Source organism: Burkholderia sp. SRS-W-2-2016, from assembly GCF_001931485.1.
Lineage (GTDB): Bacteria > Pseudomonadota > Gammaproteobacteria > Burkholderiales > Burkholderiaceae > Paraburkholderia.
The window spans coordinates 1-57483 of record NZ_MSDV01000007.1 but is presented as its reverse complement, the minus strand read 5'-3'; the positions used below and the strand labels follow the sequence as shown (position 1 = coordinate 57483).

Genomic DNA, 57483 nt, shown 5'->3' with positions numbered 1-57483 from the left:
GCTTCGCAAGTACAATATCGGCTGCTGTCGAAAAAAACGTCGTGCCGCGCTGCGCGCTGTCTCGCACGCAGGACGCGGCACAGGACAGGGCGCACGGGCCGCTTCGGCGTCCCGCCATCATAGCCGCCCGACTCCGGCTTCGGCTCAATTCCGTCCCAATTCGCTCCCAGTCGTTCGCATGTTTACGCTTTCCGATTTCGATTTCGATCTGCCGCCCGAGCTGATCGCGCAAGTCGCGCTGCCTGAGCGCAGCGCGAGCCGTCTGCTCGAAGTGGACCACGCCGGGGCCCCCGATGGCGCCGCGCGCCTGATCGATCGCCGCTTCACCGAGTTGCCCGCGTGTCTCGCGCCCGGCGACCTGCTCGTCTTCAACGACACCAAGGTGCTGAAGGCCCGCTTCTTCGGCCAGAAGGCCAGCGGCGGGCGCATCGAAGTGCTGGTCGAGCGCCTGACCGGCGAGCGCAGCGCGCTCGCGCAGATCCGCGCGAGCAAGAGCCCGCAGCCGGGCACCACTGCGCGTCTGGCCGATGCGTTCGACGTCACCGTCGGCGAGCGCGTCGATCAGTTCTACACGCTGCACTTCCCGGACGATTGCCTGACGCTGATCGAGCAGTACGGCCGCCTGCCGCTGCCGCCGTACATCGAGCACGATCCCGACGCGACCGACGAAACCCGCTACCAGACCGTGTTCGCGCAGAACCCGGGCGCGGTCGCCGCGCCGACCGCCGGCCTGCACTTCGACGACGCGCTGCTCGCGAAGCTCGACGCGCAGGGTGTCGAACGCGCGACGCTGACGCTGCACGTCGGCGCGGGCACGTTCCAGCCGGTGCGGGTCGAGAACATCGCCGAGCACAAGATGCACAGCGAGTGGTATCACCTGCCGCAGTCGCTGGCGGACCGGATCGCCGCGACCAAGGCGCGCGGCAACCGCGTGATCGCGGTCGGCACCACGTCGATGCGCGCGCTCGAAGCCGCCGCGCGCGACGCCGAAGCGGCCGGCCGGCCGCTCGCCGCGACCAGCGCGGAAACCGACATCTTCATCACGCCGGGTTACCGCTTCCGGGTGGTCGACCGGCTGGTGACGAATTTCCATTTGCCGAAGTCGACGCTGCTGATGCTGGTGTCCGCGTTCGCCGGCGTCGAGACGATTCGCGCGACCTATCGTCACGCTATCGAGCAGCGTTACCGCTTTTTCAGCTATGGCGACGCGATGCTGTTGACGCGGCGCGACGTTTGAATTCGGCCCGTGAGTGCGGCAATCGAGCCCGATGCCTGAATGCGACGGCGGCATGCAACGCCTCTAACGTGCCGCCTCGGCGTCCCGCTCGAATGCGCCGTTCGGATACGCGCCGTGGCGGTACGCAAAGCAGCACCGCAGCACTACACGGTTAGTAGTTTTTTTAGGCAGTCCCCCAGCCGCCGCGCTCCCCCGCAGCGGCATTTCCTTATCTGCGCCGGTGTCGATCCGGTGTTAGCGCTTTAGCGCTTACTCCGGTCCCATGCAAAGCATGTTTTCCGGTAGCACAGGAGTTACTCAATGACCCTGGGTCATCCCACGCAGCAACCCGCTCACGAGCGCCCCGCAAACGGCCTCAAATTCGAACTGCTCGGCACCGACGGCCTGGCCCGCCGCGGCCGTGTCACGCTGAATCACGGCGTGGTCGAAACGCCGATCTTCATGCCGGTCGGCACCTACGGCACGGTGAAGGCGGTCCAGCCGCGCGAGCTCGACGAGATGCACGCGCAGATCATCCTCGGCAACACCTTCCACCTGTGGCTGCGCCCGGGCCTCGAAACCATCGAAGCGCACGGCGGCCTGCACGGCTTCATGGGCTGGAAGAAACCGATCCTCACCGACTCGGGCGGCTTCCAGGTGTTCTCGCTCGGCGACCTGCGCAAGATCACCGAGGACGGCGTCACGTTCGCGTCGCCGATCAACGGCGACCGGCTGTTCCTGTCGCCGGAAGTGTCGATGCAGATCCAGAAGGTGCTGAACTCGGACATCGTGATGCAGTTCGACGAATGCACGCCGTACGCGACCAACAACATCCCGACCTCGCACCAGGAAGCGGCCGAATCGATGCGCATGTCGATGCGCTGGGCGCAGCGCTCGATCGACGAATTCCAGCGCCTGGGCAATCCGAACGCCCTCTTCGGCATCGTCCAGGGCGGCATGTTCGAGGACCTGCGCGACGAATCGCTGGCCGGCCTCGCGGAGAAAAACTTCCACGGTCTGGCGATCGGCGGCCTGTCGGTCGGCGAGCCGAAGGAAGACATGATGCGGATCCTGAACCACATCGGCCCGAAGCTGCCGGCCGACAAGCCGCACTACCTGATGGGCGTCGGCACGCCGGAAGATCTGGTGGCGGGCGTCGCGGCCGGCGTCGACATGTTCGACTGCGTGATGCCGACCCGCAACGCGCGCAACGGCTGGCTGTTCACCCGTTTCGGCGACGTCAAGATCCGCAACGCGACCCACAAGAACTCGCTGCGCCCGCTCGACGAACAATGCGGCTGCTACACCTGCCGCAACTTCACGCGCGGCTATCTGCATCACCTGCACCGCGTCGGCGAAATCCTCGGCGCGCAGTTGAACACGATCCACAACCTGCACTACTACCTCGAACTGATGCAGGAAATGCGCGATGCGATCGACGCGAAGATGTTCGACGCGTTCCGCAAGCGTTTTCACGAGGACCGCGCACGCGGCGCCGTACCCGCGTCCTGAGCGCGCGGCGCGCCGATTGAACTGAACAATCCGCGCGTCGCGACCCAGTCACCGCGCATAAACCTTACACTTCACTTTCGCCGGAACCGCATCGAGTGCCCAAATATTGCTCGATGCAGGCCTTTAAACGGTTGATCGCAAAGCCGATTCGCCGTGCCGGCGCGGGTTCGGCCGGTGGTAGAATAATCGGCTGAATTTTTTGTTAGTTTTGACTGATAACGGAGAGACCAACGTGTCGTTCATTTCCAATGCCTATGCTCAAGGCGCTGCAGCAGGTGGCATCGAATCAAACCTGATGAGCTTCCTGCCGCTGATCCTGATGTTCGGCGTGCTGTACTTCATCATGATTCGCCCCCAGATGAAGCGCCAGAAGGAACACCGCAGCATGCTCGCCGCGATGGCCAAGGGCGATGAAGTCGTGACCAACGGCGGCATCGTCGGTAAGGTGACCAAGGTGGGCGAAGCCTACGTCGGCATCGAAATCTCGGAAGGCACCGAAATCACCGTGCAAAAGGCAGCGGTTACGACGGTTCTGCCGAAGGGCACGATCAAGTCGCTGTAAGGCCTGCTCTCCCGCGTCCGGCGCGGCCTCGCGGCCATTTCAGGCAGTCCCGCTGAACTGACCGCGCTCATCGCCGGGCGCATCGCATCCAAGCCAACCTCCCGTTGGACCACTCATGAATCGCTACCCCCTCTGGAAATACGCCGTGATGCTGGTGGCTCTGGTCATCGGCCTCGTGTACACGCTGCCCAATCTGTACGGCGAAGCGCCGGCGGTGCAGGTGTCGAGCGGCAAGGCGACGGTCAGGCTCGACGCCACCACGCTCGCGTCGGTCGAAGCCGCGCTCGCGGGCAATCAGATCAAGCCGACTGCAGTCACGTTCGATAACGCGCAGAACAACGCGACCATCCGCGTGCGTCTCGCGGACACCGACACGCAACTGCGCGCGAAGGATCTGCTGCAGAAGTCGCTGAACAGCGACCCGAACGATCCGCAGTACATCGTCGCGCTGAACCTGCAAAGCGCGTCGCCGAGCTGGCTGACCGCGCTGCGCGCGCTGCCGATGTACCTCGGTCTCGATCTGCGCGGCGGCGTGCACTTCCTGCTGCAGGTCGACATGGCCGGCGCACTGAACAAGAAACTCGATTCGGACGCGTCGGACGTACGCACGATGCTGCGCGACAACAACGTGCGCGACGGCGGCGTGAATCGCGTGAACCAGTCGGTGGTAGTGAATCTGGCCGATCAGGCCACCGCGGACGCGGCGCTCAAGCTGCTCAGCCGCGGCGTCAGCGAATTGCGGTGGACGTCGCAGCCGAATGCCGGCGCGGACGGCGGCGTGCAGCTGGTCGGCACGTTCACGCCGGAAGTGCAACGCTCGGTGCAGGACGCCGCGCTCAAGCAGAACATCACCACGCTGCATAACCGCGTGAACGAACTCGGCGTGGCCGAGCCGGTGATCCAGCAACAGGGCTCGGACCGCATCGTGGTCGAGCTGCCGGGCGTGCAGGACACCGCGAAGGCGAAGGACATCATCGGCCGTACCGCGACGCTCGAAGCGCGCCTCGCGGACCCGGTCAACACCCACCCGAACCCGAACGATCCGGTGCCGCCGGGTGACGAACTCTTCACCCAGGGCAACCAGGTGCCGGTGCTGCTGCGCAAACAGGTGATCTTCACCGGCGACCGCATCATCGACGCATCGGCGGGCTTCGACGAGCATCAGCGTCCGTCGGTCAACATCCGTCTGGACTCGGCCGGCGGCCGCGCGGTGCGCGCGGTGTCGCGCGACAACATCGGCAAGCCGATGGCGATGGTGCTGTTCGAACGCGGCAAGGGGGAAGTGCTGACGGTCGCGACGATCCAGTCGGAACTGGGCGACCGCTTCCAGATCACCGGCCAGCCGACCCCGCAAGCGGCCGCCGACCTCGCGCTGCTGCTGCGCGCCGGTTCGCTCGCCGCGCCGATGGAGATCATCGAGGAACGCACGATCGGCCCGAGCCTCGGTGCCGACAACATCAAGAAGGGCTTCCACTCGGTCGTGTGGGGCTTCGCGGCAATCGCCGTGTTCATGATCGCGTACTACATGCTGTTCGGCGTGATCTCGGTGATCGGCCTTTCCGTCAACCTGCTGTTGCTGGTCGCGGTGCTGTCGATGCTGCAGGCCACGCTCACGTTGCCGGGTATCGCCGCTATCGCGCTCGCGCTCGGTATGGCGATCGACGCGAACGTGCTGATCAACGAGCGCGTGCGTGAAGAACTGCGCCACGGCGCGCCGCCGCAACTGGCGATCCAGAACGGCTACGCGCATGCATGGGCGACGATTCTCGACTCGAACGTGACCACGCTGATCGCCGGTCTCGCGCTGCTCGCATTCGGCTCCGGCCCGGTGCGCGGCTTCGCGATCGTCCACTGTATCGGCATTCTGACGTCGATGTTCTCGGCGGTGTTCTTCTCGCGCGGCCTCGTCAACTTCTGGTACGGCGGCAAGAAGAAGCTGAAGTCGCTGTCGATCGGTCAGGTGTGGCGTCCGCAGACGGCTACCGCCGGCGCCAGCGCTTATCTGGAAAACGACGACGCCGCGACCGACACCGCGCAGGCCATCGCCAACGCGCAGGCCAGCTCGAAGTCCGGCGTCAAGCCGGCCGCGAAGGCAAACGCCGCCTCGCAGGCTCGCGGCAAGCCGACCGTGCGTCGCCGCAACACGCCGGGCACGCCGCCGGATGGCTCGACGCCGCAAAAACCGGGTTCATCCCGCTGAGTCCCGGAGAACAAGACCATGGAATTTTTCCGTTTCCGTAAAGACGTTCCGTTCATGCAGCGCGCGTTGATCTTCAACGCGATCTCGCTGCTGACGTTCCTCGCCGCCGTGTTCTTCCTCGTGCATCGCGGGCTGCATCTGTCGGTGGAATTCACCGGCGGTACCGTGATCGAGGTGCAGTATCCGAACGCGGCGCCGCTCGACCCGGTGCGCAACACGCTCGGCAAGCTCGGCTATGGCGACGCGCAGGTGCAGAACTTCGGCACCGCGCGCGACGTGCTGATCCGTCTGCCGCTGAAGGAGGGCCTGACGTCCGCGCAGCAGAGCGAACAGGTGATGGCCGCGCTGAAGACCGATACGCCCGACGTGCAGTTGCAGCGCGTCGAGTTCGTCGGTCCGCAGGTCGGCAAGGAACTCGCCACCGACGGTCTGCTCGCGCTCGCGTGCGTGGTGGTCGGTATCGTGATCTACCTGTCGTTCCGCTTCGAATGGAAGTACGCGGTGGCCGGCGTGATCGCGAACTTGCACGACGTGGTGATCATTCTCGGCTTCTTCGCGTTCTTCCAGTGGGAGTTCTCGCTGTCGGTGCTGGCCGCGGTGCTCGCGGTGCTCGGTTACTCGGTGAACGAGTCGGTCGTTATCTTCGACCGGATTCGCGAGACCTTCCGCCGCGAACGCAAGATGAGCGTGATCGAAGTCATCAACCACGCGATCACCAGCACGATGTCGCGAACCATCATCACGCACGGCAGCACGCAGATGATGGTGCTGTCGATGTTCCTGTTCGGCGGCCCGACGCTGCACTACTTCGCGCTCGCGCTGACGGTCGGTATTCTGTTCGGTATCTACTCGTCGGTGTTCGTCGCGGCGGCGCTTGCGATGTGGTTCGGCATCAAGCGTGAAGACCTGATCAAGGACAAGAAGGAACGCGTCGATCCGGACGATCCGAACGCGGGCGCGCAGGTTTGATGCGCACGTAGATTGCGGCAACAAAAAAGGCCGGTTCTCGCGAACCGGCCTTTTGCGTTTACAGCGCTGTTACCCGTCTCCTGCTCGCGGCCCTTTTCCGTCCTAGCGGAAACCGAGCTTGCGCCGCGCTCCAATCAACGCGCTGATACTCACCAGCGCGGCGAACATCACGTAATAGCTCGGCGCCGCCTTCGAACCGGTCGCGCCGATCAGCCACGCGATGATGAACGGCCCGAACCCGCCGAAGATCGTCACCGCGATGTTATAGGCGAGCGACATCCCGGTCGTGCGCGTCTGCACCGGGAAGATTTCCGACAGCAGCCCCGGCGTCGCGCCGAAGTAGCCGCTGACGAGAAAGCCGAACAGGATCTGCCAGACGATCAGCGTGCCGAAGCTCGGATGCGCGATCAGATACAGGAACGCCGGATAGACCAGCACCAGCAGCGCCACCGCCGCGGCCAGCATGATGCGCGTGCGGCCATGCAGGTCCGACAGGTGCCCGACCACCGGCGAGAACACCATCTGCATCACGCCGGTCACCGCGATCGCGGCAAACGCGACCGACGGCGCGAGGCCCAGCTGCTTCACCCCATAAGTCGGCATGAACAGCACCAGATACGACGACACGGTGCCGAGCACGACCACGCCCATCGCGATCACGAGCCGCAGCTTCTGCGTCGCGAAGGTATCGCGCAGCGGCGTCTGGGTGGTTTCGGCGGCGAGAAATTCGGGCGTTTCGTCGAGCTTGCTGCGGATATAGAACGCGACCGGGCCGATCAGCAGACCGAAGAAAAACGGCACGCGCCAGCCCCACGAGTTCATCTGCTCCGGTGTGAGCGTGCCGGTCAGCAGCGCGCCGAAGCCGGCGGCGAGCAACGTGGTCAACCCCTGACTGGCCATCTGCCAGCTCGCGTAGAAACCGCGCCGCCCCGGCACGTGTTCGGCGAGAAACGCGGTCGCGCTGCCGAACTCGCCGCCGGCCGAGAAACCCTGCATCAGCCGCGCGATCACGAGGATCACCGGCGCGGCAAGGCCGATGCTTTGATAAGTGGGCAGAATCGCGATGATCAGCGTGCCGCTCATCATCAGCAGGATCGACAGCGTCAGCGCCGCCTTGCGGCCCGCGCGATCCGAGTACGCGCCGATCACGATCGCGCCGAGCGGGCGCATGAAGAACGACACACCGAAGGTGCCGAGCGTGAGCAGCAGCGACACCGTGTCGTTGCCGGCCGGGAAAAACAGCCTCGAGATGGTCACCGCGAAAAAGCCGTACACCACCAGATCGAACCATTCGAGCGCGTTGCCGATCGAGGCGGCCACCACCGCGCGCCACGAGTTGTGCCGGCTTCCCACGACGCTTGCCGCTGTCGTTGCATTCATCCAGATCTCCTGTCCCGCGCGAAATATTTATCGACGCGCGCGTGCGACACGCGCGCCGGCCGCACCGGCTACGCGCTCCACCGGCACACTCCAGCGTCTATTTAACTGAAAAAATAAAAGCGGCGCGAGCGGCAAATAATCGGCGCGCGTCCGGCGGCGCACAAGGCGTTCGGTACAGGCGAAAAAAAACCGCTTCGTTGCGAGCGCAACCGAAGCGGTTCGTGGTGCGGTGCAGCGCGGCGGCTGTCCGCCCGGAATTACTGCTGCTTGACGCCTTCCGACTGGATGTTCAGACGCGTCAGCATGCTGAAACCGTACTTCGAGCCGAAGTCCATGCCGAAGTCGCTGCGGTTGAACTCGGTGCTCGCCTCGACGCCGCACACTTCGCGCTTGAGCACCGGATGCTGCATGCACTTGAACGAGTCGATCTTCAGATTGACCGGCTTGGTGACGCCGCGGATCGTCAGATTACCGATCACTTCGACCGGCTTGTCGCCGTCGAACTTGATCTGCGTGCCTTTGTACGTGACGCTCGGATACTGCGCGACGTCGAAGAATTCGCCCGCCTTCAGGTGGTCGTCGAGTTTCGCGTTGCCGGTCTGCACCGAGGCCGGGTCGACGGTCACGTCGAGCGTGCCGGTCTTCGCCGCGCGGTCGAGCGTGACGGTGCCGGTGGTCTTCGTGAACTTGCCGCGCCACGTCGACAGACCACCGAAGTGATCGGCCTCGAAGCTCGGATAGGTATGGGTCGGATCGAGCATATAGGTATCGGCGGCGAATGCGCCGAACGACAGCGACGAAGCCAGCGCGCCAACAGCGATCAACATGGACGTTTTCAATTCGTGCTCCTGTATTGCGTTGAAAATCGCGGTGCAACCTGGGTTGCAACAACCGCCGCGCCCCACGCGGCGCGGCCTGCTTCACGAACGCCGCACGCGTTACTTGTGCGCGGCGACGAGGTGAAATTTGATGACCACTTCATCGGCGACGACCGACGTGTCCTTCCACTCGCCGGTGCCGATGTCGAACTGCGAGCGTTTGATCGGCAGCGAGCCGTCGAAGGTCTGCGTCGCGCCCTGCTGGGTCACGGTGACCGGCACCACGACCGTCTGCGACTTGCCCTTGATCGTCAGCTTGCCGGTGACCTTGAACTGGTTGCCACCGGCCGGCGCGATCGCGCTGGACACGAACGTCGCGTTCGGATACGTCTTCGCGTCGAACCACTCCTTGCCGCGCACCTGCTCGTTGTAGCTTTCGTCGCCCAGGTCGTAGCTGGCGACGTCGATGTTCAGCTGCGCGCTGCCGGCGCTCGGTTTGGCCGGATCGAAGCTGACCTGAGCGGTGAACTTGCCGAACTTGCCCTCGACCGGCACGTTCATCTGCTTCGACACCGCGCTGACCGAACTCTTCGCGACGTCGACCTGGGCGAGCGCCGCGCCGGCCATCGTCAGCGACACAGCCGCGACCGCGGCGAGCATGGAGCGATAAAACGGAACCTTCATGGCAGTCCTTATTTGAGGAAAGGGAGCATGCGCGACAGCAGCCCGTCGCGATCGACCAGTTGATGCTTGAGCGCGGCCAGCACATGCAGCGCGACCAGCACCAGCAACGTGTAATTCAGCGCGATATGCACGGCCTTCAGCACTTCCTTGAGCTGCGGGTCGGGCGCGATCAGGCGCGGCAGCGGAATCAGGCCCAGATAGACGACCGGCACGTTGGCCGCCGAGCTGTACAGATAACCGGAGGCCGGAATCACGACCATCAGCGCGTACAGCAGCAGATGCGTGAGATGCGCGGCGCCGCGCTGCCAGCCGGGCATGCGGCGCGGCAGCGGCGGCGCGGCGTGGGTCGCGCGCCACAGGATGCGCAGGATCGCGAGCGCGAACACGGTCACGCCGATCCATTTGTGCCAGGAGAAGTAACGCAGCTTGGTGGGCGTAAAGCCCGGGATGTCGGTCATCACCCAGCCGAGCGCGAAGCCGCAAACGATCAGCAGCGCGATCAGCCAGTGAAACGCGATGGCGGTCCGCGTGTACGACTCCTGATTACCGAACGAGGGATTGGGTGTCATGACTGATCAACGCAGGCTGATAGAAGTTAACGGCGCGGCCGACCCGGCTATTCCGCGATGCCTGCAACGCCGGCGGCGCGCGATCCGACTTGCATCGATCGCGCCGAACCGCCAGCGCACAGGCCAAGGGCGCCATGCTACCCGAAGCGCGCCGGACTGGCTGTAGCGGCCAGAACCGGACGGGTCCGATTTTTGCGGCAGCGCGCGACGGATTCGACCAGGCGACCGCGCACCAATTGGGGACAAGGCGGTCCGAAACGCCGTGGTGCGCATCGCACGCGCCCGCCGCCGCGCCGTGGTTGGGCCTTTCGCGCTGTTGCGCGGGGCCGCGTTTGGTACTATTGCTCCCACTTTCGCCCGACTTTTCTCAAAAAACGGACCTTGCCGCTCCGCCGCTCAAGTCACTCAACCACGTCGTCACGCAGCCAGCCGCATGGAACATGACCATCTGATCGCGTGCCATGAATGCGACACGCTGTTCCGCAAGCCACGGCTTGTCGGGCGCACCACCGCGCGCTGTGCGCGCTGCGGCGCATCGCTCTATCGCGGCGTGTCGCGCAAGCTCGACGCGATCTGCGCGATGACTCTCGCCGCGCTGATCACGTTCGTGATCGCGCAGGGCTTTCCGATCGTCGAACTCGAGACCAACGGCATCACCTCGCAGACCACGCTGTTCGGCGCGCTCGTCGCGCTATGGGGCGAGGACATGCAGATCGTCGCCGTGATGGTGTTCTGCTCGACGGTGCTGTTCCCGCTCACCGAACTGGTCGCGTTGCTGTACGTGCTGGTGCCGCTGCGCGCCGGCTACGTGCCGCCGCAGTTCAACCGCGTGCTGCGCGCGATCCAGTTCGTGCGGCCGTGGGGGATGATCGAAGTGTTCATGCTCGGCGTGCTGATCACGATCGTGAAGATGGTCAGCCTCGCGCGCGTGATTCCCGAAGCGGCGCTGTTCGCGTTCGGCGCGCTGACGCTGATGTTCGCGGTGGTCGTCACGTTCGATCCGCGCGTGCTGTGGGACATCGCCGACGAACTCGGCGCGCCGGACGAGGCGCCGCTGCCACGCTCGCAGGCGGACAGCGCCGCGCTCGCGGTCGGCACGCCGGTGCCGCAGCCTCAGCAGCAGCCGGACGCTCCCCCCACCCCGCGCGAAGGATGACCCCGCGATGAAATACGTCACCGCGAAACGCGCGGGCCTCGTGTCCTGCCATTCGTGCGGCCGCGTCGAACCGCGCATCCGCTCGGTCGCGCCGCAGCATTGCAGCCGCTGCGGCGCGCACCTGCACTCGCGCAATCCCGACAGCCTGATGCGCACGTGGGCGCTGCTGATCGCCGCCGCGCTGCTGTATATTCCGGCCAACCTGTTGCCGGTGATGCACACCGCGTCGCTGCTCGGCGCCGAGGACGACACGATCATGAGCGGCGTCGTCTACTTCTGGACCTCCGGCGACTGGCCGCTCGCGGTGATCGTGTTCGTCGCCAGCATCATGGTGCCGATGCTCAAACTCAGCGTGCTGGTGCTGCTCACCGTGACCGCGCAGCGCCGCTCGCGCTGGCGTCCGCAACAGCGCACCACGCTGTACCGGATGGTCGAGCGGATCGGCCGCTGGTCGATGCTCGACGTGTTCGTCGTCACGCTGACCGTCGCGCTGGTGCGCTTCAAATCGCTGGCCGTGATCACGGCCGGACCGGGCGCGATCGCGTTCGGCGCGGTCGTGATCCTGACCATGATGGCTTCCATGCAATTCGATCCACGGCTCATCTGGGACCCCGTGGAAGGCAGCACCCCAACCCCTCAGGATTCCAAACATGACTAGCCCGCAAGGACCGACGCCCGCTTCCGGTGACGCGCCGCGCAACGATTCGAACGGACCCAGCCTGCCGCCCCAGTTGCCCGACCCGGAGATCGAACCGCGCAGCCGCTGGCTGCCGTCGCTGGTCTGGGTGATTCCGCTGATCGCCGCGCTGATCGGCATCGCGCTCGTGATCCGCTCGGTCAACGAACGCGGCCCGGTGATCACGATCAGCTTCACCAGCGCAGAAGGGCTCGAGCCGGGCAAGACCCAGGTCAAGTACAAGGACGTGACGGTCGGCGCGGTGAAGACGATCACGCTGTCGCAGGATCTGTCGCATGTGCTGGTCGAGGTGCAGCTGACCAAGCAGGGCGGCAAGTTCGCGGTCAAGGATTCGCGCTTCTGGGTGGTGCGTCCGCGGGTCGGCGCGAGCGGCGTGTCGGGTCTGACCACGCTGCTGTCGGGCGCGTATATCGGCGCGGACGCGGGCCGCTCGGGCGATACCGCCGACAACTTCGTCGGCCTCGAAACCCCGCCGCCCGTCACCGGCGACCAGAAGGGCCGCCAGTACGTGCTGCACGGCGACTCGCTCGGTTCGATCGACATCGGCTCGCCGATCTTCTACCGGCGCGTGCAGGTCGGCCAGGTGGTCGGCTTCTCGCTCGACAAGAGCGGCACCGGCGTGACGATGCAGGTGTTCGTGTCGGCGCCGTACGACCAGTACGTCGGCACCAATTCGCGCTGGTGGCATGCGAGCGGCGTCGATCTGCGGCTCGATTCGAGCGGCTTCAAGCTGAACACGCAATCGCTCGCGACGGTGATCGTCGGCGGTCTGTCGTTCCAGTCGCCGCCCGGCCAGAACATGGGTCCGCAGGCGCCGAACGACCAGACCTTCCGGCTCGCGTCGGATGAGGCGGACGCGATGCGCGAGCCGGACGGCGTGCCGCTGCGGGTCGTGATGAACTTCAACCAGTCGCTGCGCGGGCTGTCGGTCGGCGCGCCGGTCGACTTCCGCGGCATCGTGCTCGGCCAGGTGACCAACATCGGCATCGACTACGATCCGAAAACGCGCGGCTTCACGATGCCGGTGACGATGAACATCTACCCGGATCGCCTCGGCAAGCGCTTCCGCGAAAACGCGCCGGCGCCGGGTACGCTCGCGGGTCAAACGATGCTCGAACAACTGGTCAAGCACGGGCTGCGCGGCCAGCTGCGCACCGGCAACCTGATCACGAGCCAGCTGTACGTGGCGCTCGACATCTTCCCGAAAGCGGCGCCGGCCAAGGTCGACGTGACCAGCGATCCGCTCGAGCTGCCGACCATTCCGAACACGCTCGACGAATTGCAGCTGCAGGTCGCCGACATCGCGAAGAAGCTCGACAAGGTGCCGTTCGACCAGATCGGCGACAACCTGAACAGCGCGCTGAAGAACGCCGACCGGCTGTTCTCGCGACTGGACAAGGAAGTCGTGCCGCAGGCGCGCGATACGCTGTCGGCCGCGAAACAGACCTTCAGCTCGGCCCAGGCGACGTTGCAGCAGGACTCGCCGCTGCAGTCCGACGTTCATCAGGCGTTGCAGGAACTGACGCGCACGTTGCAGTCGCTGAACGCGCTGTCGGATTACCTGGAGCGTCACCCCGAATCGCTGTTGCGCGGTAAATCAGGAGATAAACCATGATGTTTGCCCGGCTCCCCCGCTCGCCGCGCACGCTTGCGCGCGCTGCCGCGCAGGTCGGCGCGCTGGCCGCGGCGATCGCGCTGGCCGCGTGTTCGTCGCCGTCGAGCCGCTTCTATACGCTGGGCGGCGCAGCTAACGCTGACGGCGCGGCGCCGGCCGTCGCCCGCACCGCGAGCGCGCCCGCGTGGCTGATCGAAGTCGCGCCGGTCAACGTGCCGCCGCAGGTGTCGAGAAATCAGCTGGTCGTGCAGACCGGGCCGACCCAGGTGCAACTGCTCGAACAGGAGCGCTGGGCTTCGCTGCCCGGCGACGAGATCCGCCGCGCGCTGTCGACCGATCTGACCCAGCAGCTCGGCACGCTCGACGCGTTCGGCACCGCGCGTCCCGACGACGTCGCGGTGTACCGGATCGCGATGAACGTGCAGCGCTTCGAATCGTGGCCGGGCTCGCACGCGTTGCTCGACGCGGTGTGGAGCGTGCGCGCGGTGCGCAGCAATGCGGTGATGACGTGCCGCAGCGTGGTTAGCGAGCCGGTCGGCGGCGGTTATGACGCGCTGGTCGATGGGCACCGGCGCGCGCTCGAACAGGTGTCGACGCAGATCGCGGCGGGCGTGCGCGCGATGGTGGCGGCCGCGGGTGGCGCGACGGGCGCAGGGCGTTCGTCGGCGGCCGGCAAGGCGGCTTCGATTTCGGTGCCGCCGTGTCCTTCGGCGGCTACTTCCGCAGCAGCTAACTCGGCGGCCAACCCGGCAACCAACCCGGCGGCCAACTCCGCGGCCAGCGGCGCCGCCGGACCCGGCGCCTGACAGACCCGGTCGGCGCGGGTCAGACGAACACATGATTACTTGTGCTTCCTTTGATCTGCGTCAATTTTTCTTGCAACGTCGTGCAAACGTTGCATGCTGTACGCGAGTCAAAGCCCCTCCGGCAAAAGCCGTTGCCCGCCCCTGTTGCCGGGCAACGCGCGACGCGCTCCCCAACCTCCACCACGATGCTCGCCCGCGTGCGACCGAGGCGCGGCTGTCCGCCGCCTCGACCCCGTACCCGGGCGAGCGTGTGAGCAGGAAAAACCCATGTTCGACTCAATCAAACGAATCATAAAAAAGTGGCGTGCGTCGCGTGACGGCGGCCATCAGCTCGACGCGCTACTGGCGATCGCGGACCGCGACGCGCCTTACGCGGAACGCAGCGCGTGGCTGATCGACCTCGCGCACTGGATTCGCCGCGGTAACGCGGTGCGTGGCGGCGCGAACGCGCCGACGGCGGCTGCAACGGGCGCAGCTTCCGCGCCTGCCTCGACCGCCGCGGACGAGACCGTCAACGCGGCGAGCACGGCAAACGCGACGCACGCCGCCGCCAACCCCGCTCCCATCAAAGCATCGATCCCCGCCCACACGCGCATCCGCTACCTGCTGCACGTACTCGACCGCAACCCCGCATGGAAAGCGAATGTCGCCGGCATCCTGCGCGCGCTGCTGCGCGAAAGCGATGGCCTGTCGCTGCTGTGCGACGCCGGGATGCCGGTCCACTCGGGGCTGGTCGGCGCGGTGTTCGAGCGCGTCGAGGCGGCGCTGATCCCGCCCGCGCCGAACCGTCGCGAGCTCAGCGCGATCGTCACGCTGATGTTCGGCTCCGAGCGCGACGCCGACTGGATCGACTCGCTGCCCACCGATCTGCTGGTGCGGATTCACGCGCTGTTCGACTACGCGCGCGACACCGACGAAGCCGGCGACAGCACCCCGTTCTCGCTCGATCTGCTGGCCGCGCTGCACAACCTGACCTGCCAGATCAGCTCGACCGGTCTGTCGCAGACGGTGCGCAGCCGCCTCGGCGGCAATCACGACACGAGCGACGAGCACGACGCTCACGACGAGCACACCGATCACGGCACCGACACCGCCGACATGCGCGTCGCGATGGAAAGCCAGCCGTTCTACCGCCTCACCCGCGCGATGCTCGCGCTGGAGACCGCGCATCAGGCGTACACGGCCGGCGGCCCGCAGGAGCCGCTACTGCGCGAGGTCAACTATCTGCGTCTGCTGCTCGACGAATGCCGCAGCGCGACCGGCAACGTGTTCGCGCATCTGTATCGCAACGGCGTGAGCGTCGATATCGTGTTTCAGGTCGAGCGGATGCGTATGCGGATCGAACGCGCCGAGCATCTGCTCGATGCGTGGATGGCCCAGCACGATCCGCACGCGGGCGCGCGCCTGACCGCCGAACTGGTGCGCGCGAACCTCGCGAGCCAGAGCGTCGCGCACCTCGCGCGCAGTAATTTCTCGCTGCTCGCGCGCAAGGTGGTCGAGTACAGCGCCGACACCGGCGAGCACTACATCGCGCGCGACCGCGCCGAATATCTGAAGATGATGCGGATGGCGGCCGGCGGCGGCCTCGTCACGGTGGTCACCGTGTGCGTGAAATTCGCGATCACCGGCGTGCATTTCCCCGCGATGTTCGAAGGCCTGCTGGCCGGCATCAACTACGCGGCCAGCTTCCTGCTGATGCACTTCCTGCACTTCTCGCTCGCCACCAAGCAACCGGCGATGACCGCGCCGACGCTCGCACGCGAACTCGACGGAGTCGGCACGCCAGCCGGCGTCGACAGCTTCGTCAGTTCGGTGACCGCGCTGATGCGCACCCAGGCCGCCGCGGTGCTCGGCAACGTGCTGCTGGTGTTCCCGGTGTGTCTCGGCGTCGATCTGCTGTGGCACGCGCTGTTTCACACCGACCTGATCTCGTCGGACAAGGCGCTCGCGACGCTGCGCTCGTTCTCGCTGCTCGGGCCGACGCCGTTCTACGCGGCGCTGACCGGCGTGCTGCTGTGGTCGTCGAGTCTGCTGGCCGGCTGGGCCGACAACTGGTTCATCCTGCACCGGGTCGGCGACGCGCTCGCCTACAACCGCCGCCTGCGCCTGACGCTCGGCGCGGCGGGCGCCGCGCGTCTCGCGCGCTTTTGCCGGAGCAACGTCGCCGGGGTGGTCGGCAATATCACGCTCGGCCTGATGCTCGGCCTCGTGCCGGCGATCCTGACCGCGTTCGCGTTCAGTTTCGAAGTGCGGCACGTGACGCTCAGCGCCGGTTCGATCGGCGTCGCGCTCGGCGTACTCGGCCCCGATGCGCTGAAGTTGCCGGCGTTGTGGTGGGCGGTGGCGGGCGTCGCCAGCATGGCGATTCTGAACGTCGCGGTCAGTTTCGCGCTGGCGTTCTATATGGCGGTCAAATCGCGCGACTTGCGGCGCAATGCGGTGCGCTCGCTGCGCGGCGCGATCTGGCAACGGCTCAAACGGCGACCGCTGGAACTGGTATGGCCGGTGACCGGGCCGGCGCACCCCGACCGCGTACAATAGCGCCTTATTCAACGCCTTCCGGCAACCTAATGTCCTTCGATTTCTTCCTCCCCTGCCCGCGCGGTCTCGAAGCCCCGCTCGCGGCCGAACTCGCCGAAATTGCCGCCAGGCATCTGCACGGCGCCGCCTTCACGGCCGGCGCCCAGGTGCCCGGCGGCGTGCATTTTCGCGGCGGCTGGGCCGCCGGCATGGCGGCCAACCTGCATTCGCGCCTCGCGAGCCGCGTGCTGCTGAAAATCGCGCAACGGCCGTACCGCAACGAGCAGGACATCTACGCGCTCGCGGTCGAGCAGCGCTGGGAGCAGTGGTTCTCCGCGCACGAAACGCTGCGCGTCGACGTCACCGCGATCAAGTCGCCGCTGCGCAGCCTCGAATTCACGACGCTGCGCGTGAAGGATGCGATCTGCGACCGGCTGCGCGAAAAGAGCGGCGCGCGCCCGAGCATCGATACCGCGATGCCCGACGTGCGCGTGTTCGCATTCCTGACCGCGACCGACTGCACGCTGTACCTCGACACCTCCGGCGACCCGCTGTTCAAACGCGGCTGGCGGCTGGACAAGGGCGCGGCGCCGCTGCGCGAAAACCTCGCGGCGGGGATTCTGCGCCTGACCGGCTGGCAGGCCGGCACGCCGCTGTACGACCCGATGTGCGGCAGCGGCACGTTCCTCGCGGAAGCCGCGCAGGTCGCGCTGAATATCGCGCCGGGCGCCGAGCGCCAGTTCGGCTTCGAGAAGCTCAAGCAGTTCGATTCGAAGGCCTGGCGCGAGCTGAAAAACGCCGCGCTCGACGCGAAGAACGCCGCGCGCGGCTCGCGCGCCGATCTGCAGATTTTCGGCAGCGAAATCTCGATCAACATGCTCGATAAGGCGCGCGCGAATTTCGAGCGGGCCGGTCTGCCGCAGATCCAGCTCAAGCAGCTCGACGCGCGCGACATGACGCCGCCGAGTTCGGCGCCGGGCATTCTGGTCGCGAATCCGCCGTACGGCGAGCGGATCGAAGTGCGCGGCCGCAATGCGCGCGGCGAGTTGCGCGAAGACCGCGGCAATCGCGAGCAGCGCGACGACGGCTTCCGGCGGATTCAGGAAGAAGCGCCGGACAGCGAGTTCTTCCAGCTGTTCGGCAACGCGTTGAAGCAGCGCTTCACCGGCTGGCACGCGTTCATTCTGACGTCGGATCGCAAGCTGCCGGGGCAACTGCGGCTGCGCGAATCGACCAAGACGCCGCTCTTTAACGGCGCGCTCGAATGCCGTCTGTTCCGCTTCGATCTGATCGCGGGCAGCGTGCGGCAGCGGCCGCAAAGCGATACGCCGGCGGGCTAAGGCCGGCGCATTGCGGGCGCGCTGCGTCGTTGTCGCGCAATCTACGACAACGACGCACGCGCTTCACACTCCGCTTCAAATTCCGCTACAAATTCCGCTTCACACTCCTCTTCACACCAGCGGCGAATCCGCCGTCATCCCCCGCACGGGCGTGGCTTGCGACTGCAACGCCTTAGCCTCCGCATCCGCGCGACGCAGCGCAGCCGGCAGCAGCGGCACCAGCGCGAGTCCGAGCAGCGACGCCAGAATCGCCACAAAGAATCCCGACGACGCATTGCCGGTCGCGGATTCGGCGAGACCATACGCATACGGTCCGACGAACGCGCCGATCAGCCCCAGCATGTTGATGAACGCGAGCCCGGCCGCCGCGCCGAAGCCGTGCATACGGCCCATCGCGATCGTCCAGTACAGCGTCAGCACGCCCTTGCCGAAGAACGCCAGGATCGCCAGCAGCGCGATCCGCACCAGCAGCGTCGGCACCAGCAGGAACAGCACCGAGCCGGCGATCAAACCGAAAGTCAGCAGCCCCAACAGCAGACAGTCGCGTTGCAGCCGGCGCTGGATGCGCGGCACGCCCAGCACGCCGATCACCGATCCCACGCCAATCGCGCTCGACAGCGCGCCGACCAGGAACGGCGTCTTCACATGCATCTGCTGGACGATCGCCGGCGTGAAGAAGATCAGTCCGATAAACGCGATCTGGTTGAAGAAGTAGATCAGGCCGATCAGCGTGACGAACGGCTTCAGCAACGCCTGCTTGAGCATCGCCAGCGTGATCTTGCCCGCGTGTGCATCGCCGCCGTTCGAGCCGACCGCGCGCGCGGTCAGCGCGTCGGCTTCCTGCTTCGACAGCCAGCGCGCGTCGTGCGGACGCTCCGGCAACTTGAACCACAGCAGCACGCCGACGAGGATCGACGGCACGCCTTCGGCAAGAAACATCCATTGCCAGCCGTGCAGACCGAGGTTGCCGTCGAGCTGCATCAACGCGCCGCCGACCGGATTGCCGATCAGCAGCGCCATGGCCGGCGCGGTGTAGACCCAGCCGACCGCGATCGAGCGGTCTTCCTGCGCGAACCACAGCGTGACCATGTACATCAGCGCCGGAAACAGCCCCGCTTCGGCCGCGCCGAGCAGCATCCGCATCACGTAGAACGAGCTCTCGCCTTGCACGAACATCATCGCCGCCGACAGCGCGCCCCACGTGATCGCGATCCGCACGATCCAGCGCCGCGGACCGAAGCGGTGCGCGGCCAGGTTGCTCGGCACTTCGAGCAGCGCATAGCTGAGAAAGAAGATGCCGGCGCCGAACCCGTAGGCGGCGGCCGACAGGCCGAGGTCGATCGCCAGCTGGCTCTTGGCGATCGATACGTTGGTGCGGTCCAGATACGACAGCAGGTAAATCAGGCACATCAACGGAATCAGACGCAGCATCGCTTTGCGCGTCGCCGCGCGATGCAGCGCATCGGCCGGTGCGGTGATGGGGGTACTCATCGAGAATGTCTCCAGCTGTATTCGAATAATGGTTAGAGCCGTTGGGCGCATGGCCCGGGGCGGCGCGCGGCCAGCCGGCTTGCGGCTCCCGTGCGGCGACGCCGCCTGCCTTTTCGTTGCGAGAGAGAAAAGGCCGCTGGCGAATCGACGGCAAGCGCGCTTGCCGTGAAGCGCACTTTGAAGGGATCGCCGGCGATTGACAAAGACCTTTTTGCGATGGAAAGCCATGCCCTGAAGGGATAGCTCGCGCGCGCGTATGCCGGAATTGGCTGGGTGGGGGTGGATTGCCGTGCGTTCGCACGCGGGGTTGCCGCGCGGTCGCCGGGCGAGGATCGCGTACGCGGCGAGCCGGGGCCGGGGCCGGGGCCGGCTCCCGCGCCTGGCCGCTATTCGCGCCTATTCGTCCGGCGTCGAAAGCTCCGTGGCGGGCCCGCCATCGCCGAGCCACGTCGCGTACTCGCGCCACGCGCCGTTGACCACCAGCTCGCGCACGTTGTCGCGCACGACATCGGCCATCGTGCGCACCAGCCGCGACGCACGCTGCTCGCGCAGCGTCGCGAGCGACACGGTCGAGCGGATCGCCGGCCGCTCGATCGGCAGCGCGCACAGTTCGCCGCGCTCCACTTCCTGCTGGATCGCGGTGTAGGTCAGCAGCGAATAGCCGAGCCCGCGCTTCACCAGCGCCTTGGTCAGCGTCACGCTGTCGACCTCGAGCACGATCCGCAGATGCACGCCGTGCTGCACCGCCGCCTGTTCGAGCACGCGGCGATTCGCATGCGGAAAGCCCGGCACGATCAGCGGCAATTCGGCGAGATCGCGGATCCGCAGCGGCTCGCCGCCGCGTCGCTCGATCACCGTGTCGTCCGGCGGTCCGACGATCACCATCGTTTCGCTGCACAACGGCAGCACGTCGAACGCTTCGAGCGCCGGCTGGTTGTAGACGATCGCCAGATCGACGCGGCGATCGAGCAGCCATTCCTGCAGCGAACTGCTGAGCCCTTCGCGGATATGCAGCCCGACCGCCGGCCAACGCGCGCGGAACGCCTCGACGATCGGCGCGGACACGTGCACGCCGATCGCCGGCGGCAACCCGAGCGCGATATGGCCGCTCAGCCGGTCGCCCGATGCGCGCACCTGCTCGCCGGTCTGCGCGACGAAGTTGATGATCATTTCCGCGCGTTCGAGCAGTTGCGCGCCGCCGCTCGTCAGCCGCACGCCGCGGCCGTGCCGCACGAACAGCGCGGTGCCCAGTTCTTCCTCGAGCTTGGCGATCTGCCGGCTCAACGCCGGCTGCGCGACATACAGTTCCGCGGCCGCGCGGCTGAAGCTGCCCACCCGCGCGATATGCACGAACGAGCGCAGTTCCTTGATTTCGATGATGGTCTCCCAGGACGCTCGCGGATACGCACGCGAGCTATGCTTTTGCGGCATAGATTCCCATCAGAAAAAGGTTTTTGTCAATAGCTCGCACGCGCGGCACAGTATCGAAAACCGGAGACATCCCTTCTTGAACTCGTTTTCAGAGCCCTTTACGCCCGTTACGCCGCTGTCCGGCACGGATAGCAATCAGGCATGGATCGACGCGTCGGGCGTCAGTTTGCGCTACGCGATCGATGGTTGCGCGGCGCAGGCACCCACACTCGTGCTGATTCATGAACTCGGCGGCAGCATCGCCAGTTGGGACGCGCTCGTGCCGGCGCTGCAAACGACGCGGCGCGTGCTGCGCTACGACCAGCGCGGCCACGGCGAATCGGAAAAAGTGCGCGGGCGCTTTTCGCTCGCCGATCAGGCGGACGATCTGCGCGCGCTGTGCGACGCGTTCGCGCCGCAGCAGCCGTGCTGGCTGATCGCGGCGGCGGCCGGCGCGGCGATCGCGGTCGAGTTCGCGGTCCGACATCCGGCGCGCGTCGCCGGCATCGTGATGTGCGCGCCGGCGCTCGACGTCGACCCGGCGCGGCGCAGCTATCTGCGCGATCGCGCGGAACTGGCGCGGCAAGACGGCATGCGCGCGATCGTCGACGGCACGCTCGCGCAGTCGTGGCCCCCGGTGTTGCGCGACGACCCGCATGCGTTCGAGCGGTATCGCGCGCGGCTGCTCGCCAACGATCCCGTCGGCTATGCACACGCCAACGACGCGCTCGGCGACATCGACCTGAGCGCGCAATTGCCGGCGCTGCGCTGCCCGTGCCTGCTGCTGGCCGGCGAGCACGACCTCCAGCGCCCGCCTGCGCGCGTCGCCGCGCAAGCCGCGCAAATTCCGGGCAGCGTGTTCGCGACGCTGCCGGCCGGTCACCTGATGGCGTTGCAACGCCCGGCGCAGTTGCTCGATGCGATTCGCGGCTTTATCGACGGAGGCCGCCGATGAGCGAAGCCATTCGACCCGCGTTGCTGATGGTGGCGATGGAGCCGCCCGCGTCGCTCGAAGAGGAGTTCAACGACTGGTACGACACCGAGCATTTTCCGCAGCGGCTCGCGCTGCCGGGCTTCGTGTCGGCGTCCCGCTGGGCGTGTATCGACGGCTGGCCGCGCTGGCTCGCGCTTTACGATCTCACGTCGCCCGATGCGCTCAATAGCGCTGCGTATCGCAGCGTGTCGGGCGCGCAGTCGACGCCGTGGAGCCGTCGCGTGTTGCCGCGCACCGTGGGCCGCTCGCGGGTGGTGGCGGTCGGACTCGATGGCCAGGACCATACGCAGTACGAACCGCGCGAGGTCTGCCGGCTGCTTGCGATGAGCGTGGCGTTGCCGCAGGACGCGGCAGCGAAATCGGCAGTGGCATTGGCCTCAGAAGCATCCGCATCCGCGCAGGCAATCATCGCCGCGGTCCGCGAAGCGCTGACCCCACGCGGCGACCTGCTGCAACTGCGCGGCTTCGTTGAGGATGACCAAACACTGTGGCTGTTCGCGAGCTTCGACTCGCCGGCCAGCGCGACGCTCGCCGCGCAGATCGGCCGGCCGTGCGGCGCGAGCATCAGGAGCTTCAACGTGTACGTGCCGTACCGGCGCAGCAGCTACTGACCGTGCAGCAACGCGCTCATGCAATAACGCAATAGCGCAGGAATGCAGTAGTGCAGCAACGCGCCGCCGCGCCCGCCCGCGGCAGCGCGAAAACATAACGATTGACGGAGACACAGATGGCCCAACTCAGAAAGCTGCACGTGCAGGTGCTGCTAGCGCTGCTGTTCGCGGTCGCGCTCGGCGTGCTCGCGCCGGCTACCGCAATCGCGATGAAGCCGCTCGGCGACGCGTTCATCGCTCTGCTGCGAATGCTGCTCGCGCCGATCGTGTTCTGCACCGTCGTGCATGGGATGTCGCACGTGCAGGACATGCGCAAGCTCGGCCGCCTCGGCGCGAAAACGCTGATCTACTTCGAGGTGGTCAGCACCTTCGCGATGTTCGTCGGCCTCGTGCTCGTCAACGTGTTCAAACCCGGCGCCGGCATGCACGCGACCCACCTCGAAAGCACCGGCAAGATCGCGCAGTTCGCGGCGTCGGCCGCGCATATGACGGTGACCGATTTTCTGCTCGGCATCGTGCCCGGCACGCTGGTCGGCGCGTTCGCGGCCGGCAACATTTTGCAGGTGCTGTTCATCGCGATTCTGGCCGGCATCGCGTTGAATCTGTCGGTGGGCCGCGATTCGATTCTGCTGCGCGGCGTCGGCGAAGCGCAGCGCGTGCTGTTCACGATTCTCGGCTTCATCATGCGGCTCGCGCCGCTCGGCGCATTCGGCGCGATGGCCGCCGCGGTCGGCAACTACGGCGGCGCGACGCTGCTGTATCTGATGAAGCTGGTGCTGCTCTACTGGGCCGGCTCGCTCGGCTTCGTGCTGCTGGTGTTCGGCGGCATCACCGCGTCGTGCGGGGTGTCGATCTTCGCGGTGCTGCGGCTGATCCGCGAGGAACTGCTGCTGGTGTTCGGCACCGCGTCGGGCGAAGTCGCGTTTCCGCGGCTTGTCGAAAAACTGCCGCAGGCCGGCTGCGACGAAATGGTGGTCGGCTTCGTGCTGCCGGCCGGCTACAGCTTCAATCTCGACGGCACCGGCATCTATATGGCGATGGCGGTCGGCTTCATCGCCCAGGCCACCGACACGCCGTTCTCGATCGGCCAGCAGATCGCGTTGCTCGGTGTGCTGATGCTGACCTCGAAGGGCGGCACGACGGTCGCGGGCGGCGCGTTCATCAAGCTCGCCGCGACGATGGAATCGGTGCGCGTGTTGCCGCTCGGCGGGCTCGGGCTGCTGTTCGGGATCGACCGTCTGATGGCGACCTGCACCGCGCTGACCAACATGATCGGCAACACGGTCGCGGTGATCGCGCTGGCGAAGTGGGAACACGCATTCGACGCCGACGCGTTTCGCGCATGGCGCGAGTCGCGGCCGGCGGCGTCGCCCGCTGTCGGTTCACGCGACGACGCGCACCAGAAAAACCCGGCGGCGCTAGCCACGCAGCGCTCGTCCAGCAAATAAGCACCACCCCTCATTTCGATCTGTATCACGCAACTGAAGGAACTTCGATGAAACGCATTGCCGATCTCGATCCCGCGCAGATGACTGACGCGCAACGCAGCGTCTACGACGCGATCGCCAACGGTCCGCGCAAAGGCGTGCGCGGACCGCTCGCCGTGTGGCTGCATCGTCCGGAACTCGCGCAGCACGCGCAGGCGCTCGGCCGCTATTGCCGCTATGACACGACGCTGCCGCCGCGGCTTTCGGAACTGGCGATCCTCACGCTCGCGCGGGTCTGGGGTTCGGAGTACGAATGGTTCGCGCACAAGCCGATCGCGCTCGAAGCCGGCGTTAGCGCCGAGATCGTCGAAGCGATCCGCACGCATGCGCAGCCGCACTTCACGCAAGCCGACGAAGCGCTGGTGCACGCGTTCCTGACCGAACTGCATCGCGACCGCAAGGTCTCGGATGCGCGCTACGCCGAGGCGGTCGAACTGCTCGGCGAAGCGGGCGTCGTCGACCTCGTCGGACTGGCCGGTTACTACACATTGATCTCGATGACGATCAACGTCTTTCAGGTGGCGCAGCCCGCGGGCGTGCCGAACGAACTCGGAGAATGAAGCAGATGAGCAAACGACTCGAAAACAAAGTGGCAATCGTGACCGGCGCGGGCTGCATCGGTCCGGGCTGGGGCAACGGCCGCGCGGTCGCGGTGCGCTTCGCCGAGGAAGGCGCGAAGATCTACGCGGTCGACCGCAATCTCGACGCGATGCAGGAAACCCTGGAGCGGGTGCGCGCGGTCGGCGGCGAGGTGGTCGCCGCGGCCTGCGACGTCACCGATAGCGCGGCGGTCGCGCAAATGGTCGAAGGCTGCGTCCAGCATTTCGGCCGGGTCGACATTCTGGTCAACAACGTCGGCGGCTCGGCGGCGGGCGGCCCGGTCGCGCTCGACGAAGACAAATGGGACGCGCAGATCGCGCTGAATCTGAAGAGCGTGTACCTGACCTGCAAGCACGTATTGCCGGTGATGGAAGCGCAAGGCGCTGGCGCGATCGTCAATACCTCGTCGACCTCCGGGCTGCGCTGGACCGGCGCCGCGCAGGTCGCGTACGCGGCGTCGAAGGCCGGTGTGATCCAGCTCTCGCGCGTGGTCGCGGTCGAATACGCGAGCAAAGGCATCCGCGTGAACACCGTGGTGCCGGGGCAATTGCATACGCCGATGGTCGAAGCGCGGCTCGCCGGCCAGCGCGCGGGCGGCGACGTCGATGCATTGCTGAAGCAGCGGCTCGCGCGGATTCCGCTCGGCTTCATGGGCGACGGCCGCGATACCGCGAACGCGGCGTTGTACCTCGCGTCGGACGAAGCGCAATTCGTGACCGGCACCGAAGTGATCGTCGACGGCGGCATGACCGTGCGCTGCGGTTAAGGGGTAACAGCAATGACCGTTCTGAAAAACTCCGACGCGCCGCTCGCGCATCCGCGCACGCCGCTGCTGCAACTGCCGGCCGGCAGCTGCGATTCGCACTGCCATATTTACGGACCGTTCGACCGCTATCCGCTGCCCGACGAGCGCAGCTTCAATCCCGCGCTCGCGCCTGAAACCGCATTGCGCGCGTGGCACGAACGCTTCGGCTTCAGCCGCGCGGTGATCGTGCAGAGCCAGGGGCACGGCTTCGATCACCGGCCGCTGCTCGACGCGCTGCGCGTCGGCGCGGGCCGCTATCGCGGCGTCGCGCTGGTGCGGCCGGACGATCCGGAATCGCTGATCGCCGACTACGACGCGGCCGGCGTGTGCGGCGCGCGCTTTCACTTTCTCGCGCATCTGGGCGGGCGCACCGATCTGAACGTGATCCGCAACGTCGCCGCGAAGATCCGGCCGTTCGGCTGGCATGTGGCGATTCACGTGGCCGGCGACGATATCGTCGAATACGCGCCGTTCATCCTGTCGCTCGACCAACCGGTCGTGATCGATCATATGGCGCGGCTCGATATCGGCGCGGGTCCCGACGGCGCCGCGATGAACGCGCTGCGCCAGCTGCTCGACAGCGGCCGCGTGTGGGTGAAGCTGAGCGGCGCCGATCGTCTGTCGAAAGCCGGGACACCGTTTCACGACGTCGTGCCGGTCGCCCGCGCGCTCGCCGATCACGCGCCGCAACGCGTGCTGTGGGGCAGCGACTGGCCGCACGTGAACCTGCACGGTCCGATGCCCGACGACGGCGATCTGACCGACCTGATCGCGCAAATCGTGCCGGACGAGCAGCAACGCCAGCAATTGCTGGTCGATAATCCGCGCGAGTTTTTTGGCTTCGAGTAACACCGAGTAAATCCCATGTCCTCATCCCCGTTGTCCGCCGCGCCACTTGCCGGCGCAGCCGAGAGCGCGCTGCAAAGCGCGTCGCGCAAGAACCTGCTGCGGCTCGTGCCGCTGCTCGCGATCGGCTACTTCTTCAATTACATCGACCGCACCAACATCGGCTTCGCCGCGCTGACGATGAATCACGATCTCGGCCTGACGAACAGCCAGTTCGGCGCGGCGGCGGGGATGTTCTTCATCGGCTATTGCCTGCTCGAAGTGCCGAGCAATCTCGCGTTGTATCGCTTCGGCGCGCGTCGCTGGCTCGCGCGGATCATGATTTCGTGGGGACTCCTGGCGAGCGCGTGCGCGTTCGTCGGCGGCCCGACCAGCTTCTACGTGCTGCGGATTCTGACCGGCGCGGCCGAAGCGGGCTTCTTTCCGGGCGTGCTGTTCTATCTGTCGTGCTGGTTCCCGGCGCGCAACCGGGTGAAGATTCTCGCGTGGTTCCTCGTCGCGATTCCGCTTTCGTCGGTGGTCGGCGGACCGCTGTCGGTCGCGATCATGACGATGGACGGCATCGCCGGATTGCGCGGCTGGCAGTGGCTGTTCCTGCTCGAAGGACTGCCCGCCTGCGTGCTCGGCGTGCTGACCTTGCTGTTGCTGCGCGACCGGCCGCAGCAGGCAAGCTGGCTGACCGAAGACGAGCGCGGCGCGCTGATCGACGCGCTCGAACAGGAGAACGCGCGCATTGCCCAGAAGAACTTCGGCGCGGCGCTGCGCGATCCGAAGGTGTGGATCATGACCGGCATCCTGTTCAGCTACTGGATCGGCATCAACGGGATCGCGATCTGGCTGCCGCTGATTCTGAAAGGACACGGCCTGTCGAATATGCTGGTCGGCTTTCTGTCGGGCTTGCCGTATCTGATCGCGGCGGTCGTGATGATCGGCTGGGCGCGCTGGATGGACCGCTCGGGACGCCATGTGCTGCACCTCGTCGCCGCGTGCCTCGTGGCGGCGGTCGGGCTCGGCTTCTCGGTGCTGTTCGATGCGCTCGCACCGGCGATGGTCGGCATCGTGCTCGCGGTGATCGGCCTGAGTTCCGCGCGGCCGGCGTTCTACAGCCTGCCGTCGCGCTATCTGAGCGGCGTCGCCGCGGCGGGCGGGATGGCCTTCATCAACGCGACCGGCAGCCTCGGCGGTTATGTCGGACCGTGGATGGTCGGCGTGCTGAAGGACGCCACGCATTCGTTCTTCGCGGGGATGGTCGCGATGTCGGTGATGCTGGTGGTCGCGGCGGCGTTGTCGGTGTTGCTGATCGTCGTGACGAAGGAAACCTGATCGACGAATCCTGACAGACTCACCGCCCTGCTGACACCACGCTGTCAGCAGCACCCCCGCACACTCCTTCTCACGCCATCCGGCGCTGAACCGGCCTACTGCCATCCGAAGGAGAGTGTCATGTCCGCCTTGCCCAAAGTCGTTGCGTGGTTCGAGATTCCGTCCGTCGATTTCGACCGCGCGGTGCGCTTCTACGAAGCCGCGTTCGCCACCACGCTGAACCGCCAGGAGTTCGGCGGCCAGCCGATCGCGGTGTTCAAGTACGAGGAGCCGGCCAGCGGCGGCGCGATCGTTCATAACCCGGCGCTGAAGCCCGTCGCGGGCGGCGTGATCGTCTACCTGAACGCGCAGCCCACCGTCGACGCCGCGCTCGCGCGGATCGAAAAGGCCGGCGGCAGGAGCGACGGGCCGGTGATCAAGCTGCCGCAGGATATCGGCTACATCGCGTTCTTCACCGATAGCGAAGGCAACCGGCTCGGCCTGCATTCGCTGACCAACTAGGCAACGGCCGCGCGAAGCTCGAACGCCCGCCGTCGCAACGGAAGCGCAGGCCATCATGCGGCGCTATCATCGCGGGACCGTCCCCCTCCTCCTCTACCCGACGCCCACGATGACGCGCCGCGCCGACCGCCTGTTCCAGATCGCCGAGCTGCTGCGCGGCCGCCGTCTGACCACCGCGCGGCAACTGGCCGACTGGCTGAACATTTCGCTGCGTACCGTCTATCGCGACGTGCGCGATCTGCAATTGTCAGGGGTGCCAATCGAAGGCGAGGCGGGCATCGGCTACCGGCTGTCGCGCTCCGCGAGTCTGCCGCCGCTCACCTTCACCGCCGACGAACTCGCCGCGCTCGCGGCCGGCGCGCGGATGCTCGAATCGTGGGGCGGCGCCGGCTTCGCGAGCGGCGCGCGTGGGGCGCTCGCGAAAATCGCATCGGCGATGCCCGCCGACAAGCGCGCGACGCTCGAACGGCTGGCGATCTTCGCGCCGTCGTTTCATATCAAAGGGGATTTTGGCGCGCAGCTCGACACGCTGCATCGCGCGATCGACGCCCGTCACGTGGTGCGCTTCGCGTACATCGACGCGAACGGCGCGGCCACCGAACGGCGCGTGTGGCCGCTCGCGCTCGCGTACTGGGGTGCGCGCTGGACACTCGGCGCATGGTGCGAACTGCGCGGCGACTTCCGTAACTTCGGACTGGAAAAGATCGACGCGCTCGAAGTACTCGAAACCTATCCGGATCAGGAAGGCAGACGGCTCGCCGATCTGCTGCGCCACGTGAACGCGAAATCGCGCTAGGCAAAAAAAATCGCGGCGTGGGGCGCCGCGATCCTGTTGCGAGTTAGCCGCAGCGAAGGCCTTATTCGACCGCCTTCACCATATCCTCGATCACCTTCTTCGCGTCGCCGAACACCATCATCGTCTTGTCCATGTAGAACAGGTCGTTGTCGAGCCCCGCGTAGCCGGCGGCCATCGAACGCTTGTTGACGATCACCGTGCGCGCCTTGTACGCCTCGATGATCGGCATCCCCGCGATCGGCGACTTCGGATCGTTCTTCGCGGCCGGATTGACCACGTCGTTCGCGCCGAGCACCAGCACCACGTCGACCTGACCGAACTCGCCGTTGATGTCCTCCATCTCGTAGACCATGTCGTACGGCACTTCGGCTTCCGCGAGCAGCACGTTCATATGCCCCGGCATCCGCCCGGCCACCGGGTGAATCGCGTACTTCACCTCGATGCCCTTCTCGACCAGCTTGTCAGTCAATTCCTTCAGCGCATGCTGCGCGCGCGCGACCGCCAGACCATAACCCGGCACGATCACCACGGTCTCCGCGTTGCCGAGCATGAACGACGCGTCGTCGGCCGAACCCGATTTAACCGGACGCTGCTCCGCCGAGCCGCCCGCCGCCGCGCCCGGCTCGTTGCCGAAGCCGCCGAGGATCACGTTGAAGAACGAGCGGTTCATCGCGCGGCACATGATGTACGACAGGATCGCGCCCGACGAGCCGACCAGCGAGCCGGCGATGATCAGCATCGGATTGTTCAGCGAGAAGCCGATGCCCGCCGCCGCCCAGCCCGAGTACGAGTTCAGCATCGACACGACCACCGGCATGTCCGCGCCGCCGATCGGGATGATGATCAGCACGCCTAACACGAACGCGATGATCGTCATGATGATGAACGGCAGCCACGACTGCGTGAGAAAGAACAGGATGCCGAAGCCGACCATCGCAATGGCGAGCATCAGGTTGATCAGATGCTGGCCGCCGTAGGTGACCGGCGCGCCCTGAAAGAGCCGGAACTTGTACTTGCCCGACAGCTTGCCGAACGCGATCACCGAACCGGAGAACGTGATCGCGCCGACGAAGGTGCCGATAAACAGCTCGATCCGGTTGCCGAACGGCAGGAAGCCCGGAATCGGGTAGTCGGGATCGGCGAGGCCGAACGCGGCCGGCTCCGACACCACCGCGTACGCGATACACACGGCCGCCAGACCGATCAGCGAGTGCATCGCCGCGACCAGTTCCGGCATCTTGGTCATCTCGACGCGCGCGGCGACGAACGCGCCGACCGCGCCGCCGACCACCAGCCCGAACAGCAGCAGACCGAGCCCGAGACCCAGGTTCGAGCCGAGCACTTCGGCCTGGCGCGAGATCAGCGCGATCGTGGTCAGGATCGCGATCGCCATCCCGACCATCCCGAAGGTATTGCCGATGCGCGCGGTCTTCGGATTGGACAGCCCCTTGAGCGCCTGGATGAAGCAGACCGAGGCGACCAGATACAGCAGCGTGACGACGTTCAGGCTCATTTACGCACCCTCCTTGCCGGCCACCGGGAGCTTCTTCGGTTCCTTCTTCTTGAACATCTCCAGCATTCGTCTGGTGACGAGAAAGCCGCCGAACACGTTGACCGCCGCGAGCGCGACCGCGACCGTGCCGAAGAACTTGCCCGCGCCGCCGACCGTGAGCCCCGCCGCGAGCATCGCGCCGACGATCACGATCGCCGAAATCGCATTGGTCACCGCCATCAGCGGCGTGTGCAGCGCGGGCGTGACGTTCCAGACCACGTGATAGCCGACGTAGATCGCCAGCACGAAGATGATCAGATTGATCACGGTGTGATTGATGACTTCCATCGCCGCCGCCTCCCTATGCCTTGCGCGTGACCTGACCGTCGCGCGCCAGCAGCGTGGCCGCGACGATGTCGTCCGCGAGATCGATGTTCAACGTGCCTTCCTTCGTGACGATCAGCTTCAGGAAGTCGAGCAGATTGCGCGCGTACAGCGACGACGCATCGGCCGGCACCATCGCGGCCAGATTCGTATAGCCGACCAGTTGCACGCCGTAGCGCACCACCACCTGATCCGCTTCGGTCAGCGGACAGTTGCCGCCGCGCCGCCCTTCGTACTCCGCGCCGCGGCCGGCTGCGAGGTCGACCAGCACCGAGCCGGGTTTCATCGCCTGCACGGTTTCGACCGAAATCAGCGTCGGCGCCGCGCGGCCCGGAATCAGCGCGGTCGAAATCACCACGTCGGCCTGCTTCGCGCGCTCGTGGACCAGCGCCGACTGGCGCGCGAGCCAGGACGGCGGCATCGGCCGCGCGTAGCCGCCCACACCCTGCGCGGCCTCGCGCTCTTCGTCGGTTTCGTACGGCACGTCGAGAAACTTCGCGCCAAGCGATTCGATCTGCTCCTTCACCGCCGGTCGCACGTCCGACGCCTCGATCACCGCGCCCAGCCGCTTCGCGGTCGCAATCGCCTGCAGGCCGGCCACACCCGCGCCGAGAATCAGCACGCGGGCGGCCTTCACGGTGCCGGCCGCGGTCATCAGCATCGGCATGAAGCGCGGATAGAGCGTCGCCGCGAGCAGCACCGCCTTGTAGCCGGCGATGTTCGCCTGCGACGACAGCACGTCGAGGCTCTGCGCGCGGGTCGTGCGCGGCGCCGCTTCGAGCGCGAACGCGGTCACGCCGGCCTCGGCGAGCTTGCCCGCGTTGTCGGCGTTGAACGGATCGAGCATGCCGACCAGCGTCGCGCCGCGCTTGAGCAGCGGCAGTTCGGAATCGGTGGGGGACTGGACTTTGAGGACGAGGTCGGCGCCGAACGCGGTGGCGGCATCGACGATTTCCGCGCCGGCCGCCGTATAGGCGTCGTCGGGAAAGCTGGCGCCGGCGCCGGCGCCGCTCTGGAGGGTCACCCGGTGGCCTTGCGCCACGTACTTCTTGACCGTTTCGGGCGTCGCGGCCACGCGGGTTTCATGCGCGCGCGTCTCGGCTGGCACTCCGATGTGCATCGTGGTTCCTCCTCGACTTCCTGTTTGACGACAGAGCTGCCGACGAGGCACGCCGGCTTGCAAATGCAACGGCTAACGCAGGCCCCACTGTAACCGAAAGCGCCACGGCGCAAAAATCGGGGTCAATGCTGGGGTGCGGGGCGTCTGCCGGCGGGTCCGGCAGCGGCCGCCGGCCGGTTCCGGCACCCGCTCCGACCGGCCCTGGCGCGCCCGCCGGCCGCTCATGGTGCGGCGCGGCCCGCCGCCCGGCAGGCGCCGCCCATAACCGGTAAAATGCGCAGCCATGAAACCGGAAACCTGGCTGCCGCACGTGACCGTCGCGGCGATCGTCGAGCGTGACGGACGCTTCCTGCTGGTCGAGGAACACACGTCCGCCGGCTTGCGCCTGAACCAGCCCGCCGGCCATCTGGAGGCGGGCGAAACCTTGCTGGAAGCGGTGATCCGCGAAACGCTCGAGGAAACCGCCCACCCGTTCGTGCCCGAGGCCCTGGTCGGCATGTACATGACCCACTTCGAACGGCCGGCCCGCGAGGGCACCACGTACCTGCGCTTCACCTATTGCGGCGCGGGCGGCGACGCGGACCCCGCGCTCGCGCTCGACGCCGATATCGTCCGCACCGTGTGGATGAGCGCCGACGAACTGCGCGCGTGCCCCGAGCGGCATCGCACGCCGCTGGTGATGCAATGTATCGACGATTACCTGGACGGCCGGCGTTTTCCGCTCGACTTCGTGCATACGCATTCGGTCGGGCCCAGACGGTAGAAGCCAGCGGTAGAACCCAGGCAGTACGAGCGCGGACAGAACCGCGGCGCAATCATCCAGTCATTACGGCAAGGCCGCCACGCGCGGCCACCCCACAGATCCACGCAGTGATGCAGCACCCAGTGAGTACCTTATGAGCAAGCGTAAAGTCGTAGTAGGCATGTCGGGCGGCGTCGATTCGTCGGTTACCGCGTGGCTGCTGAAGGAACAGGGCTACGACGTGGTCGGCCTGTTCATGAAGAACTGGGAAGACGACGACGACAGCGAATACTGCTCGACGCGGCAGGACTGGATCGACGTGGTGTCGGTCGCGGACCTGATCGGCATCGACGTCGAGGCGGTCAACTTCGCGGCCGAATACAAGGACCGCGTGTTCGCCGAATTCCTGCGCGAATACTCGGCCGGCCGCACGCCGAACCCGGACGTGCTGTGCAACGCCGAAATCAAGTTCAAGGCCTTTCTCGATCACGCGATGTCGCTCGGCGCGGAAACCATCGCGACCGGCCACTATGCGCGCGTGCGTGAAAACAACGGCCGCTTCGAGCTGCTGAAGGCGCTCGATCACACGAAGGACCAGTCGTACTTCCTGCACCGGCTGAACCAGGCGCAACTGTCGAAGACGCTGTTTCCGCTCGGCGAGATTCCGAAGACCCAGGTGCGCGAGATCGCCGAGAAGATCGGTCTGCCGAACGCGAAGAAGAAGGATTCGACCGGCATCTGCTTCATCGGCGAGCGGCCGTTCCGCGACTTCCTGAACCGCTATCTGCCGACCAAACCGGGCCCGATGAAGACCACCGACGGCAAGACCGTCGGTGAGCACATCGGCCTCGCGTTCTACACGTTCGGCCAGCGCAAGGGCATCGGTCTGGGCGGCAGCAAGGACGGTAGCGGCGAGCCGTGGTTCGCGGCCGGCAAGGACATTGCGAGCAATACGCTGTACGTCGCGCAGGGCCACGATCATCCGTGGCTGCTGTGCAATACGCTGGTAGCCGGCAATACCAGCTGGGTCGCGGGCGAGCCGCCGGCCGAAGGCTTCGCGTGCGGCGCGAAAACGCGCTACCGGCAAGCCGATGCGGCGTGCACCTTCAATGCCGCCGCAGGTACGTCCGCCATCGGCGACGGCCTGTTCGAGCTGAGCTTCGAAACCGCGCAGTGGGCAGTCACGCCGGGCCAATCGGCGGTGCTGTACGACGGCGACGTGTGCCTGGGCGGCGGCATCATCGAACGCGCGGTGACCGGCCAGCCGGCCGAGTTGCCGCAGGATCAGCCGGAGCCGCAAACGCGCGCGCAACGGCGCAAGCAGGCGCACAAGCGCGCGTCTGGCCAGCCGCAAGCCACGCGGCAAAAAGCGGCGCTGCTGGGCGAGCGTTGAGCGATGCGCAACGGCGAGCGCGGCGGACCGGGTGGCTTCGGCACACGCCCGCCGCTCGCCGCGCCGGCCGCGCTTGCCGCGCTTGCCGTGCTTGCCGTGCTTGCCGTGCTTGCCGTGCTTGCCATGCTTGCCATGCTTGCCATGCTTGCCATGCTTGCCATGCTTGCCATGCTTGCCATGCTTGCTGCGCTTGCCGTGCTTGCTGCGCTTGCCGTGCTTGCTGCGCCTGCCGTGCTTGCTGCGCCGGCCGTGCTTGCTGCGCGCAGCGCCTTCGCTTCACGTTCCGGTGCGCCACTCGCCGCACCCACGCTGCCCGCGTCACTTTCCCCGTTCACACCCGCTTCACTTTCGCATGCGACTGTTGGTGATTCGCACGCCTTAGCTTCGGACTTCCCACGTCCGCACACTGCGCGCTCGCGCCAACGGGCGCCGCGCCTTTCGTCTGAAGTGCGCCGTCCCGTGAGCCGCGACCGCCAGTTTTCCTTCGCGACGGATTCCGCCCGCGCCACCCGCGCGGACGCTCCCGCCGCAACGATCTTCATTGCACTGGAGTCCCCATGTTTTCTCGACGCTATCTGGCCATGTGGTGCGCGATCGCACTGTTCGCAGCCTGCGCCGCGCTCGCCGCGACGCATCATCTGTCGTGGTTCTGGATCATCGTGCCGGTCGCGCTCGTCGCGCTCGGCGTGTACGACCTGAAGCAGGAACGCCACGCGATCCTGCGCAACTACCCGCTGTGGGGCCATCTGCGCTTCATCTTCGAATTCATCCGCCCGGAAATCCGTCAGTACTTCGTCGAAAACGACACCGACGAAAAACCGTTCTCGCGCGCGCAGCGCAGCATCGTCTATCAGCGCGCGAAGAACGACGTGGACAGCCGGCCGTACGGCACCGAGCTCGACGTCAAGGCGATCGCGCACGAATGGATCAGCCACTCGCTCGCGCCGACGAGGCTCGACGGTCACGACTTCCGCATCGTGGTCGGCCCCGATCGCGCGCAGCCTTATTCGATGTCGATCTTCAACGTATCGGCGATGAGCTTCGGTTCGCTGTCCGCGAACGCGATCATGGCGCTGAACCTCGGCGCGAAGAAAGGCAACTTCGCGCACGACACCGGCGAAGGCTCGATGTCGAAATACCACCGCGTGCACGGCGGCGACATCATCTGGGAGATCGCGTCCGGTTACTTCGGATGCCGTAACGACGACGGCACCTTCAGCGCCGAGAAATTCGCGAAGCAGGCCGCCGAGCCGCAGGTGAAGATGATCGAGATCAAGCTGTCGCAAGGCGCGAAGCCGGGTCACGGCGGCGTGCTGCCGGCCGCGAAGATCACGCCGGAAATCGCCGAGACGCGCGGCGTGCCGATGGGCCGCGACTGCATCTCGCCGGCCACTCACTCGGAGTTCTCGACGCCGCGCGAGCTGCTCGAATTCGTCGAGCGGCTGCGCACGCTGTCGGGCGGCAAGCCGACCGGCTTCAAGCTGTGCATCGGCCATCCGTGGGAATTCTTCGGCATTGCCAAGGCGATGCTGGAAACCGGCATCCTGCCGGACTTCATCGTTGTCGACGGCGCAGAGGGCGGCACCGGCGCGGCGCCGCTCGAATTCACCGATCACGTCGGCGTGCCGTTGCAGGAAGGGCTGCTGCTGGTGCACAACACGCTGGTCGGGATCGGCCTGCGCCAGCGCATCCGGATCGGCGCGAGCGGCAAGATGATCACCGCGTTCGATATCACCAGGACGCTCGCGATCGGCGCGGACTGGGTCAACGCGGCGCGCGGCTTCATGTTCGCGGTCGGCTGCATCCAGGCGCAGACCTGCCACACCGGCCGCTGCCCGACCGGCGTCGCGACCCAGGACCCGGTGCGCCAGCGCGCGCTGGTGGTGCCGGACAAGGCGGACCGCGTGTTCAGCTTCCACCACAACACGCTGCATGCGTTGCAGGAGATCATCCAGGCCGCGGGGCTCAAGCATCCGGCCGAGCTGCGCGCGCATCACATCGTGCGGCGGGTGTCGTCGCATGAGGTGCGGCTGATGTCGGAGCTGCTGAAGTATCTGCAACCGAACGATCTGCTGAACGGCAACTATCGCTATTCGCTGTTCGAGAAGTACTGGCCGATCGCGCAGGCCGATTCGTTTTCGCCGAAGGTGGAGCTGGCGGCGAGCTGAGCCAGCGCCGCCGACTCCAAGGCCGCAGCCGCCGCAACGCACTCAGCGGCGGCGCCGGCCCGGCGGCGGCAATCCTGCCGCCCGGCCGCGGCGGTCAATCCCTCACCTGTCGCCCAAAAACCGCACCCCGGCCCGCCCTCCCCCGCAAAACGGGCCGTCCCGCTGTCCTTTCCGCTAAAATCTCGGGTTTAGCACTTCGCTCCACGGCCGCCTCGCGCGCTCCGGCGTACGCGGCACGGCCCCATGCCCGAAAGGCACTTCATGCTCACGTTTCAGCAAATCATCCTGACGCTGCAGTCCTACTGGGACAAGCAGGGTTGCGCGTTGCTCCAGCCGATCGACATGGAAGTCGGCGCGGGCACGTCCCACGTCCATACCTTCCTGCGCGCAATCGGCCCCGAGCCGTGGCGCGCCGCCTACGTGCAGCCGTCGCGCCGCCCGAAAGACGGCCGCTACGGCGAGAACCCGAACCGTCTGCAGCACTACTACCAGTACCAGGTGGTGCTCAAGCCGGCGCCGGAAAACATCCTCGACCTGTACCTCGGCTCGCTCGAAGCGCTCGGCTTCGACCTGAAGCAGAACGACGTGCGCTTCGTCGAAGACGACTGGGAAAACCCGACGCTCGGCGCGTGGGGTCTGGGCTGGGAAGTGTGGCTGAACGGCATGGAAGTGACCCAGTTCACCTACTTCCAGCAGGTCGGTGGGATTGACTGCAAGCCGGTGCTCGGCGAAATCACCTACGGCCTCGAGCGCCTCGCGATGTATTTGCAGAAGGTCGAGAACGTCTACGACCTCGTCTGGACCGAGTGGGAAGAGCAAGGCCCGAACGGCCCGGAACTGCGTCGCCTGACCTATGGCGACGTGTACCACCAGAACGAAGTCGAACAGTCCACCTACAACTTCGAGCACGCGAACGTCGACCTGCTGTTCACGTTCTTCAACAGCTACGAAGCCGAAGCGAAGCGCATGATCGAAGCGCAGATCGCGCTGCCCGCCTACGAACTCGTGCTGAAGGCCGGCCACACGTTCAACCTGCTCGACGCGCGCGGCGCGATTTCGGTCACCGAACGCGCGGCCTACATCGGCCGGATTCGCGCGCTGTCGCGTCTGGTTGCGCAGGCTTACTACGAATCGCGCGAAAAGCTCGGCTTCCCGATGCTCGGCAATCCGGTGCACGGCGTGCCCGGCCTCACCACCGACGAGCAGGAAGCCGCGATGCCCGCGTGGGCGCCGCCGCTGAAAGTCGAACGCAAGATCGATCAGGACTGACGAGAATTTCACCTCATGACTCAATCTCAACACGCTACCCTGCTCGTCGAGCTGCTGACTGAAGAACTGCCGCCGAAGGCCCTCGCGCGTCTCGGCGACGCGTTCGCCGAAGGCATCGTGCAGCGCCTCGCGGCGCGCGACCTGATCGACGGCGAACCGTCGTTCGAACGCTACGCAACGCCGCGCCGCCTCGCGGTGACGATCCACAACGTGCGCGCGGTCGCGCCGGAAAAACACGTGCGCGAAAAAGTGCTGCCGGTCTCCGTCGCGCTCGACAAAGACGGCCAGCCCACCGCGCCGCTCGCGAAGAAACTCGCCGCGCTCGGCTTCCCCGACTTCTCGGTGAACGACCTCGAACGCGCGCAGGACGGCAAGGCCGAAGCGTTCTTCCTGCGCTACGCGGCACCGGGCGCGACGCTGGCCGACGGCCTGCAAGCCGCGCTCGACGAAACGCTCGCCAAGCTGCCGGTCGCAAAGCCGATGACCTATCAGCGCCCCGACGGCTCGACCGTGCAGTTCGTGCGCCCGGTGCATCGCCTGACCGCGCTGCACGGCGAAGAAATCGTGCCGGTCAGCACACTCGGCATCGACGCCGACGACACCACGCTCGGCCACCGCTTCCTGTCCGAAGGCTTCGTGCAGATCCAGCACGCGCAGTCGTACGCGGAAACGCTGCAACATCGCGGCCGCGTGATCGCGAGCTTCATCGAGCGCAAGGAAGCGATCCGCTCGCAACTGCTCGCGCTGGCAGGCGAAGACAAGGTCGTGATGCCGGACGCGCTGCTCGACGAAGTGACGTCGCTGGTCGAATGGCCGGCCGTCTACGAGTGCCGCTTCGAGGACGAATTCCTGCAGGTCCCGCAGGAATGCCTGATCCTGACGATGCAGACCAACCAGAAGTACTTCGCGCTGACCGATGCGAACGGCAAGCTGCGCTCGCGCTTCCTGATCGTGTCGAACATCGAGACCGATACGCCGAACGAGATCGTCGAAGGCAATGAACGCGTGGTGCGCCCGCGTCTGGCCGACGCGAAGTTCTTCTTCACGCAGGACAAGAAGAAGCCGCTCGCCGAGCGCGTGCCGCTGCTCGCGAACGTCGTCTATCACAACAAGCTCGGTTCGGCGCTGCAACGCGTCGAGCGTCTCGAAGGTCTGGCCGGCGCGATCGCCGCGCTGACCGGCGCGGACGTGACCCTCGCCAAGCGCGCCGCGCGCCTCGCGAAGGCCGACCTGATCACCGACATGGTCGGCGAATTCCCCGAGCTGCAAGGCACGATGGGCACGTACTACGCGCGCCACGACGGCGAGCCGGAAGAAGTCGCGCTCGCGTGCTCGGAGCACTATCAGCCGCGCTTCTCCGGCGATGCGTTGCCCACCACCGCAACCGGCACCGTCGTCGCGCTCGCCGACAAGCTCGAAACGCTGGTCGGCATCTGGGGCATCGGCCTGCAACCGACCGGCGAGAAAGACCCGTTCGCGCTGCGCCGTCACGCGCTCGGCGTGCTGCGGATTCTGGTCGAGAAGCAACTGCCGGTCGACTTCGTCGAACTGCTGCGCGCCGCATACGCGCAATTCGCCGGCGTGCCGAACGTCGCCGATTCGACCGCCGCGATCTACGAGTTCAGCATGGACCGCCTGCGCGGTCTGCTGCGCGAACGCGGCTACGCGGCCGGCGAGATCGACGCGGTGCTGGCACTGAACCCGACGCGCCTCGACGACATCGTCGCGCGTCTGGATGCGGTGCGTGAGTTCGCGACGCTCGCCGAAGCGGCATCGCTCGCGGCGGCCAACAAGCGCATCTCGAACATCCTGAAGAAGTCGGAAGGCGTGGGCAACGGCGCCGTGCAGCCGGCGCTGCTGACCGAAGCGGCCGAGCAGGCGCTCAACGCGCAGCTCGAGCAGGTCACGCCGCGCGTGCAGTCGCAACTGGCCGCGCGCGACTACACCGGTGCGCTGACCGCGCTCGCCGCGCTGCGCGAACCGGTCGACACGTTCTTCAACGACGTGATGGTCAACGCCGAAGATCCGGCGTTGCGTGCGAACCGTCTGGCACTGCTCGGCGCGCTGCATCAGCAGATGAACTGCGTCGCCGACATTTCCCGACTCGCCGCCTGAGCATCGCGCCATGCCGAACAAGAAAGTGGTGATTCTCGACCGCGACGGCGTGATCAACGCCGACTCCGACGCGTTCATCAAGTCGCCGGACGAGTGGGTCGCGCTGCCGGGCGCACTCGAAGCGATCGCGCGCCTGAACCAGGCGGGCTATCGCGTCGCGGTCGCGACCAATCAGTCGGGCATCGGCCGCGGTCTGTTCGACATGGACGCGTTGAATGCAATGCACCTGAAGATGCACCGCGCCGCCGCCGCGGTCGGCGCACGCATCGAAGCGGTGTTCTTCTGCCCGCACACGGCCGAAGACCATTGCGAATGCCGCAAGCCGAAGCCCGGCATGCTGAAGATGATCGCCGAGCGCTTCGAGATCGATCCCGCGCAAACGCACGTGGTCGGCGATTCGCTGCGCGATCTGCAGGCGGGAGCGGTGCTCGGTCATCCAGTGCATCTGGTGCTGACCGGCAAGGGCCGCAAGACGCTCGCCGCCGGCGGCCTGCCCGAAGGCACGATCGTGCACGACGACCTGCGCGCGTTCGCGCTGGACTTCCTCGCCGACGCCCAGGAGTAAGCCGGCACCCTCGCGTACCGCGCGCTCCCTACCCCCAATCTTTACGCCGATGCGCACACTCCGCTCCCTGCTGCTGCTGATCTATTTCGTGCTGGTCACGGTGCCGTACGCAACCGCGTGCTTCATCGCGTTTCCGTTCCTGCGCGCTGAAAACCGCTACTGGATGGCGGCCGGCTGGTGCCGCCTGACGCTGTGGACGGTGCGCTGGCTGAACGGCATCCGCTATCGGATCGAAGGTTACGAGAACCTGCCCGACGGTCCGGCCGTGCTGCTGTCAAAGCACCAGTCGGCGTGGGAAACGGTGGCCTTTCCGGCGCTGATGCCGCGGCCGCTGTGCTACGTGTTCAAGCGCGAGCTGCTGTACGTGCCGTTTTTCGGCTGGGCGCTCGGCATGCTGAAGATGGTTCACATCAACCGCAAGGAAGGCAAGTACGCGTTCGAGTCGGTGATCAACCAGGGCAAGACGCGGATGGCCGAAGGCGCATGGGTGATCATGTTCCCGGAAGGCACCCGCACGCCGACCGGCAAGCAGGGCAAGTACAAGACCGGCGGCGCGCGCTTCGCTGTCTCGGCCGGCGCGCCGGTCGTGCCGATCGCGCACAACGCGGGCCGCGTATGGCCGCGTAACTCGTTCCTGAAATATCCGGGTATAGTCACGGTGTCGATCGGCAAGCCGATCGACACGACGGGCCTCACGCCCGATGAAGTGAACAAGCGCGTCGAGCAGTGGATCGAAGCCGAAATGCGCCGCATCGATCCCACTGCTTACCGCTCGGCGGCCAACGATTCCGCCGCCGCTCCCATCTGACGCGCCACGCCCCCGCGGCGTGTTGCGCGAAGCGAAGCCGATGCAGAAGTCTCCCACGCCGCAACCCGCCGCGGCGCTCGAAAACCGGCAACTCGATCTCCCGCTCTTCGCCGAGCCGGGGTCGACATCGTCGTCTCCATCACCTGTGTCGTCCGCGCCCGGTTCGCCCGGCGCGGCGGCGCCGACCATTCAACCACCCGCGTCGCCGCTCGCGCCGGACGGCAGCAAGCTGCGCAGCCTGACCATCGGCTCGCGCACGCTGCACTACGCGCTCAAGCGCTCGGCACGCCGCTCGATCGGTTTCGCGATCGACAGCACCGGCCTCACGATCACCGCGCCGCGCTGGGTCACGCTCGCCGACATCGAAAACGCGATCACCGAAAAACAGCGCTGGATTTTCACGAAGCTGATCGAATGGCAGACTCGCGTCGAGCAACGCGCGTTGCCGAAGATCGAGTGGAAGGATGGTGCCGAAGTGCCCTATCTCGGCCAACCGGTGCGCGTGACGCTCGGCGCGCCGCGCGGGATGCTCGCGTTCGATCCGGCGCAGGCCATGCTGCAATTGCCGCTGCCGTCGCAGGCCGATCCGCAGCAGATCAAGGACCGCGTGCAGGGCTGGCTGCAGGGCGAAGCGAAGCGCCTGTTCGGCGAACGGCTCGCGATCTACGCGCAGAAGCTGGGGGTCAATTACCGGACGTACGCGCTGTCGTCGGCGGCGACGCGCTGGGGCAGCTGCTCGAGCGACGGCAAGATCCGCCTGAACTGGCGGCTGATCCACTTCCCGCTGTCGATTATCGATTACGTGGTCGCGCACGAACTCTCGCATCTGCGCGAGATGAACCACAGTCCGCGCTTCTGGCAGACCGTCGAATCGATTTTTCCGGAATTTCGCGAGGCGCGGCAGACGCTGAAGTCGCATCCGCCGGAATTGCTGCCGACGCTTTGACGCGGCGGTGACAGAGGGACGGCGGTGACGCGTATCCACCCGCGTCGCCCGCCGCTCACATCACTTTTTCTTCTGAATGAATTCGATCTTGTAGCCGTCAGGGTCCGTGACAAATGCGATCACGGTCGTGCCGTGCTTCATCGGACCGGCTTCGCGCACGACGGTGCCGCCCTGCGCCTTGATCTTGTCGCACGCGGCGTACGCGTCTTCCACTTCCACCGCGAGGTGGCCGAAACCGCTGCCGAGGTCGTACGACGGCGTGTCCCAGTTGTGCGTCAGCTCGATGACGGTGCCGTCGCGTTCGTCGCTGTAGCCGACGAACGCCAGCGTGAATTTGCCGTCCGGATAGTCTTCGCGGCGCAGCAGTTTCATGCCGAGCAGTTCGGTGTAGAAATTAATCGAACGATCGAGGTCGCCGACGCGGAGCATGGTGTGAAGCAGGCGCATTGCGCACTCCCTGTTGTTGCTGAATAACGAGACCGTAAATGTACCCGGAATCGGGCACCGTTGCAGGACCTGGCAGCATCCCGCGTGCCTTGTAGCGCGGCCTGAGTGACCGGTGCGGCCGGCGGACATTACTCGGCACGCAGGCAGGTTTGCTATCGTATGCGTCTGTCGCGCGAGCGCGTCGTGCACGCCGCTCGAACATAACGTCCTAATACATTCTCGCGTCCCCTACACCGCCCATGAGCACTACCACCGCCTCACCCGCGCGTCGCGCCCCCGATAGCTTCGCCATCCTGCTGATGATCGGCTTGTGCGCGATCTGGGGACTTCAGCAGGTCGCGATCAAAACCACCAATGTGACGGTGCCGCCGGTCTTTCAGGCGGGGCTGCGCTCGGCGATCGCGTCGGTGCTGGTGTGGGCGTGGGCGCGCTCGCGCGGCACGCCGCTGTTTCGCGACGACGGCACGCTCGGCGCGGGGCTGCTCGCCGGTGTGCTGTTCGCGGCCGAGTTCATCTGCATCTTTCTCGGCCTCACGCTGACGAGCGCGTCGCGCATGGCGGTGTTCCTGTACACCGCGCCGTGCTTCACCGCGCTCGGTCTGCACTGGTTCGTCGACGGCGAACGGATGCGGCGGATCCAGTGGCTCGGCATCGGCGTCGCGTTCGCGGGGATCGCACTCGCGTTCGCCGACGGCTTCCTGCACACGGGGGCGGGTTCGGCTGCAACGCCGGCTACGGGCGCGCCGCACGGCTCGACGCTCGCGGGCGCCGCCGGCGATGCGCTCGGCGTGCTGGCCGGCATCGCATGGGCGGCGACCACGGTGGTCGTGCGCGGCTCGCGCCTCGCGCATACGAGTGCGAGCAAGACGCTGTTCTATCAGCTGGCGGTGTCGGCGGTGGTGCTGCTCGCGCTGGCGCTCGGACTTGGCCAGATGCGGATCGAGACGGTGACGCCGCTCGCGCTCGCGAGCCTCGCGTACCAGGCGGTGGTGGTCGCGTTCGTCAGCTATCTGTTGTGGTTCTGGCTGCTGACGCGCTATATCGCGTCGCGGCTGTCGGTGTTTTCGTTTCTGACGCCGCTGTTCGGCGTGACCTTCGGCGTGCTGCTGCTCGGCGAGTCGTTCAGCACGCGCTTTCTGGTCGCCGCGCTGCTGGTGTTGAGCGGGATCGCGCTGGTCAACGCACCGGCGAAACGGGCCGCTGCCTGACAGCTGCCCGTCGCGGCGCGAGACTTACTCCGCCGCCCCCGCCGCACTTGCCGCCACGGCCTGCGCGACGCTCACATACTCGGCGACCGGCACGTCTTCCGCGCGGCGTTGCAGGTCGAAACCGAGCGCGTCGAAATCCACCGTGTCGCGAAACGCCGACAGCGTATTGCGCAGCATCTTGCGACGCTGCGAGAACGCTGCCGTCACCACTTCGCCGAGCACCTTTTCGTCGACCACCGGCAGCTCGTGCCGCTCGTACGGAATCATCCGCACGATCGCCGAATCGACTTTCGGCGGCGGCTGGAATGACTCGGGCGGCACGTCGAGCTGCTTGTCGATCACGTAGCGGTACTGCAGCATCACCGACAGCCGGCTGAACGCCTTGGTGCCCGGCTCCGCGACCATCCGCTCGACCACCTCGTTCTGCAACATGAAGTGCTGATCGATCACCTGCTCGGCGAACGTCGCCAGATGAAACAGCAGCGGACTCGAAATGTTGTACGGCAGATTGCCGACGATGCGCAGCGACGCCTTCTCGCCCGGCGCCGCGAGCGAGCCGAAATCGAACGCGAGCGCATCGCCCGCGTGCAGTTCGAGCAGATCGCCGAACTTGGTCTTCAGGCGGCCGATCAGATCGCGGTCCAGTTCGACCGCATGGAGCGGCGACTCGGGCGTCGCGAGCCGCTCGATCAGCGGTTCGGTCAGCGCGCCGAGTCCCGGTCCGATCTCGACCATGCGCTCGCCGCGCTGCGGCCGGATCACGTCGACGATCGAATCGATCACGCCCATGTCGACCAGAAAGTTCTGACCGAAACGCTTGCGCGCGAGATGGCCCTGGTGCCGGCCTTGCTGTCTGCTGGTGGACATCGAAGAAAGAAACGCTAGAAAGAAAACTGCTTGAGAAAAGGGAAACCGCGGAAAACCGCGCGATGCGCGAACGGCCCGCTCACAACACGAGCGCCGTCAGCTCCCGCGCCGATGCCGTGCCATCGACACTGCGGTATCGATCGCGGCGATCAGGCTGCCCGCGTCGGCGCGGCCGGTGCCGGCCAGATCGAGCGCGGTGCCGTGGTCGACCGAGGTGCGAATGATCGGTAGTCCCAACGTCACGTTGATGCCTTCGCCGAAGGTCGCGTATTTGAGCACCGGCAGGCCCTGGTCATGGAACATCGCGAGCACGCAGTCGGCTTCGTCGAGATAGCGCGGCTGGAACAGCGTGTCGGCCGGATACGGTCCGCGTGCGTCGATGCCCGCACCGTTCGCCTGCTGCAACGCCGGCGTGATCACGTCGATTTCCTCGCGACCGAGGTAGCCGTTTTCGCCCGCATGCGGGTTCAGTCCGGTCACCAGGATGCGCGGCGCGGGCAGACCGAAGTGCTGACGCAAATCCTGATCGATGATGCGCAGCGTGTCGACGAGGCTATCGATCGTCAACGCCGCCGACACGTCCTTCAACGGCAGGTGGGTGGTCGCGAGCGCGACCCGCAGCGGCCGCTTGCCGGTGCCGGCCAGCATCATCACCACGCGTGGGGTATGAGTGCGTTCGGCCAGATATTCGGTGTGACCGGTGAACGGCACACCGGCATCGTTGATCGTGCTTTTTTGCAGCGGCGCGGTGACGATCGCGTCGAAGCTGCCGGCCACCGCGCCGTCGATCGCCGCATCGAGCAGATCGAGCACATAGCGGCCGTTCGCGGCATCCAGCTTGCCCGCCCGCGCCGGCGCGCCGAGCGCGCGATGCCCGACCCGCACGCGCGCACCGCCACTGAGCAACGCGGCCCAGTCGACGCCGACCGCGCGCGCCCGTTCGGCCAGCAGCTGCGCGTCGCCGAGCACGGTGAACTGCGCGTTGGGCCAGTGCGCGGCCGCGCCGGCCAGCGCCTGCGCGGTCAGCTCCGGACCGACGCCGGCGGGCTCGCCGGTCGTGATCGCGATCCGCAGCGGGCGTTGGACGGACGGGGCGGCGCTGGTCATTAGCTGATTCCGCTTATTGAGCGCCCATCACGCTGGGCTTCACTTCGACGTACGCGGTGTCGCGCAGCTCGCGCAGCCAGTCGGCGTAGGCCTGCTCCGCCTTGCGCTGGCCGATCGCCTGACGCGCGAGGTCCATCTGCTGCGAGATCGAGCCTTCCGCGTCGCGGCGGCCCAGCACCTGGATCAGGTGGTAGCCGTATTCGCTGCGCACCGGCTCGCTGATCTGGCCGTCCTGCAGCGAGTTCATCGCGCGCTCGAACTCCGGCACCGTCTCGCCCGGGCTGATCCAGCCGAGGTCGCCGCCTTGCGACGACGAACCGTCCTGCGAGTAGGTGCGCGCGAACTTCGCGAAGTCGCCGCCCGCGGCGATCTGGTTACGGATGTCGAGCAGTTTCTGGCGCGCTTGCGGCTCGGACTGACCGTCGCCGACGCGCAGCAGGATGTGGCGCACGTGCGTCTGCACGAGCTTCGGCGCATCCGCGCTGGTGCCCTGACCGGCGCGGCGCTCGACCAGACGGACGATTTCGAAACCGTCGTTGGTGCGGATCAGCTCCGGATTGACCTCACCCGGACGCAGTGCCGACGCGGCCTTCACGAACTCGGGCGGCAGCTTCGCCGGCGCGAGGAAACCGAGATCGCCGCCGTTCTTCGCAGCATCCGGTGCCTGCGAGTTCGACTTCGCGAGCTTTTCGAAACTGGCCCCGCCCTTCGCTTCGGCGAGCAGGCCTTCGGCTTTCTTCTGGGCCGCTTCGATGTCGGTCTGCGCGGCGTTCAGCGGCGCTTTCACGAGGATGTGCTGGATCCGCAGGTCGTTGGTCTGACCGGCATTCGGGCCGCGCTGGCTGGCGATGTAGTTCGCGACCTCGGCGTCCGACACCGTGATCTTGCTATCGACTTCCTTCTCGCGCAGACGCGACAGCGTCAGCTCGGTGCGCGCATCGCCGGTGAACGTGCTCCAGGGCACGCCCTGCGCCTCGATCCGCGCGCGGTACATTTCGAACGTCATGTTGTTGGCTTGCGCGAGACGCTCGAGCGTACGCTGCACCGCCGCGTCGTCGATGTTGATGCCGTCTTCCTTGGCCTTCTGCAACTGGATGCGTTCGAGCACCATCTGCGTGAGCACCTGCTGGCGCAGCTGGTCGAGCGGCGGCACCGGCGCGTTCTGCTGATTCAGGCGGTGCGTGATCAGGCTGACCCGTTCTTCGAGTTCGCGCCGCGTGATGACACCGTTGTTGACCACCGCGGCGATGGTGTCGACCGTCTGGCCGCTACTGCCGCCCAACGCCTGCGCCTGTGCCGGCGCAACCGGAAGGAAAGACGCCGCGCCGACGAGAGCCGCCGCGAGCGTTGCCAAGCGAAGCTGTTTGATGATTGCCACAGATACTCCAATGATGTCGGGCGCTTCGCCCGTCTTTTCGCATGCCATGAATGACCGCGCGAACGTCATTCGTAATTGGTGAACCGCGACTCCGGCGGTGGCGGCGGCGGCAGCGGCGTATAACCGGCCACACTGCTGCGGAACGCGGTTATCAGTCCGTTGTCGACGCTCGACAGGCCCTTGAACGTCAACTGCGCGAGAAATCGCGTACTCGACTGATTCTGTCCCGACGTGTTCAGGCCGTTCGCATAGCGTTGCAGACCGGCGCCGAGGGTCCAGCAGTCCGCGTCGTATTGCAGCCCGACCAGACCGTCGACGATCCGGTGACCGCCGAGGTCGTAATTGAAGCGCCCGACCCCGAACACCCGGTGCGTCAGCGGCCATTGCCCCGAGATCACGATCTGATTGATCGGCTGGTTGTCCAGCGTGGTGTTCGCGCGGGTGTAGCGATAGCCGACGTTGAGCACCTTGCCGGTCGCGGGGCTGAAGCCGAAACCGACGCTCGTTTTCACGAGCTGGTTGTTGTCGGCATTATATTGGAACGCCGTTTCCGACGCGAAACCGGCGCCCAGCTTGACGGACGCGCCGACGATCAGGTCCGAATGGGTCGCCTGGGTGCTGGTCTGACTCGGCTGCAGCGTGACGCGCTGATCGCGGAAATAGTACTGCTGCGCGATCACGAAGCGCGCGCGTTCGTCGCCCGTCGCCGGGTTGATGAAGCGGGTGGTCAGGCCGGCGGTCAGACGGTTCGCATCGGCGATCCGGTCGTTACCGACGAAGGTGTTCGGCGTGAAGATTTCCGCCAGACCGAAGTCGGACTCGGCGGTGTCGAACAGCGGCGCGTTGTCCTGATTGCGGTACGGCGTGTACACGTAGTACAGGCGCGGCTCCAGCGTCTGGATATAGTCCGCGCCGAACACCCGCACCGAGCGCTCGAAGATCAACCCGGTGTCGAACGTGAAGGTCGGAATCGACTCGGTGAAGTTCTTCTGCGGATTCGGCACGCCCGCGAGGTCAGTGCCGATGTTGTTCAGGTCGTATGACGCGAAGTGCCATTGCACCTTCGGCGTGACGAAGTAGCCCGGCCCGACCACCGAATACGACAGGTACGGGTTGAACATCACCCGCTGGCCTTCGCTCATGTCCGCGGTGGTGATGCGGAACCGCGTGTAGTCGGCCTCGGCGCCGAAGTCGAAACCGCCGACGTTGTACTTCGCGTACTTCACGTTCAACTGCGGCTCGCGGCCGTACGGCGCGATCGACGGCTCCAGCGTCTGCCAGTGCTGCTCGCGCGCGAGCACCGACCACGGGCCGTTGTTATACGTCAACCCGGCTTCCTGTTGATACAGGAGCTGGGTGCCGTTCATGAACTGGTTGACCGACGACGACAGATCTTCCGGATAAGTGTTATCCGAAACCTTGTTGTAGTAGATGTAGCCGCCGAAGCCGTTACCGAAGTTCTGGTTGTGCTGGATGTACAGCGCGTAACGGTTGGTCTTCGTCAGCCGGTCGTCGGGCAGGAACTCGCCGGTGATCGAGCCGGAGTACGTCGGCGACAGATAGCGGAACGCGGCCTGCAACTGCACGCCGCGCTTCGAGATCAGCCGCGGCGTGAGCGTCAGGTCGCGGTTCGGCGCGATGTTGAAGTAATACGGTACCGACAGCTCGAAGCCATTGGTCGAGCTCAGCGAAAACGTGGGCGGCAGCAGCCCGCTGCGCCGGTCGCCCGACAGCGGGAACGACAGCCACGGCGACGCGAACACCGGCACGCCCTGGAAGAACAGCACGCTGTTGTAGGCGACGCCTTCGTCCGCGCCGGTGTCGAAATCGAACTCGCTGCCCTTGATGTACCAGGCCGGATTGTCCGTGCACGCGCACGCCGTATAAGTGCCCCTCGTGAACACCGAGCGCTCGGCGTCGAGCAGGTCGACCCGCTCCGCGCTGCCGGAGCCGCCCGTCACGTTGAAGTGGTACTTCGGCGCGGTCATGAACCCTTCGGTCGAATCGACGCGCAGGTGCGCTTCGGGACCGATGAAGGTATTGCCGGTATTGGTCACGTGGACATTGCCGTACGCGTCGGCCATGTCCGTGTCCTGGTCATAGTGCAGCGCGTCGGACTTGATCACGGCCGTGCCGTGACGCACCTCGGCCGCGCCCTTGACCGCGAGATCCTGGTCGATCGTGCCGGCCGCGTGCTCGCCGAGCACGAAGGTGGCGGGCCGCTGACCGCTTTGCAGCGGATGCTCTTCGAGCTGCGGGGCCATCTGCATGCCCCACGGCGGATCGATCGGTTGAGGCTGCGCAGCTTCCCCCGCCAACTGGGCGTGCGCAAGCGCGGGCATCAGACCCGGAACGGCAACGAGCGCCGCGACGAGCCGCCGTTTGCGCGGCACTACTGCACAGGAGGGAGTGGAATTGGAAAGCTGTCTGGGCGGCATGTATCGTTTGGCGAATCGACCCGTGAGCCAGCCTTGCCGTCGTCACGATCCACCGCCTGCGCACCGCGACCGCGAGAGTCGGCTGCACATCTGGATTCACTATTTGCCGATGCTAAGGCGGGCGGTAAAACGCAACACGCAAAAGCTGGCGTGTGAGTCGCGTCAAAAAAGTCGTGGGGTATTATATGGCAAGACGTTGCCCCCAAGAATTTGCCGCCGGTTTTCATGACGCTGCCCGCCACCCAAGACCCTCAAGACACCCGTCTCTCCCTGCTCAAAGCCTGGCTGCAAGGCCACGCGGCGCATCATGCGCTCGAGCTCGACACCCTCGTCGCCGCCTCTTCCGACGCCAGTTTCCGCCGCTATTTCCGGCTCGCCGGTAAGGCGCCGCAAGGCAACGGCGCGGCCACGCTGATCGCGGTCGACGCGCCGCCGCCGGAAAAATGCCGCGAATTCGCGCAGATCGCCGAACTGCTCGCAGCCGCCGGCGTGCATGTGCCGCGCGTGCTGGAAGTCGATTTCGACGCCGGCTTCATGCTCGTCACCGATCTGGGCACCGCGTCGTACCTCGGCGCGCTGACCGACGCGCAGGCCGCCGGCGACACCCGCCGCGCGCGCACGCTGATGCGCGACGCGCTCGACGCGCTGATCCGCTGGCAACTGAGTTCGCGCGAAGACGTGCTGCCGCCGTTCGACGAAGCGTTCCTGCGCCGCGAAATGGAACTGATGCCCGAGTGGTTCATCGGCCGCCATCTGGGCCGCGAGGTCGACGAAGATACTCGCGCGCTGCTCGATCGCACGTTCGCGCTGCTGGTCGCGAGCGCGCGCGCGCAGCCGCAAAGCTTCATGCTGCGCGATTTCATGCCCCGCAATCTGATGATCGCCGAACCGAACCCCGGCGTGCTCGACTTCCAGGACGCGGTGTACGGGCCGATCACGTACGACGTGGTGTCGCTGCTGCGCGACGCGTTCCTCGGCTGGGACGAGGAGTTCGAGCTCGACTGCTTCGTGTACTACTGGGAGCGGGCCAAAAAAGCCGGCCTGCCGGTCGACCCGGACTTCGGCGAGTTCTACCGCCAGCTCGAATGGATGGGGCTGCAGCGCCATATCAAGGTGCTGGGCCTCTTCTGCCGGATCAACTACCGCGACGGCAAGGCGCATTACATGAACGACCTGCCGCGCTTCATCGGCTATGCGCGCAAGGTGGCGGAGCGTTATGCGCCGCTGCGCGGCTTCGCGAAACTGCTCGACGACCTCGAAGGCCGCGCGCAGGAAGTCGGCTACACGTTCTGAGCGAGCACGATGTCTATCAAGAAAGCGATGATTTTCGCCGCCGGGCGCGGCGAGCGCATGCGTCCGCTGACCGACGCTTGCCCGAAGCCGTTGCTCGAAGTCGGCGGCCAGCCGCTGATCGTGTGGCAGATCGAACGGCTCGCGCGGGCCGGGATCACGAGCATCGTGATCAATCATGCGTGGCTCGGTGAGCAGTTCGAAGCGGCGCTCGGCAACGGTTCGCGCTGGGGCGTCGAGTTGCGCTATTCGGCCGAGCACGACGCGCTGGAAACCGCCGGCGGGATCGCACAGGCGTTGCCGCTGTTGACCGACGGCGGCGCGGATCAGCTGTTCGTCGCGGTCGCCGGCGATGTCTACACCGAGTTCGATTACGCGACGCTGCACGCGCATGCCGACCGTTTGCAGGCGTTGCCCGAGCCGGGCATGCATCTGGTGATGGTGCCGAATCCGGCGTTTCACCCGAACGGCGATTTCGGTCTCGTTGACGGCGTGCTGTCGCTCGATACGCAGCCGCGTTTCACGTTCGCGAGTTTCGGGCTCTATGACACGCGGATGTTCCGCGATCTGCCGCGCGGCACGCGGCGCGCGCTGAGCCCGTACTACCGCGAGACGATCGCGCGTGGGCTCGCGAGCGGCGAGCTTTACGAAGGCTTGTGGGAGAACGTCGGAACTCAGGCGCAGTTGGAGGCGCTGGATCGGGTGCTGCGCGCGCGTTGACCACGGGCGCGGCCGCCCAGCTCACCGCGCGCCGGTATCCGCGCCGACTTCGCCGCTCACCGCCTCCGGCGCATCCGGCGGCACCGCCGGCGCCTGCGCCGCGCGCTGCTGCAACGCCCACATCTGCGCGAACAGTCCATTCGCGCGCAGCAATTCCGCATGCGTGCCGCGCTCGACGATCCGCCCCTTGTCCATCACGATGATCTGCTGCGCGTGCACGACCGTCGATAGCCGGTGCGCGATGATCAGCGTCGTGCGTTCGCGCGCGATCACGTCCAGTTCGTGCTGGATCGCGCGCTCGGAGCGCGAATCGAGCGCGGAGGTCGCTTCGTCGAACAGCAGGATCGGCGGATTCTTCAGGATGGTCCGCGCAATCGCGACCCGCTGCTTTTCCCCGCCCGACAGCTTCAGCCCCCGCTCGCCGACCGGCGTGTCATAGCCTTTCGGCAAGCTTTCGATGAACTCGTGAATATGCGCGGCGCGCGCGGCGGCGATTACCTCGTCGCGGCTCGCCGACGGCCGGCCGTACGCGATGTTGTAGTAGATCGAATCGTTGAACAGCACGGTGTCCTGCGGCACGATGCCGATCGACGCGCGCAGCGAATCCTGCGTGACGTCGCGAATATCCTGCCCGTCGATCCGGATCGCGCCGCCGTCCGCGCGCTGCAGATCGTAGAAGCGGAACAGGAGCCGCGCGAGCGTCGACTTGCCCGAGCCGCTATGGCCGACCACCGCGGTCGTCGTGCCGGCTGCGATCGTGAAGCTGACGTCGTGCAGAATCTGCCGCGTCGGTTCATAGCCGAAGCTCACGTGCTCGAAGCGCACCTGCGCGCCGCTCACCTGCAACGCTTGCGCATCGGGTGCGTCGGGCACTTCCTGCGGCGCGCCGAGCAGCGAGAACATCCGGTCCATGTCGGTCAGGCTCTGCTTCAGCTCGCGATACACGACGCCGAGAAAATTCAGCGGAATATAGAGCTGCAGCATGAACGTGTTGATCAGCACCAGATCGCCGAGCGTCAGGCGCCCGGCCATCACGCCCTGGGTCGCGCGCCACAGAATGAACACCAGACCAGTGCCGATAATCGCCTGCTGGCCGAAGTTCAGCGCCGACAGCGAGCGCTGCGACTTGATCGCCGCGGTGCGATAGCGCTTCAGGTTCTCGTCATAGCGGCTCGCCTCCCACTCCTCGTTGCCGAAGTACTTGACGGTCTCGTAGTTCAGCAGCGAATCGATCGCGCGCGAGTTCGCCTTCGAATCGAGTTCGTTCATCGTGCGACGGAAATGCGTGCGCCATTCGGTGACCTTCACCGTGAACACGATGTACACCGCGAGCGCGGCGAACGTGACGATCGCGTAATAGGCCTCGTATTTGACGACGAAAAAGCCCAGCACGAGGCCGACTTCGACCAGCGTCGGCAGGATGCTGTACAGCGAATACGAAATCAGCTGGGTAATGCCGCGCGTGCCGCGTTCGATATCGCGCGACATCCCGCCCGTCTGCCGCTCCAGATGAAAGCGCAACGACAGCCCGTGCAGATGACGGAACACTTTCAGCGCCAGTTGGCGCACCGCGCTTTCGGTCACCTTCGAAAACAGGATCTCGCGCAGTTCGGTGAAAAACGACGTGGACAGCCGCACCACCGCATACGCGACCACCAGCAGACCGATCCCGCCGAGCAGCACGATGCCGGGCGCGTCCTGCGCGCGGCCGAGCGCGGTCAGATGCTGGACCGACGCGAGGCTGTCGACGATCCGCTTCATCACGATCGGCACGCCGAGATTGGCGACCTTCGCGCCGATCAGGCAACTGAGCGCGAAGCCGACGCGCCATTTATAGGTGGCGAGATACGGCAGCAGCGACAGAATGGTCTGCCAGTCGTTACGGGGCTGGGTGGAAATCGGCGAGGGTTCGGACGGCAGGGCGCGGCGCATGGATCTTCGGGGGAGAGTGTGGAATTGCCGGAGTTCGCAGCGGCGCGGGGTGGCTCGAAGGGCCTCGGCGACCCGCGCGAAACGCCCGGCCCAAAGGCCGCCGCGCCACGCGGGAGGCGCGCTTCACTGGGCGCTTTCCCGTACAATTCCTGATCCCGGTATTGTCGCAGAAGCCGGCTGGCGGCGCTTTTCGTGGACTGGTCATCGCGTGCCGCCAGCGCGCCTCGCGCGACACGCGACACTGATACGGCCGCGCCGGTCCGGCCACTACAACAATCACCACGCAGCACTCACCCCGCGTGAACCCGAATCCCAAGGATGTCCCGATGAGCGATCTTCTTCAACTTCCGTCCAAACCCTGCGCGCTGCGCGTGATGCCGCAGCCGTCGGATGCGAACATCCACGGCGACGTGTTCGGCGGCTGGATCATGGCGCAGGTCGACATCGCCGGCTCGATTCCGGCGAGCCGCCGCGCGAACGGCCGGGTCGCGACGATCGCGGTCAACTCGTTCCTGTTCAAGCAGCCGGTGTTCGTCGGCGATCTGCTGAGCTTTTACGCGGACATCGTGAAGACCGGCAATACGTCGGTCACGGTGTCGGTCGAGGTCTACGCGCAGCGGATGAGCCTCACCCAGGAAGTCGTCAAGGTCACCGAAGCCATCCTCACCTACGTCGCCACCGACAGCGATCGCCGCCCGCGCGCGCTGCCGGTGCTGGACTGAGCAAGTCTGATTTGCCCCGCGTCCGGGGTCCGGGCGCTCGCTGTCGATCTTCGAACGGGAACGCGATGAAACTGATTGGAATGCTCGACTCGCCGTACGTGCGGCGCGTCGCCATCTGCATGAAGCTGCTCAAGCTCGAATTCGCTCACGAATCGATTTCGGTGTTCCGCACTTACGAGCAGTTCAAGGCGCTGAACCCGGTCGTCAAGGCGCCGACGCTGCTCACCGACAACGGCACCGCGCTGATGGATTCGACGGTGATCCTGCAGTATCTGGCGACGCTCACCGGCCCCACCCCGCTGTTCCCGACCGCGCCCGAGGCCGCCTTGCGCGCCGCGCGTCTGACCGGCCTCGCGCTCGCCGCGAACGAAAAGGCCGTGCAGATCGTCTACGAACGCAATCTGCGGCCGGCCGAGAAACAGCATGAACCGTGGCTCGAGCGGGTTCGCGCGCAACTGTTCGCCGCTTTCGATGAACTCGAACGCGAGCTGGCCGCCGCGCCGTTGCCCGAGCGGCAGGAGCAGTTCACCGCAGCGGAAGTGGCGGTTGCGGTCGCGTGGCAGTTCACGCACATGATGCTGCCGGAGATGATCAGCAAGGCCGCGCATCCGCAACTGGAGCAGTTTTCCGCGCATGCGGAAAGCCTCCCGGTATTCAAGGACACGCCGCCGGAATAAGCGGCAGTTGACGCCGAACCGAAGCAAAACAGGGCGCCGCGTGGCGCCCTGTTTTTTTATGCCGGCTCCGGCTCCAGCTCCCGCACCTGGCCGCCGTGCAGCAGCTCGGAAATCGCCTCGGTCGATAGCGGCTTCGCAAAGTAAAAGCCCTGCATCTCGTCGCACGCGCGCGCTTTCAGGAAGTCGAGTTGCGCCGACGTCTCCACGCCCTCGGCGATCACCTGCAGCTTCAGCGAATGCGCGAGCGCGATGATCGCCGAGGTGATCGTCTCGTCGTCGCCGCAGATGCCGATGTCCGACACGAACGAGCGGTCGATCTTCAGCCGGTCGACCGGGAAGCGCTTCAGATAGCTGAGGCTCGAATAGCCGGTGCCGAAGTCGTCGATCGCGAGGCCGATGCCGAGCGCGTGCAGCTCGTTGAGCATCGACACCGCCTCCTCCGCGTTGCGCATGATCGTGCTCTCGGTCAATTCGAGTTCGAGATACTTCGGTTCGAGCCCGGTTTCGGCGAGCACCTGCATCACCAGCTTGGCGATATCGCGCTGCTGGAACACCCGCGCCGACAGATTCACCGACACCCGCGCGGGCGGCAGCCCCTGCTGCTGCCACGCCTTGTTTTGCCGGCACGCCTCGCGCAACACCCACTCTGACAACGGCCCGATCAGCCCGCTTTCCTCCGCGAGCGGAATAAACGACGACGGCGGCACCAGCCCGACCTCCGGGTCGTGCCAGCGCACCAGCGCCTCGATGCCGACGATCTGGCCGCTGCCGATATCGACCTGCGGCTGATAGTGCAGCAGGAATTCGTTGTCGCGCAGCGCGCGGCGCAGCCGGCGTTCGAGATTCAGGCGCGCGCCCGCGCTCGCGTTCATCTCCGGCTGATAGAACTGGAACGTGTTGCGGCCCATGTCCTTGGCGCGGTACATCGCGACGTCGGCCTTCTTCATCAATGTTTCGGCGTCCTCGCCATCCTGCGGGAACAGACTCGCGCCCATGCTGCAGCCCACATACAGCTCGGTGCCGTCGAGCCACACCGGCTCCGAGATCGCCGCGCGCACGCGCTCCATCCACGCGATCAGCGACTGTTCGTCGACGGTGTCGGTCATCACGATCACGAACTCGTCGCCGCCGTGGCGCGCGACCGTGTCGCTGGTGCGCGAGCAGCGCGCGAGGCGTTCGGCGACCACGCTCAGCAGCCGGTCGCCGACGCTGTGCCCAAGGCTGTCGTTGACGTTCTTGAAGCCGTCGAGATCGAGGAACACGACCGCGACGCCGCTGTGATGCCGCTGCGCGATCACTAGCGCATGTTCGAGCCGGTCGCGCAGCAGATTGCGGTTCGGCAGCCGGGTCAGTTCGTCGTAATTGGCCTGATATTCGAGCTGTTCCTGATAGCGCATCAACTCGGTCACGTCGTTGATCACGCCGATGTGATGGGTGATCACGCCTTCGGCATTCGGCACCGGCGCGATAAACAGCTGGTTCCAGAATAGTGCGCCATCCTTACGATAATTGCGCACCACCGCGCTGACCTCGCGGTTCGCCGCGAGCGCCTCGCGGATCAGCGCGACGCCTTCCTGATCGCGGTCGTCGCGTTGCAATACGCGGCAGTCGTGGCCGATCACCTCGGCCGGATCGTAGCCGGTGATCCGCATGAACGCCGGGTTCACGTACTCGATCAGATTGCCCGCCGGCGACGGCGCGGTGATCAGAATCGCGTTGACGCTCGCGTCGAGCGCGCGGCTTTGCAGACGCAGCGCGAGATCGGCGCGCTTGCGTTCGGTGATGTCGGTGTACGAACCGAGCACGCCGATCACCTGACCGTCGCCGTCGGTAAACGGCAGCTTGCTCGTGACCGTGGTGCGATGCTCGCCGTCGATCACGAAGTCGACCTCGAAGTTCATCTTCGGCACGTTGGTGCTGACAACCTCGCGATCGTGCTCGTTCAGCAGCGACGCGAACGCGCGCCACGGCAACTCGGCGTCGCTCTTGCCGACCACCTGCTCCGGATACGCGAGCCCCGCGTCGCGCGCGAACGCCATGTTGCAGCCGAGATAGCGCGAATTGAGGTCCTTCCAGAAGATCCGCTGCGGGATGTTGTCGATCACCGCTTCGAGCATCTGGCTCGACCGCAGCGCCTCGGCTTCCGCGTTGATCTGGTCGGTGACGTCGTCGGCCAGCACGAACTGCGCGTCGCAGCCGGCGAAACTGAGCGAGTGATACGACACGTTGACGCTGATCTGCGAGCCGTCCTTGCGCCGATGCCGCCAGATGCCCGCCATCGTGTGACCCTGGCGCAGCGCGGCGCTGCGCTGCAAATGCATTTCGAGGCGCCCGATCTCGGCGCTCGGCCGGATCGCGCGGATCGTCATGTTCAGAAACTCGCTTTCGGTGTAGCCGTACTGCTGGATCGCGGCCGCGTTGACGGCCAGAAAGCGCAGCGTGTCGCGATCGAAGATGTACATCGGCAACGAGTGATCGTCGAACATGCTGCGAAAGCGATCGTCGTTGCGCACCAGCGCGCGGACGCTGCGCAGCTTTTCGCGCGCGCTGCTCTCGCGCACGCCGAAGGTCAGCAGCAGCAGCGCGCTGCCGGCCAGCATCGCGACGATCAGCACGAACAGTGCGCGCTCGCTGTCGCTGGCCGAGCGCGCGAGCGAGTTCTGGAGCGCGCGGTTTTCCTCGTCGCGCAGCACCGCGAGCGCGGCTTCGACGCGTGCGAGCGCGGGAGCGAGGCGCAGGTGGGTGGGTGCGGCGGAGGTGGGGGTGTCGGTCGCGGCGGTGCGCGCG

49 protein-coding genes are annotated in these 57483 nt (G+C 66.2%); 33 read left to right on the top strand and 16 right to left on the bottom strand.

From position 1 onward, the window contains the following. Positions 1-178: 178 nt before the first annotated feature. The 5 genes from queA (at position 179) to secF (ending at position 6459) form a co-directional block, all read left to right on the top strand. The gene (gene queA, locus BTH42_RS02660) at positions 179-1237 is read left to right on the top strand and encodes a tRNA preQ1(34) S-adenosylmethionine ribosyltransferase-isomerase QueA (protein ID WP_075295500.1); all 1059 of its coding nucleotides are present in this window, start codon (positions 179-181) and stop codon (positions 1235-1237) included. Positions 1238-1537: 300 nt separating this feature from the next. Continuing rightward, a complete protein-coding gene (gene tgt / locus BTH42_RS02655) occupies positions 1538-2728 on the top strand; it encodes a tRNA guanosine(34) transglycosylase Tgt (protein WP_075295498.1) in 1191 nt (396 codons plus the stop codon). Positions 2729-2960: 232 nt separating this feature from the next. After that, positions 2961-3290: a preprotein translocase subunit YajC gene (gene yajC, locus BTH42_RS02650; RefSeq protein WP_075295496.1), complete on the top strand. Its 330-nt coding sequence runs from the start codon at positions 2961-2963 to the stop codon at positions 3288-3290. Between the two features lie 115 nt (positions 3291-3405). Further along, positions 3406-5490: a protein translocase subunit SecD gene (secD, locus tag BTH42_RS02645; protein WP_075295494.1), complete on the top strand. Its 2085-nt coding sequence runs from the start codon at positions 3406-3408 to the stop codon at positions 5488-5490. An 18-nt stretch (positions 5491-5508) separates the two neighbouring features. Beyond that, positions 5509-6459 carry a protein translocase subunit SecF gene (gene secF, locus BTH42_RS02640; protein WP_075295493.1) on the top strand — a complete coding sequence of 317 codons (951 nt, stop codon included), beginning with the start codon at positions 5509-5511 and terminating at the stop codon, positions 6457-6459. Between the two features lie 102 nt (positions 6460-6561). Here the strand turns inward: secF and BTH42_RS02635 are convergent, their stop codons facing one another. From BTH42_RS02635 to BTH42_RS02620, 4 genes are all read right to left on the bottom strand, one after another. Next, positions 6562-7839 (bottom strand): MFS transporter, encoded by a 1278-nt coding sequence (locus tag BTH42_RS02635; RefSeq protein WP_075295491.1) that lies wholly within the window; start codon positions 7837-7839, stop codon positions 6562-6564. A 257-nt stretch (positions 7840-8096) separates the two neighbouring features. After that, on the bottom strand, positions 8097-8666 hold the full coding sequence (locus tag BTH42_RS02630) for a YceI family protein (RefSeq protein WP_075295489.1): 570 nt from the start codon (positions 8664-8666) through the stop codon (positions 8097-8099). A gap of 111 nt (positions 8667-8777) precedes the next feature. Beyond that, positions 8778-9341: a YceI family protein gene (locus BTH42_RS02625; RefSeq protein WP_075295487.1), complete on the bottom strand. Its 564-nt coding sequence runs from the start codon at positions 9339-9341 to the stop codon at positions 8778-8780. A gap of 8 nt (positions 9342-9349) precedes the next feature. Then, positions 9350-9910, bottom strand: a complete 561-nt coding sequence (locus BTH42_RS02620; RefSeq protein WP_075295485.1) for a cytochrome b — start codon at positions 9908-9910, stop codon at positions 9350-9352. A gap of 433 nt (positions 9911-10343) precedes the next feature. Between BTH42_RS02620 and BTH42_RS02615 the strand changes: the two genes are divergently transcribed. The 6 genes from BTH42_RS02615 to BTH42_RS02590 all read left to right on the top strand — a co-directional run bounded on the left by BTH42_RS02615 (position 10344) and on the right by BTH42_RS02590 (position 18044). Beyond that, a complete protein-coding gene (locus BTH42_RS02615) occupies positions 10344-11066 on the top strand; it encodes a paraquat-inducible protein A (protein WP_075295476.1) in 723 nt (240 codons plus the stop codon). 7 nt (positions 11067-11073) lie between these two features. Continuing rightward, entirely contained in the window at positions 11074-11724 is a 651-nt protein-coding gene (locus BTH42_RS02610) for a paraquat-inducible protein A (protein ID WP_075295474.1), read from the top strand. Beyond that, entirely contained in the window at positions 11717-13378 is a 1662-nt protein-coding gene (locus tag BTH42_RS02605; protein WP_075295473.1) for an intermembrane transport protein PqiB, read from the top strand. Before BTH42_RS02610 ends, BTH42_RS02605 begins: the two co-directional genes overlap by 8 nt. After that, the gene (locus tag BTH42_RS02600) at positions 13375-14184 is read left to right on the top strand and encodes a PqiC family protein (RefSeq protein ID WP_083654647.1); all 810 of its coding nucleotides are present in this window, start codon (positions 13375-13377) and stop codon (positions 14182-14184) included. The genes BTH42_RS02605 and BTH42_RS02600 overlap by 4 nt, the downstream gene beginning before the upstream one ends. Before the next feature lie 267 nt (positions 14185-14451). Further along, the gene (locus BTH42_RS02595; protein ID WP_075295471.1) at positions 14452-16725 is read left to right on the top strand and encodes a site-specific recombinase; all 2274 of its coding nucleotides are present in this window, start codon (positions 14452-14454) and stop codon (positions 16723-16725) included. Between the two features lie 29 nt (positions 16726-16754). Then, positions 16755-18044, top strand: coding sequence for a class I SAM-dependent RNA methyltransferase (locus BTH42_RS02590; RefSeq protein ID WP_075295469.1), 1290 nt, complete (start codon positions 16755-16757; stop codon positions 18042-18044). Between the two features lie 111 nt (positions 18045-18155). Here the strand turns inward: BTH42_RS02590 and BTH42_RS02585 are convergent, their stop codons facing one another. Both BTH42_RS02585 and BTH42_RS02580 read right to left on the bottom strand, forming a co-directional pair. Continuing rightward, positions 18156-19535, bottom strand: a complete 1380-nt coding sequence (locus tag BTH42_RS02585; RefSeq protein WP_075295467.1) for an MFS transporter — start codon at positions 19533-19535, stop codon at positions 18156-18158. Between the two features lie 396 nt (positions 19536-19931). Beyond that, positions 19932-20966 carry a LysR family transcriptional regulator gene (locus BTH42_RS02580; protein WP_256701726.1) on the bottom strand — a complete coding sequence of 345 codons (1035 nt, stop codon included), beginning with the start codon at positions 20964-20966 and terminating at the stop codon, positions 19932-19934. 76 nt (positions 20967-21042) lie between these two features. Between BTH42_RS02580 and BTH42_RS02575 the strand changes: the two genes are divergently transcribed. The 9 genes from BTH42_RS02575 to BTH42_RS02535 all read left to right on the top strand — a co-directional run bounded on the left by BTH42_RS02575 (position 21043) and on the right by BTH42_RS02535 (position 28908). Next, on the top strand, positions 21043-21900 hold the full coding sequence (locus BTH42_RS02575) for an alpha/beta fold hydrolase (protein WP_178392104.1): 858 nt from the start codon (positions 21043-21045) through the stop codon (positions 21898-21900). Further along, positions 21897-22550: a DUF4286 family protein gene (locus BTH42_RS02570; RefSeq protein ID WP_075295465.1), complete on the top strand. Its 654-nt coding sequence runs from the start codon at positions 21897-21899 to the stop codon at positions 22548-22550. Before BTH42_RS02575 ends, BTH42_RS02570 begins: the two co-directional genes overlap by 4 nt. A 116-nt stretch (positions 22551-22666) precedes the next feature. Beyond that, the gene (locus BTH42_RS02565) at positions 22667-23998 is read left to right on the top strand and encodes a cation:dicarboxylate symporter family transporter (RefSeq protein ID WP_075295463.1); all 1332 of its coding nucleotides are present in this window, start codon (positions 22667-22669) and stop codon (positions 23996-23998) included. A gap of 47 nt (positions 23999-24045) precedes the next feature. Further along, positions 24046-24597 carry a carboxymuconolactone decarboxylase family protein gene (locus tag BTH42_RS02560; protein ID WP_075295461.1) on the top strand — a complete coding sequence of 184 codons (552 nt, stop codon included), beginning with the start codon at positions 24046-24048 and terminating at the stop codon, positions 24595-24597. A gap of 5 nt (positions 24598-24602) precedes the next feature. Beyond that, positions 24603-25403, top strand: coding sequence for an SDR family NAD(P)-dependent oxidoreductase (locus tag BTH42_RS02555; RefSeq protein WP_075295509.1), 801 nt, complete (start codon positions 24603-24605; stop codon positions 25401-25403). 12 nt (positions 25404-25415) lie between these two features. Beyond that, on the top strand, positions 25416-26291 hold the full coding sequence (locus tag BTH42_RS02550; protein WP_075295459.1) for an amidohydrolase: 876 nt from the start codon (positions 25416-25418) through the stop codon (positions 26289-26291). 15 nt (positions 26292-26306) lie between these two features. Next, the gene (locus BTH42_RS02545; protein WP_075295457.1) at positions 26307-27611 is read left to right on the top strand and encodes an MFS transporter; all 1305 of its coding nucleotides are present in this window, start codon (positions 26307-26309) and stop codon (positions 27609-27611) included. Positions 27612-27731: 120 nt separating this feature from the next. Then, positions 27732-28112 (top strand): VOC family protein, encoded by a 381-nt coding sequence (locus BTH42_RS02540; RefSeq protein WP_075295455.1) that lies wholly within the window; start codon positions 27732-27734, stop codon positions 28110-28112. Between the two features lie 55 nt (positions 28113-28167). Then, on the top strand, positions 28168-28908 hold the full coding sequence (locus BTH42_RS02535) for a YafY family protein (protein WP_075295453.1): 741 nt from the start codon (positions 28168-28170) through the stop codon (positions 28906-28908). Between the two features lie 61 nt (positions 28909-28969). Here BTH42_RS02535 and BTH42_RS02530 read toward each other — a convergent pair whose 3' ends face one another. Genes BTH42_RS02530 through BTH42_RS02520 form a run of 3 tightly spaced genes read right to left on the bottom strand, consistent with a single transcriptional unit; the run spans position 28970 to position 31904 of the window. Next, complete coding sequence (locus BTH42_RS02530) at positions 28970-30421, bottom strand: NAD(P)(+) transhydrogenase (Re/Si-specific) subunit beta (protein WP_075295451.1); 1452 nt, start codon at positions 30419-30421, stop codon at positions 28970-28972. Further along, a complete protein-coding gene (locus tag BTH42_RS02525) occupies positions 30422-30748 on the bottom strand; it encodes an NAD(P) transhydrogenase subunit alpha (protein ID WP_075295449.1) in 327 nt (108 codons plus the stop codon). It lies immediately after the preceding gene. Between the two features lie 13 nt (positions 30749-30761). Next, positions 30762-31904 carry a Re/Si-specific NAD(P)(+) transhydrogenase subunit alpha gene (locus BTH42_RS02520; RefSeq protein WP_075295448.1) on the bottom strand — a complete coding sequence of 381 codons (1143 nt, stop codon included), beginning with the start codon at positions 31902-31904 and terminating at the stop codon, positions 30762-30764. Between the two features lie 283 nt (positions 31905-32187). Here BTH42_RS02520 and BTH42_RS02515 point away from each other — a divergent pair, with 283 nt between their 5' ends. The 8 genes from BTH42_RS02515 (at position 32188) to BTH42_RS02475 (ending at position 41910) form a co-directional block, all read left to right on the top strand. After that, positions 32188-32667, top strand: coding sequence for an NUDIX hydrolase (locus BTH42_RS02515; protein ID WP_075295446.1), 480 nt, complete (start codon positions 32188-32190; stop codon positions 32665-32667). Positions 32668-32800: 133 nt separating this feature from the next. Next, positions 32801-34039: a tRNA 2-thiouridine(34) synthase MnmA gene (mnmA, locus tag BTH42_RS02510; protein ID WP_075295445.1), complete on the top strand. Its 1239-nt coding sequence runs from the start codon at positions 32801-32803 to the stop codon at positions 34037-34039. A 557-nt stretch (positions 34040-34596) separates the two neighbouring features. Beyond that, entirely contained in the window at positions 34597-36207 is a 1611-nt protein-coding gene (locus BTH42_RS02500) for an FMN-binding glutamate synthase family protein (protein ID WP_075295442.1), read from the top strand. Between the two features lie 261 nt (positions 36208-36468). Beyond that, on the top strand, positions 36469-37476 hold the full coding sequence (gene glyQ, locus BTH42_RS02495) for a glycine--tRNA ligase subunit alpha (RefSeq protein WP_075295440.1): 1008 nt from the start codon (positions 36469-36471) through the stop codon (positions 37474-37476). 15 nt (positions 37477-37491) lie between these two features. Further along, positions 37492-39591, top strand: a complete 2100-nt coding sequence (gene glyS / locus BTH42_RS02490; RefSeq protein ID WP_075295438.1) for a glycine--tRNA ligase subunit beta — start codon at positions 37492-37494, stop codon at positions 39589-39591. Positions 39592-39601: 10 nt separating this feature from the next. After that, on the top strand, positions 39602-40156 hold the full coding sequence (gene gmhB, locus BTH42_RS02485) for a D-glycero-beta-D-manno-heptose 1,7-bisphosphate 7-phosphatase (RefSeq protein WP_075295436.1): 555 nt from the start codon (positions 39602-39604) through the stop codon (positions 40154-40156). A gap of 49 nt (positions 40157-40205) precedes the next feature. After that, entirely contained in the window at positions 40206-40964 is a 759-nt protein-coding gene (locus BTH42_RS02480) for a 1-acyl-sn-glycerol-3-phosphate acyltransferase (protein WP_075295435.1), read from the top strand. Between the two features lie 40 nt (positions 40965-41004). Further along, positions 41005-41910, top strand: a complete 906-nt coding sequence (locus tag BTH42_RS02475; protein ID WP_075295507.1) for a M48 family metallopeptidase — start codon at positions 41005-41007, stop codon at positions 41908-41910. Positions 41911-41970: 60 nt separating this feature from the next. Here BTH42_RS02475 and gloA read toward each other — a convergent pair whose 3' ends face one another. Continuing rightward, entirely contained in the window at positions 41971-42357 is a 387-nt protein-coding gene (gene gloA, locus BTH42_RS02470) for a lactoylglutathione lyase (protein ID WP_075295433.1), read from the bottom strand. A 239-nt stretch (positions 42358-42596) separates the two neighbouring features. On the opposite strand from gloA, the gene BTH42_RS02465 reads away from it, so the two are divergent. Next, on the top strand, positions 42597-43565 hold the full coding sequence (locus BTH42_RS02465) for a DMT family transporter (RefSeq protein WP_075295431.1): 969 nt from the start codon (positions 42597-42599) through the stop codon (positions 43563-43565). Positions 43566-43589: 24 nt separating this feature from the next. On the opposite strand, the gene rsmA is transcribed toward BTH42_RS02465, so the two are convergent. The 4 genes from rsmA to BTH42_RS02445 all read right to left on the bottom strand — a co-directional run bounded on the left by rsmA (position 43590) and on the right by BTH42_RS02445 (position 49355). Beyond that, positions 43590-44432: a 16S rRNA (adenine(1518)-N(6)/adenine(1519)-N(6))-dimethyltransferase RsmA gene (gene rsmA, locus BTH42_RS02460; RefSeq protein WP_075295430.1), complete on the bottom strand. Its 843-nt coding sequence runs from the start codon at positions 44430-44432 to the stop codon at positions 43590-43592. Between the two features lie 96 nt (positions 44433-44528). Further along, positions 44529-45539 carry a 4-hydroxythreonine-4-phosphate dehydrogenase PdxA gene (pdxA, locus tag BTH42_RS02455; protein WP_075295423.1) on the bottom strand — a complete coding sequence of 337 codons (1011 nt, stop codon included), beginning with the start codon at positions 45537-45539 and terminating at the stop codon, positions 44529-44531. 13 nt (positions 45540-45552) lie between these two features. Beyond that, positions 45553-46917: a peptidylprolyl isomerase gene (locus BTH42_RS02450; RefSeq protein ID WP_178392103.1), complete on the bottom strand. Its 1365-nt coding sequence runs from the start codon at positions 46915-46917 to the stop codon at positions 45553-45555. Positions 46918-46982: 65 nt separating this feature from the next. After that, positions 46983-49355 (bottom strand): LPS-assembly protein LptD, encoded by a 2373-nt coding sequence (locus BTH42_RS02445; RefSeq protein WP_075295419.1) that lies wholly within the window; start codon positions 49353-49355, stop codon positions 46983-46985. A gap of 225 nt (positions 49356-49580) precedes the next feature. Here BTH42_RS02445 and BTH42_RS02440 point away from each other — a divergent pair, with 225 nt between their 5' ends. Next, complete coding sequence (locus tag BTH42_RS02440; RefSeq protein ID WP_075295417.1) at positions 49581-50648, top strand: aminoglycoside phosphotransferase family protein; 1068 nt, start codon at positions 49581-49583, stop codon at positions 50646-50648. A gap of 9 nt (positions 50649-50657) precedes the next feature. Then, positions 50658-51365, top strand: coding sequence for an N-acetylmuramate alpha-1-phosphate uridylyltransferase MurU (gene murU / locus BTH42_RS02435; protein WP_075295415.1), 708 nt, complete (start codon positions 50658-50660; stop codon positions 51363-51365). Positions 51366-51386: 21 nt separating this feature from the next. On the opposite strand, the gene BTH42_RS02430 is transcribed toward murU, so the two are convergent. Then, positions 51387-53297 carry an ABC transporter ATP-binding protein/permease gene (locus BTH42_RS02430; protein ID WP_075295413.1) on the bottom strand — a complete coding sequence of 637 codons (1911 nt, stop codon included), beginning with the start codon at positions 53295-53297 and terminating at the stop codon, positions 51387-51389. Between the two features lie 326 nt (positions 53298-53623). On the opposite strand from BTH42_RS02430, the gene BTH42_RS02425 reads away from it, so the two are divergent. Continuing rightward, positions 53624-54019: an acyl-CoA thioesterase gene (locus BTH42_RS02425; RefSeq protein WP_075295411.1), complete on the top strand. Its 396-nt coding sequence runs from the start codon at positions 53624-53626 to the stop codon at positions 54017-54019. 65 nt (positions 54020-54084) lie between these two features. Next, positions 54085-54696, top strand: a complete 612-nt coding sequence (locus BTH42_RS02420) for a glutathione S-transferase family protein (RefSeq protein ID WP_075295409.1) — start codon at positions 54085-54087, stop codon at positions 54694-54696. Between the two features lie 56 nt (positions 54697-54752). On the opposite strand, the gene BTH42_RS02415 is transcribed toward BTH42_RS02420, so the two are convergent. Further along, on the bottom strand, positions 54753-57483 hold a 2731-nt coding region (locus BTH42_RS02415), incomplete at its 5' end, for an EAL domain-containing protein (RefSeq protein ID WP_075295407.1).

Excerpts from the sequence above, each read along its gene's own strand:
- BTH42_RS02430 (WP_075295413.1), bottom strand. The coding sequence starts at position 53,297 with ATGCGCCGCGCCCTGCCGTCCGAACCCTCGCCGATTTCCACCCAGCCC.
- BTH42_RS02555 (WP_075295509.1), top strand. The coding sequence starts at position 24,603 with ATGAGCAAACGACTCGAAAACAAAGTGGCAATCGTGACCGGCGCGGGC.
- BTH42_RS02425 (WP_075295411.1), top strand. The coding sequence starts at position 53,624 with ATGAGCGATCTTCTTCAACTTCCGTCCAAACCCTGCGCGCTGCGCGTG.
- BTH42_RS02585 (WP_075295467.1), bottom strand. The coding sequence starts at position 19,535 with ATGAGTACCCCCATCACCGCACCGGCCGATGCGCTGCATCGCGCGGCG.
- murU (WP_075295415.1), top strand. The coding sequence starts at position 50,658 with ATGTCTATCAAGAAAGCGATGATTTTCGCCGCCGGGCGCGGCGAGCGC.
- BTH42_RS02540 (WP_075295455.1), top strand. The coding sequence starts at position 27,732 with ATGTCCGCCTTGCCCAAAGTCGTTGCGTGGTTCGAGATTCCGTCCGTC.
- glyQ (WP_075295440.1), top strand. The coding sequence starts at position 36,469 with ATGCTCACGTTTCAGCAAATCATCCTGACGCTGCAGTCCTACTGGGAC.
- BTH42_RS02630 (WP_075295489.1), bottom strand. The coding sequence starts at position 8,666 with ATGTTGATCGCTGTTGGCGCGCTGGCTTCGTCGCTGTCGTTCGGCGCA.
- BTH42_RS02525 (WP_075295449.1), bottom strand. The coding sequence starts at position 30,748 with ATGGAAGTCATCAATCACACCGTGATCAATCTGATCATCTTCGTGCTG.
- BTH42_RS02500 (WP_075295442.1), top strand. The coding sequence starts at position 34,597 with ATGTTTTCTCGACGCTATCTGGCCATGTGGTGCGCGATCGCACTGTTC.
- tgt (WP_075295498.1), top strand. The coding sequence starts at position 1,538 with ATGACCCTGGGTCATCCCACGCAGCAACCCGCTCACGAGCGCCCCGCA.
- BTH42_RS02550 (WP_075295459.1), top strand. The coding sequence starts at position 25,416 with ATGACCGTTCTGAAAAACTCCGACGCGCCGCTCGCGCATCCGCGCACG.
- BTH42_RS02480 (WP_075295435.1), top strand. The coding sequence starts at position 40,206 with ATGCGCACACTCCGCTCCCTGCTGCTGCTGATCTATTTCGTGCTGGTC.
- BTH42_RS02620 (WP_075295485.1), bottom strand. The coding sequence starts at position 9,910 with ATGACACCCAATCCCTCGTTCGGTAATCAGGAGTCGTACACGCGGACC.
- BTH42_RS02475 (WP_075295507.1), top strand. The coding sequence starts at position 41,005 with ATGCAGAAGTCTCCCACGCCGCAACCCGCCGCGGCGCTCGAAAACCGG.
- BTH42_RS02520 (WP_075295448.1), bottom strand. The coding sequence starts at position 31,904 with ATGCACATCGGAGTGCCAGCCGAGACGCGCGCGCATGAAACCCGCGTG.
- gmhB (WP_075295436.1), top strand. The coding sequence starts at position 39,602 with ATGCCGAACAAGAAAGTGGTGATTCTCGACCGCGACGGCGTGATCAAC.
- BTH42_RS02440 (WP_075295417.1), top strand. The coding sequence starts at position 49,581 with ATGACGCTGCCCGCCACCCAAGACCCTCAAGACACCCGTCTCTCCCTG.
- mnmA (WP_075295445.1), top strand. The coding sequence starts at position 32,801 with ATGAGCAAGCGTAAAGTCGTAGTAGGCATGTCGGGCGGCGTCGATTCG.
- BTH42_RS02580 (WP_256701726.1), bottom strand. The coding sequence starts at position 20,966 with ATGCCGCAAAAGCATAGCTCGCGTGCGTATCCGCGAGCGTCCTGGGAG.
- BTH42_RS02545 (WP_075295457.1), top strand. The coding sequence starts at position 26,307 with ATGTCCTCATCCCCGTTGTCCGCCGCGCCACTTGCCGGCGCAGCCGAG.
- rsmA (WP_075295430.1), bottom strand. The coding sequence starts at position 44,432 with ATGTCCACCAGCAGACAGCAAGGCCGGCACCAGGGCCATCTCGCGCGC.
- BTH42_RS02615 (WP_075295476.1), top strand. The coding sequence starts at position 10,344 with ATGGAACATGACCATCTGATCGCGTGCCATGAATGCGACACGCTGTTC.
- BTH42_RS02465 (WP_075295431.1), top strand. The coding sequence starts at position 42,597 with ATGAGCACTACCACCGCCTCACCCGCGCGTCGCGCCCCCGATAGCTTC.
- pdxA (WP_075295423.1), bottom strand. The coding sequence starts at position 45,539 with ATGACCAGCGCCGCCCCGTCCGTCCAACGCCCGCTGCGGATCGCGATC.
- BTH42_RS02515 (WP_075295446.1), top strand. The coding sequence starts at position 32,188 with ATGAAACCGGAAACCTGGCTGCCGCACGTGACCGTCGCGGCGATCGTC.
- BTH42_RS02420 (WP_075295409.1), top strand. The coding sequence starts at position 54,085 with ATGAAACTGATTGGAATGCTCGACTCGCCGTACGTGCGGCGCGTCGCC.
- BTH42_RS02600 (WP_083654647.1), top strand. The coding sequence starts at position 13,375 with ATGATGTTTGCCCGGCTCCCCCGCTCGCCGCGCACGCTTGCGCGCGCT.
- gloA (WP_075295433.1), bottom strand. The coding sequence starts at position 42,357 with ATGCGCCTGCTTCACACCATGCTCCGCGTCGGCGACCTCGATCGTTCG.
- BTH42_RS02605 (WP_075295473.1), top strand. The coding sequence starts at position 11,717 with ATGACTAGCCCGCAAGGACCGACGCCCGCTTCCGGTGACGCGCCGCGC.
- BTH42_RS02570 (WP_075295465.1), top strand. The coding sequence starts at position 21,897 with ATGAGCGAAGCCATTCGACCCGCGTTGCTGATGGTGGCGATGGAGCCG.
- BTH42_RS02595 (WP_075295471.1), top strand. The coding sequence starts at position 14,452 with ATGTTCGACTCAATCAAACGAATCATAAAAAAGTGGCGTGCGTCGCGT.
- secF (WP_075295493.1), top strand. The coding sequence starts at position 5,509 with ATGGAATTTTTCCGTTTCCGTAAAGACGTTCCGTTCATGCAGCGCGCG.
- BTH42_RS02560 (WP_075295461.1), top strand. The coding sequence starts at position 24,046 with ATGAAACGCATTGCCGATCTCGATCCCGCGCAGATGACTGACGCGCAA.
- BTH42_RS02535 (WP_075295453.1), top strand. The coding sequence starts at position 28,168 with ATGCGGCGCTATCATCGCGGGACCGTCCCCCTCCTCCTCTACCCGACG.
- glyS (WP_075295438.1), top strand. The coding sequence starts at position 37,492 with ATGACTCAATCTCAACACGCTACCCTGCTCGTCGAGCTGCTGACTGAA.
- BTH42_RS02565 (WP_075295463.1), top strand. The coding sequence starts at position 22,667 with ATGGCCCAACTCAGAAAGCTGCACGTGCAGGTGCTGCTAGCGCTGCTG.
- BTH42_RS02610 (WP_075295474.1), top strand. The coding sequence starts at position 11,074 with ATGAAATACGTCACCGCGAAACGCGCGGGCCTCGTGTCCTGCCATTCG.
- BTH42_RS02635 (WP_075295491.1), bottom strand. The coding sequence starts at position 7,839 with ATGAATGCAACGACAGCGGCAAGCGTCGTGGGAAGCCGGCACAACTCG.
- BTH42_RS02625 (WP_075295487.1), bottom strand. The coding sequence starts at position 9,341 with ATGAAGGTTCCGTTTTATCGCTCCATGCTCGCCGCGGTCGCGGCTGTG.
- secD (WP_075295494.1), top strand. The coding sequence starts at position 3,406 with ATGAATCGCTACCCCCTCTGGAAATACGCCGTGATGCTGGTGGCTCTG.
- BTH42_RS02445 (WP_075295419.1), bottom strand. The coding sequence starts at position 49,355 with ATGCCGCCCAGACAGCTTTCCAATTCCACTCCCTCCTGTGCAGTAGTG.
- BTH42_RS02530 (WP_075295451.1), bottom strand. The coding sequence starts at position 30,421 with ATGAGCCTGAACGTCGTCACGCTGCTGTATCTGGTCGCCTCGGTCTGC.
- BTH42_RS02590 (WP_075295469.1), top strand. The coding sequence starts at position 16,755 with ATGTCCTTCGATTTCTTCCTCCCCTGCCCGCGCGGTCTCGAAGCCCCG.
- queA (WP_075295500.1), top strand. The coding sequence starts at position 179 with ATGTTTACGCTTTCCGATTTCGATTTCGATCTGCCGCCCGAGCTGATC.